This window comes from Nocardia sp. NPDC087230, assembly GCF_044744725.1.
GTDB classification, from domain to species: Bacteria; Actinomycetota; Actinomycetes; order Mycobacteriales; family Mycobacteriaceae; genus Nocardia; species Nocardia canadensis.
Genome location: NZ_JBIUYV010000007.1, coordinates 111,937 through 167,985, shown reverse-complemented (window position 1 = coordinate 167,985; position 56,049 = coordinate 111,937). Strand labels below are relative to the sequence as shown.

53 protein-coding genes and 1 pseudogene (2 of these 54 cut by a window edge) are annotated in these 56,049 nt (G+C 70.2%); 23 read left to right on the top strand and 31 right to left on the bottom strand.

What is annotated here, in order from left to right:
* Positions 1–409 carry the 3' end of a dioxygenase gene (locus ACIO52_RS23770; RefSeq protein WP_402646869.1) on the top strand. It extends 503 nt beyond the left edge of the window, so the window shows 409 of its 912 coding nt (coding positions 504–912); the start codon falls outside the window, past its left edge; the stop codon is at positions 407–409.
* A gap of 41 nt (positions 410–450) precedes the next feature.
* On the opposite strand, the gene ACIO52_RS23765 is transcribed toward ACIO52_RS23770, so the two are convergent.
* Positions 451–1,020: a TetR/AcrR family transcriptional regulator gene (locus tag ACIO52_RS23765; protein WP_218715941.1), complete on the bottom strand. Its 570-nt coding sequence runs from the start codon at positions 1,018–1,020 to the stop codon at positions 451–453.
* Between the two features lie 110 nt (positions 1,021–1,130).
* Here ACIO52_RS23765 and ACIO52_RS23760 point away from each other — a divergent pair, with 110 nt between their 5' ends.
* Positions 1,131–1,568: a hypothetical protein gene (locus tag ACIO52_RS23760; RefSeq protein WP_402646866.1), complete on the top strand. Its 438-nt coding sequence runs from the start codon at positions 1,131–1,133 to the stop codon at positions 1,566–1,568.
* Between the two features lie 180 nt (positions 1,569–1,748).
* Here ACIO52_RS23760 and ACIO52_RS23755 read toward each other — a convergent pair whose 3' ends face one another.
* Positions 1,749–2,432 carry a TetR/AcrR family transcriptional regulator gene (locus ACIO52_RS23755; RefSeq protein ID WP_308248374.1) on the bottom strand — a complete coding sequence of 228 codons (684 nt, stop codon included), beginning with the start codon at positions 2,430–2,432 and terminating at the stop codon, positions 1,749–1,751.
* Positions 2,433–2,527: 95 nt separating this feature from the next.
* Between ACIO52_RS23755 and ACIO52_RS23750 the strand changes: the two genes are divergently transcribed.
* Entirely contained in the window at positions 2,528–3,808 is a 1,281-nt protein-coding gene (locus tag ACIO52_RS23750) for a lipase family protein (RefSeq protein WP_402646862.1), read from the top strand.
* Positions 3,809–3,845: 37 nt separating this feature from the next.
* On the top strand, positions 3,846–5,411 hold the full coding sequence (locus ACIO52_RS23745; protein WP_402646860.1) for an AMP-binding protein: 1,566 nt from the start codon (positions 3,846–3,848) through the stop codon (positions 5,409–5,411).
* A gap of 38 nt (positions 5,412–5,449) precedes the next feature.
* On the opposite strand, the gene ACIO52_RS23740 is transcribed toward ACIO52_RS23745, so the two are convergent.
* Positions 5,450–11,263 (bottom strand): amino acid adenylation domain-containing protein, encoded by a 5,814-nt coding sequence (locus tag ACIO52_RS23740; RefSeq protein WP_402646857.1) that lies wholly within the window; start codon positions 11,261–11,263, stop codon positions 5,450–5,452.
* Positions 11,264–11,418: 155 nt separating this feature from the next.
* Between ACIO52_RS23740 and ACIO52_RS23735 the strand changes: the two genes are divergently transcribed.
* Entirely contained in the window at positions 11,419–11,826 is a 408-nt protein-coding gene (locus tag ACIO52_RS23735; RefSeq protein ID WP_218716695.1) for a hypothetical protein, read from the top strand.
* A gap of 1 nt (position 11,827) precedes the next feature.
* On the opposite strand, the gene ACIO52_RS23730 is transcribed toward ACIO52_RS23735, so the two are convergent.
* Both ACIO52_RS23730 and nrdF read right to left on the bottom strand, forming a co-directional pair.
* A complete protein-coding gene (locus ACIO52_RS23730) occupies positions 11,828–12,985 on the bottom strand; it encodes an epoxide hydrolase family protein (protein ID WP_402646853.1) in 1,158 nt (385 codons plus the stop codon).
* A gap of 113 nt (positions 12,986–13,098) precedes the next feature.
* A complete protein-coding gene (gene nrdF, locus ACIO52_RS23725; RefSeq protein ID WP_019048442.1) occupies positions 13,099–14,061 on the bottom strand; it encodes a class 1b ribonucleoside-diphosphate reductase subunit beta in 963 nt (320 codons plus the stop codon).
* 358 nt (positions 14,062–14,419) lie between these two features.
* Here nrdF and ACIO52_RS23720 point away from each other — a divergent pair, with 358 nt between their 5' ends.
* A complete protein-coding gene (locus ACIO52_RS23720) occupies positions 14,420–15,412 on the top strand; it encodes a hypothetical protein (protein ID WP_402646850.1) in 993 nt (330 codons plus the stop codon).
* Positions 15,413–15,538: 126 nt separating this feature from the next.
* Positions 15,539–16,513 carry a peptidase gene (locus ACIO52_RS23715; protein WP_402646847.1) on the top strand — a complete coding sequence of 325 codons (975 nt, stop codon included), beginning with the start codon at positions 15,539–15,541 and terminating at the stop codon, positions 16,511–16,513.
* A 40-nt stretch (positions 16,514–16,553) separates the two neighbouring features.
* Here the strand turns inward: ACIO52_RS23715 and mgtE are convergent, their stop codons facing one another.
* Both mgtE and ACIO52_RS23705 read right to left on the bottom strand, forming a co-directional pair.
* Positions 16,554–18,011: a magnesium transporter gene (gene mgtE, locus ACIO52_RS23710; RefSeq protein WP_402646844.1), complete on the bottom strand. Its 1,458-nt coding sequence runs from the start codon at positions 18,009–18,011 to the stop codon at positions 16,554–16,556.
* A 355-nt stretch (positions 18,012–18,366) separates the two neighbouring features.
* Entirely contained in the window at positions 18,367–18,948 is a 582-nt protein-coding gene (locus ACIO52_RS23705; RefSeq protein ID WP_402646842.1) for a TetR/AcrR family transcriptional regulator, read from the bottom strand.
* Between the two features lie 80 nt (positions 18,949–19,028).
* Between ACIO52_RS23705 and ACIO52_RS23700 the strand changes: the two genes are divergently transcribed.
* Complete coding sequence (locus ACIO52_RS23700; RefSeq protein WP_402646839.1) at positions 19,029–19,727, top strand: DUF899 family protein; 699 nt, start codon at positions 19,029–19,031, stop codon at positions 19,725–19,727.
* On the opposite strand, the gene ACIO52_RS23695 is transcribed toward ACIO52_RS23700, so the two are convergent.
* Positions 19,706–20,239 carry a hypothetical protein gene (locus ACIO52_RS23695; RefSeq protein ID WP_402646836.1) on the bottom strand — a complete coding sequence of 178 codons (534 nt, stop codon included), beginning with the start codon at positions 20,237–20,239 and terminating at the stop codon, positions 19,706–19,708. The two genes, ACIO52_RS23700 and ACIO52_RS23695, sit on opposite strands and share 22 nt — an antisense overlap.
* A gap of 179 nt (positions 20,240–20,418) precedes the next feature.
* On the opposite strand from ACIO52_RS23695, the gene ACIO52_RS23690 reads away from it, so the two are divergent.
* Together ACIO52_RS23690 and ACIO52_RS23685 are read left to right on the top strand one after the other, a co-directional pair.
* Positions 20,419–21,411: an LLM class F420-dependent oxidoreductase gene (locus tag ACIO52_RS23690; RefSeq protein ID WP_402646833.1), complete on the top strand. Its 993-nt coding sequence runs from the start codon at positions 20,419–20,421 to the stop codon at positions 21,409–21,411.
* A 438-nt stretch (positions 21,412–21,849) separates the two neighbouring features.
* Positions 21,850–23,286, top strand: a complete 1,437-nt coding sequence (locus tag ACIO52_RS23685) for a cellulase family glycosylhydrolase (RefSeq protein ID WP_402646997.1) — start codon at positions 21,850–21,852, stop codon at positions 23,284–23,286.
* Positions 23,287–23,386: 100 nt separating this feature from the next.
* Here the strand turns inward: ACIO52_RS23685 and ACIO52_RS23680 are convergent, their stop codons facing one another.
* Entirely contained in the window at positions 23,387–24,793 is a 1,407-nt protein-coding gene (locus ACIO52_RS23680) for a DUF2252 domain-containing protein (RefSeq protein ID WP_402646831.1), read from the bottom strand.
* Positions 24,794–24,964: 171 nt separating this feature from the next.
* On the opposite strand from ACIO52_RS23680, the gene ACIO52_RS23675 reads away from it, so the two are divergent.
* The gene (locus ACIO52_RS23675; protein WP_316575716.1) at positions 24,965–25,417 is read left to right on the top strand and encodes an RDD family protein; all 453 of its coding nucleotides are present in this window, start codon (positions 24,965–24,967) and stop codon (positions 25,415–25,417) included.
* 50 nt (positions 25,418–25,467) lie between these two features.
* Here the strand turns inward: ACIO52_RS23675 and nrdE are convergent, their stop codons facing one another.
* The 4 genes from nrdE to ACIO52_RS23655 form a co-directional block, all read right to left on the bottom strand.
* Positions 25,468–27,549 carry a class 1b ribonucleoside-diphosphate reductase subunit alpha gene (gene nrdE, locus ACIO52_RS23670; protein WP_255587059.1) on the bottom strand — a complete coding sequence of 694 codons (2,082 nt, stop codon included), beginning with the start codon at positions 27,547–27,549 and terminating at the stop codon, positions 25,468–25,470.
* Between the two features lie 59 nt (positions 27,550–27,608).
* Positions 27,609–28,079, bottom strand: a complete 471-nt coding sequence (gene nrdI, locus ACIO52_RS23665) for a class Ib ribonucleoside-diphosphate reductase assembly flavoprotein NrdI (RefSeq protein WP_316575717.1) — start codon at positions 28,077–28,079, stop codon at positions 27,609–27,611.
* Between the two features lie 23 nt (positions 28,080–28,102).
* A complete protein-coding gene (locus tag ACIO52_RS23660) occupies positions 28,103–28,336 on the bottom strand; it encodes a redoxin NrdH (RefSeq protein ID WP_218716707.1) in 234 nt (77 codons plus the stop codon).
* 391 nt (positions 28,337–28,727) lie between these two features.
* Complete coding sequence (locus tag ACIO52_RS23655) at positions 28,728–29,297, bottom strand: NAD(P)H-dependent oxidoreductase (RefSeq protein ID WP_218716708.1); 570 nt, start codon at positions 29,295–29,297, stop codon at positions 28,728–28,730.
* Positions 29,298–29,384: 87 nt separating this feature from the next.
* Between ACIO52_RS23655 and ACIO52_RS23650 the strand changes: the two genes are divergently transcribed.
* Together ACIO52_RS23650 and nadE are read left to right on the top strand one after the other, a co-directional pair.
* Complete coding sequence (locus ACIO52_RS23650; protein WP_394358738.1) at positions 29,385–30,041, top strand: TetR/AcrR family transcriptional regulator; 657 nt, start codon at positions 29,385–29,387, stop codon at positions 30,039–30,041.
* A gap of 6 nt (positions 30,042–30,047) precedes the next feature.
* Positions 30,048–30,872: an ammonia-dependent NAD(+) synthetase gene (gene nadE / locus ACIO52_RS23645; protein WP_218716710.1), complete on the top strand. Its 825-nt coding sequence runs from the start codon at positions 30,048–30,050 to the stop codon at positions 30,870–30,872.
* Between the two features lie 33 nt (positions 30,873–30,905).
* On the opposite strand, the gene ACIO52_RS23640 is transcribed toward nadE, so the two are convergent.
* From ACIO52_RS23640 to moaA, 3 genes are read right to left on the bottom strand one after another with little or no spacing between them, the layout of a single operon-like run.
* Complete coding sequence (locus ACIO52_RS23640; protein WP_218716711.1) at positions 30,906–31,271, bottom strand: iron chaperone; 366 nt, start codon at positions 31,269–31,271, stop codon at positions 30,906–30,908.
* A 4-nt stretch (positions 31,272–31,275) separates the two neighbouring features.
* Positions 31,276–31,518, bottom strand: coding sequence for a MoaD/ThiS family protein (locus ACIO52_RS23635; RefSeq protein WP_316575720.1), 243 nt, complete (start codon positions 31,516–31,518; stop codon positions 31,276–31,278).
* A complete protein-coding gene (gene moaA / locus ACIO52_RS23630; protein WP_218716713.1) occupies positions 31,511–32,569 on the bottom strand; it encodes a GTP 3',8-cyclase MoaA in 1,059 nt (352 codons plus the stop codon). Before moaA ends, ACIO52_RS23635 begins: the two co-directional genes overlap by 8 nt.
* A 142-nt stretch (positions 32,570–32,711) precedes the next feature.
* Between moaA and glp the strand changes: the two genes are divergently transcribed.
* Genes glp through ACIO52_RS23615 form a run of 3 tightly spaced genes read left to right on the top strand, consistent with a single transcriptional unit; the run spans position 32,712 to position 35,408 of the window.
* Positions 32,712–33,917: a gephyrin-like molybdotransferase Glp gene (gene glp / locus ACIO52_RS23625; protein WP_218716714.1), complete on the top strand. Its 1,206-nt coding sequence runs from the start codon at positions 32,712–32,714 to the stop codon at positions 33,915–33,917.
* The gene (gene moaCB / locus ACIO52_RS23620; RefSeq protein WP_402646823.1) at positions 33,914–34,984 is read left to right on the top strand and encodes a bifunctional molybdenum cofactor biosynthesis protein MoaC/MoaB; all 1,071 of its coding nucleotides are present in this window, start codon (positions 33,914–33,916) and stop codon (positions 34,982–34,984) included. The genes glp and moaCB overlap by 4 nt, the downstream gene beginning before the upstream one ends.
* Positions 34,977–35,408 carry a molybdenum cofactor biosynthesis protein MoaE gene (locus tag ACIO52_RS23615; protein ID WP_218716716.1) on the top strand — a complete coding sequence of 144 codons (432 nt, stop codon included), beginning with the start codon at positions 34,977–34,979 and terminating at the stop codon, positions 35,406–35,408. The genes moaCB and ACIO52_RS23615 overlap by 8 nt, the downstream gene beginning before the upstream one ends.
* Before the next feature lie 3 nt (positions 35,409–35,411).
* On the opposite strand, the gene ACIO52_RS23610 is transcribed toward ACIO52_RS23615, so the two are convergent.
* From ACIO52_RS23610 to ACIO52_RS23600, 3 genes are all read right to left on the bottom strand, one after another.
* On the bottom strand, positions 35,412–36,431 hold the full coding sequence (locus ACIO52_RS23610; protein ID WP_402646820.1) for a CobW family GTP-binding protein: 1,020 nt from the start codon (positions 36,429–36,431) through the stop codon (positions 35,412–35,414).
* 77 nt (positions 36,432–36,508) lie between these two features.
* Positions 36,509–38,203 carry an N-acetylmuramoyl-L-alanine amidase gene (locus ACIO52_RS23605; RefSeq protein ID WP_402646818.1) on the bottom strand — a complete coding sequence of 565 codons (1,695 nt, stop codon included), beginning with the start codon at positions 38,201–38,203 and terminating at the stop codon, positions 36,509–36,511.
* Positions 38,204–38,380: 177 nt separating this feature from the next.
* Positions 38,381–38,917, bottom strand: a complete 537-nt coding sequence (locus tag ACIO52_RS23600; protein ID WP_218717022.1) for a sigma-70 family RNA polymerase sigma factor — start codon at positions 38,915–38,917, stop codon at positions 38,381–38,383.
* Between the two features lie 214 nt (positions 38,918–39,131).
* On the opposite strand from ACIO52_RS23600, the gene ACIO52_RS23595 reads away from it, so the two are divergent.
* Positions 39,132–39,458 carry a hypothetical protein gene (locus tag ACIO52_RS23595; RefSeq protein WP_316575721.1) on the top strand — a complete coding sequence of 109 codons (327 nt, stop codon included), beginning with the start codon at positions 39,132–39,134 and terminating at the stop codon, positions 39,456–39,458.
* Positions 39,459–39,506: 48 nt separating this feature from the next.
* Here ACIO52_RS23595 and ACIO52_RS23590 read toward each other — a convergent pair whose 3' ends face one another.
* Both ACIO52_RS23590 and ACIO52_RS23585 read right to left on the bottom strand, forming a co-directional pair.
* Complete coding sequence (locus tag ACIO52_RS23590; RefSeq protein ID WP_402646814.1) at positions 39,507–40,070, bottom strand: GNAT family N-acetyltransferase; 564 nt, start codon at positions 40,068–40,070, stop codon at positions 39,507–39,509.
* A gap of 154 nt (positions 40,071–40,224) precedes the next feature.
* Entirely contained in the window at positions 40,225–41,055 is an 831-nt protein-coding gene (locus ACIO52_RS23585; protein WP_402646811.1) for a helix-turn-helix transcriptional regulator, read from the bottom strand.
* Positions 41,056–41,189: 134 nt separating this feature from the next.
* Between ACIO52_RS23585 and ACIO52_RS23580 the strand changes: the two genes are divergently transcribed.
* Entirely contained in the window at positions 41,190–42,077 is an 888-nt protein-coding gene (locus tag ACIO52_RS23580) for an NmrA/HSCARG family protein (protein WP_402646808.1), read from the top strand.
* Here ACIO52_RS23580 and ACIO52_RS23575 read toward each other — a convergent pair.
* From ACIO52_RS23575 to ACIO52_RS23565, 3 genes are all read right to left on the bottom strand, one after another.
* Positions 42,058–43,638 carry a nitrilase-related carbon-nitrogen hydrolase gene (locus ACIO52_RS23575; protein WP_402646805.1) on the bottom strand — a complete coding sequence of 527 codons (1,581 nt, stop codon included), beginning with the start codon at positions 43,636–43,638 and terminating at the stop codon, positions 42,058–42,060. The genes ACIO52_RS23580 and ACIO52_RS23575 overlap by 20 nt on opposite strands.
* A gap of 76 nt (positions 43,639–43,714) precedes the next feature.
* Positions 43,715–44,383: a response regulator transcription factor gene (locus ACIO52_RS23570; RefSeq protein WP_308248393.1), complete on the bottom strand. Its 669-nt coding sequence runs from the start codon at positions 44,381–44,383 to the stop codon at positions 43,715–43,717.
* A complete protein-coding gene (locus ACIO52_RS23565; RefSeq protein ID WP_402646802.1) occupies positions 44,380–45,468 on the bottom strand; it encodes a sensor histidine kinase in 1,089 nt (362 codons plus the stop codon). Before ACIO52_RS23565 ends, ACIO52_RS23570 begins: the two co-directional genes overlap by 4 nt.
* 250 nt (positions 45,469–45,718) lie before the next feature.
* On the opposite strand from ACIO52_RS23565, the gene ACIO52_RS23560 reads away from it, so the two are divergent.
* The gene (locus tag ACIO52_RS23560) at positions 45,719–46,693 is read left to right on the top strand and encodes a cation diffusion facilitator family transporter (RefSeq protein ID WP_316575732.1); all 975 of its coding nucleotides are present in this window, start codon (positions 45,719–45,721) and stop codon (positions 46,691–46,693) included.
* Between the two features lie 501 nt (positions 46,694–47,194).
* On the opposite strand, the gene ACIO52_RS23555 is transcribed toward ACIO52_RS23560, so the two are convergent.
* Together ACIO52_RS23555 and ACIO52_RS23550 are read right to left on the bottom strand one after the other, a co-directional pair.
* Positions 47,195–48,490, bottom strand: a complete 1,296-nt coding sequence (locus ACIO52_RS23555) for a lipase family protein (protein ID WP_402646798.1) — start codon at positions 48,488–48,490, stop codon at positions 47,195–47,197.
* The gene (locus ACIO52_RS23550; protein ID WP_402646795.1) at positions 48,487–49,647 is read right to left on the bottom strand and encodes a lipase family alpha/beta hydrolase; all 1,161 of its coding nucleotides are present in this window, start codon (positions 49,645–49,647) and stop codon (positions 48,487–48,489) included. The genes ACIO52_RS23555 and ACIO52_RS23550 overlap by 4 nt, the downstream gene beginning before the upstream one ends.
* A gap of 191 nt (positions 49,648–49,838) precedes the next feature.
* Between ACIO52_RS23550 and ACIO52_RS23545 the strand changes: the two genes are divergently transcribed.
* On the top strand, positions 49,839–51,086 hold the full coding sequence (locus ACIO52_RS23545; RefSeq protein ID WP_402646792.1) for a PucR family transcriptional regulator: 1,248 nt from the start codon (positions 49,839–49,841) through the stop codon (positions 51,084–51,086).
* On the opposite strand, the gene ACIO52_RS23540 is transcribed toward ACIO52_RS23545, so the two are convergent.
* A complete protein-coding gene (locus tag ACIO52_RS23540) occupies positions 51,083–51,535 on the bottom strand; it encodes a MarR family winged helix-turn-helix transcriptional regulator (RefSeq protein ID WP_402646790.1) in 453 nt (150 codons plus the stop codon). The two genes, ACIO52_RS23545 and ACIO52_RS23540, sit on opposite strands and share 4 nt — an antisense overlap.
* A gap of 100 nt (positions 51,536–51,635) precedes the next feature.
* Here ACIO52_RS23540 and ACIO52_RS23535 point away from each other — a divergent pair, with 100 nt between their 5' ends.
* Positions 51,636–52,388 carry a dioxygenase gene (locus ACIO52_RS23535; protein ID WP_218717027.1) on the top strand — a complete coding sequence of 251 codons (753 nt, stop codon included), beginning with the start codon at positions 51,636–51,638 and terminating at the stop codon, positions 52,386–52,388.
* 26 nt (positions 52,389–52,414) lie between these two features.
* Positions 52,415–52,912, top strand: coding sequence for a DoxX family protein (locus tag ACIO52_RS23530; protein ID WP_316575733.1), 498 nt, complete (start codon positions 52,415–52,417; stop codon positions 52,910–52,912).
* 91 nt (positions 52,913–53,003) lie between these two features.
* Here the strand turns inward: ACIO52_RS23530 and ACIO52_RS23525 are convergent.
* The 3 genes and pseudogenes from ACIO52_RS23525 to ACIO52_RS23515 form a co-directional block, all read right to left on the bottom strand.
* A pseudogene (locus tag ACIO52_RS23525) lies at positions 53,004–53,330 on the bottom strand (transglycosylase family protein); the annotation flags it as partial.
* Between the two features lie 364 nt (positions 53,331–53,694).
* Positions 53,695–54,399, bottom strand: a complete 705-nt coding sequence (locus tag ACIO52_RS23520) for a flavodoxin family protein (protein WP_218717008.1) — start codon at positions 54,397–54,399, stop codon at positions 53,695–53,697.
* A 257-nt stretch (positions 54,400–54,656) separates the two neighbouring features.
* Positions 54,657–55,295: a sigma-70 family RNA polymerase sigma factor gene (locus ACIO52_RS23515; RefSeq protein WP_316575734.1), complete on the bottom strand. Its 639-nt coding sequence runs from the start codon at positions 55,293–55,295 to the stop codon at positions 54,657–54,659.
* 94 nt (positions 55,296–55,389) lie between these two features.
* Between ACIO52_RS23515 and ACIO52_RS23510 the strand changes: the two genes are divergently transcribed.
* The gene (locus ACIO52_RS23510) at positions 55,390–55,914 is read left to right on the top strand and encodes a DM13 domain-containing protein (RefSeq protein WP_402646785.1); all 525 of its coding nucleotides are present in this window, start codon (positions 55,390–55,392) and stop codon (positions 55,912–55,914) included.
* A gap of 5 nt (positions 55,915–55,919) precedes the next feature.
* Here ACIO52_RS23510 and ACIO52_RS23505 read toward each other — a convergent pair whose 3' ends face one another.
* On the bottom strand, positions 55,920–56,049 hold the 3' portion of the coding sequence (locus ACIO52_RS23505; protein ID WP_218717005.1) for an anti-sigma factor. 104 nt of this gene lie beyond the right edge of the window; the window shows 130 of its 234 coding nt (coding positions 105–234); its start codon lies off the right edge, out of view — the gene reads right to left on this strand; the stop codon is at positions 55,920–55,922.

Below are 56,049 nucleotides of genomic sequence, written 5' to 3'. Positions count from 1 at the left end.
CGCCTGCTACGCGGGCCGTTGGCCGCACATCCACTTCGAGGTCTACGACGACCTCGCTATCGCCGTGGCGGGCGACAACGCCCGCCTCACCTCCCAGATCGCCCTCCCCCAGGACTCGTGCGAATCCGTCTTCGCCGCCGACTCCGGCTATTCCGCGAGCATCGAGAACATGTCCGGCGTGTCGCTGTCCTCGGACAATGTCTTCGGCGACGGCTGGGACGCCGAACTCGCCACCGTGACCGGGACACCCGCCACCACCATGGCCGTGTCCCTCACCGTCGGTGTCGCCGCGAAGTCCCAGAACACCCAGTCCGGCACCGGTTCTCCCGGCACCCCACCCGGCGGCAGTGGCCCCGCGGGCCCTCCGCCCGGCGGTGAGGGCCCCGGCGGTGGTCCATCACCCCGGTGACCGGCCACCGACGCCCCGCGCGGCGGAGAGGTCGTCGGCCGTCAATCGAATTGCACGGTCGCGAGCATGTCGCGCGCGAGTTGTTCGGGATCGGCCGACGAGGCCAGCTCCGACCCGTCCAGCGCGCCCTCCCGCCACAGCGTCGCGAACCCGTGCACCAGTGACCAGGCGGCGAGCCGGGTCGACCGCTGTCGATCGGGCGACTGCCCGGCCTGCATCTCGGCGATCCCCGATCGCAAGGCCGCGCCCGATCGTTCTCGGGCAGCGCGTAGTTCGGGGTCGTCGGCGCGCAGCACCTCGCGCCGGTACATGATGTCGAACCGGCCGGGGTTGGCCAGCGCGAAGCGGATGTAGGCGACGGCGACCTCGCGCATGTCCGCACCCGCGGCCGCCAATTCCGTGGCCAGCAGGTCGAATCCCTCGATCGCCAAGGCGGTGAACAGGCCCGCCCGGTCGCCGAAGTGGTGTGCGGGGGCTGCGTGGGAGACCCCGGCCCGGCGCGCCAGCGCGCGCAGCGACACCGCCTCGACGCCCTCGGCCGCGATCTGCTCGGCCGCCGAGTCCAGCAGCGCCGCCCGCAGATCCCCGTGGTGATACCCGGTCTTGGTCATGCCTCGATCCTGACGCACAAACTTGTCATTGACAAGTTCAGCGTTCGGTGCCAATCTTTCCAGTGTCAAGATTGGCAGCAGGCCAGTCGGCACCGCTTCGAGGAGTTCCCATGGCCCCGTTCATCGTTCTCGCCGTCGTCACCGCCCTGGCCAGGCTGATCGGCCTGCTCACCGGAGTGTCCTGGCTGGATTCCTGGCCCCGCGCGATCGCCCTCGGCCTGGCCGCCATGTTCACTCTCACCGCGAGCGCCCACTTCCTCGAACCCCGCCGGACGGCCCTGATCGCCATGGTCCCGCCCCGCCTCCCCAACGCGGCCGCGCTGGTCACACTCACCGGCATCCTCGAACTGGCAGGTGCTCTCGGCTTGCTGATCCCGGCCACCGCCCCGCTCGCCGCCGCCGGACTGTTCGTCCTGCTACTGGCCATGTTCCCGGCCAATGTCCGCGCGGCCCGCGCCGATCTGGGCATCAAGACCATGCCCCTACCCGCCCGCACCGCCCTCCAGGCGCTGTTCCTCGCCGCCTGCGCGGTCGTGGTCGCGGCCTGAGCAGGCGGCCCGCCGCACCGCTCTCGCCGGGTCCGGCGCGGTCGGGGCCGCGCCGTCACCGCCCTGCCGTCGCGCCGGCGGCGCCGTCCCGGTCGCGTCGACCAAGGCGCGGATCGCCCTCGGCTTCGCGCCGTAACCTCCAGCGCGGCACCCCGATCCGCGACAAGAGGAGTCCCGCGATCAGCGACCGGCGTATTTTTCGGCGGCGGCCGCCAACCCCAGGTGCACGATGTCGGTGAAGGTCGTGAGATCGCGGATGAGGGTGTCGATCTCGCCGGTGGTACCCGCCGCGGTCTGGTGCAGCCAGTCGGCGACGGTGTCGAACAGGCCGCCGATCGTGGAGACGGCGAGGGCGTGCAGGTCGATGCCGATGCCCGCGGCGGGGACGAACTCGTATTCGCGCCACAGGGTTTCGAGGAACTGGGCGGCCCAGCGGCGGTTCGTGCGGCGCTGCTGTTCGACCTTGGCGGAGATGCCGCTGGCCTCCCCGAAGGTGACCTGGGCGACGCGGGGATCGTCGACCAGCGAGTGCGCGAAGGCCGCCACCACCACCGACACCACCTCGTCGCGCCCGCCGGTGCACTCGGCCAGCGCGGTGGCGACCTCGGCCTGGGCGCGTTCGCTGAGCTGCTGGAGCAGGGCCAGGTAGCAGGACTCCTTGCTGTCGAACAGTTCGTAGAAGGCCTTGTTGCCGACGAAGGCGGTCTGACAGATCTGCTCGATCGCCGTGTTGACGTAGCCGTCGACGGCGATGAGCTCGAACGCGGCGGCCAGGATCTGCTCACGCCGGCGGGCGCGGCGCTGCTCGGCGTCCAGACCCTGGATGCGCCGGGAGCGAACGGGACTCTTCTCGGTCGACGTCACGCAGCTCAGCCTACCGATCGCGCAATATGAACAAGAACTCTTGTTACTAACAAGAGAACCTGCTGTAATCAGCATCACCTACCGAAGGAGATGCCATGCAGCGCAGCACGGCCACCCACCGATCCCGACGCCTCGGCGCCCCCGCCCTGCTGGCCGCCGCCGTGCTGGCGATGACCGCAGGTCCCGCCGTGGCCGAGGATTTCCAGCTCCCCCCGTTGCCGAACGAGGCCCAGGTGTATCCGGCGGTCGTACCGCTGCCGACCCCGCAGCAGGACCCCTGGTACGACGACCCGGCCGATATCGCGGCCTACGCCAACGGCGAGGTGATCCGCACCCGCGTCGTACAGACCTACGCGCTCGGCATCCCGGTCCCGGTGCACACCACCCAGCTCCTGTTCCGCAGCACCGACGCCCGCGACAACCCGATCGCCACCGCGACCACCGTGCTGATGCCGGGCGTCCCGTGGCTGGGTCCCGGTGCGCGCCCGCTGATCTCGTACCAGGAGGCGATCGACAGCCTCGGCAGGCAGTGCAATCCGTCGTACACGCTGCGGGCGGGCATCCAGAAGGAGGTCGCGCTGATCGGCCAGTTCCTGGCCGCGGGCGCGGCGGTGGTGGTCACCGACTTCGACGGCAAGCGCAACACGATCATGTCCCCGAGCGAGGGCCGGATGGTGCTCGACGGCATCCGGGCCGCCCAGCGCGGCGGACTCGGTCTCGAGGCGTCGCCGGTGGGCCTGTGGGGGTACTCCGGCGGCGGCAATGCCTCGGCGTCGGCCGCCGAACAGCACCGCGGCTACGCGCCCGAGCTCGCGCTGCGCGCCAGCGCCCAGGGCGGTATCCCCGGCGACAAGGTCGCGATCGCGCCGTTCGCCATCTCGGGCACCCAGCCGCAGGCCAACTTCACCGGCTGGCTGGCCATTCTCGGGCTGGCTCGCGAATACCCCGAGTTCGATCAGGCCCTGCAGACCTACCTGACGCCGGAGGGCAAGCAGGTCGCCCGCGATCTGGCGGACCGCTGCCTCTACACCGCGGTCGGCTCCACACTGCTGCGCCCGGTCGCCGACTACCTGACCGACCCGGCCGCCGCGCTGGCCGCCGCCCACGAGGGATTGGCAGCGGCGAGCTTCGGCCGTCCCGAGAACACCCCGGACATCCCGCTGCTCATGTGGCATTCGACCACCGATCAGCTGCTGCCCGCCGAACTGGCCATCGACGAGATCGCCGCCGCCTACTGCGCGCGCGGGGTGAACATGCGCATGTTCCGGGTGCCGATGTCGGAGCACATCAGCGCCGAGATCGTCCCCGAGCTCGGCACCGTCGCCTGGCTGCTGGCGGTCACCGCCGGCGCCGACCCGGGGCCGACGCTGTGCTGAGCCGATCCACGTCCACTCGCCCCCAGGGAGATCCACCATGAGCCCATCGACCTGGACGCACACCGCGTCGACCAGGGCGCGCCAGCTGCGCGCCATGCAGCGTGCCGGACTGATCGATCTGCGGCGCCCCGATCGACTCGTCCACACCGCCCGCGCGATGCGCGTCTACGGCCCGATCGCCGGCGGCATCCTGACCTCGGCCAGGCGCACCCCGGACCGGATCGCGCTGGTCGACGGCGCACATCGGATCAGCTACGGCGACCTCGACCGACGCACCGACGCGATCGCCGCCCGCTGGCACGCCGAGGGCGTCACCGCGCGCGACACCATCGGCGTGCTCTGCCCCGACGGACTGCGCCTGGTGCAGACCATGGCCGCCGCGGCGAAACTCGGCGCGCGACTGGTGCTGCTCAACACCGGGTTCGGTGCTGCGCAGTTGCGGGATGTGCTGTCCAGGGAAAAGGTCGCGGCGCTGGTCCTGGACCCGAGTCTGGCCGCGCTCGCCGACACGCTCCCCGAGGGGGTGGTCCTGCTCGACACCGAGGGCCCCGAGACCGGGGCGCGGGCGCCCGTTCCAGCCGAGCAGGGCGGTTTCGTCCTGCTCACCGGCGGCACCACCGGAACACCCAAAGGCGCGCCACGTCAGGTCGAATCGCCTTTGGCGGGCGCGCAATTCGTCGACCGGGTGCCGCTGCGACGCGGGCAGACGGTGCTGTTGTGCGCTCCGCTGTTCCACGGTACCGCGCTGTCCCAGTTCATCCTGTCGCTGAATCTGGGCTCGACGATCGTGCTGCACGGCAAGTTCGACGCCCGCCGCGCCCTGGACCAGATCGCCGAACACCGCGCCGACATGATCGTGCTCGTCCCGACGATGCTGCGCCGCATCCTCGATCTGGGCCCGGAAACGTTGTCCGCCACCGACACCGGTTCGCTGCGGATCGTGTTCACCGCGGGCGCCGCGCTCCCGTCGGCCCTGGGCAGCAGGGCGATCGAGGTCTTCGGCCCGGTGATCTACAACTTCTACGGCTGCACCGAGACCGGCACCGCCACCGTCGCCACGCCACAGGACTGGCTCGCCGCGCCGGGCACGGTCGGCCGGGCGCCGGTCGGGATCACGGTGGCGCTCTACGACGGCGACACCAGGGTGACCACCCCGGGCGCGGTCGGCACCGTGTATGTCGGCAACTCGATCGCCTTCCACGGGTACTCCGGTGGGGGTTCCAAACAGCTCAGGGGCGGGTTGATGAGTACCGGCGACCTGGGCCACTTCGATACCGAGGGCAGGCTTTTCATCGACGGACGCGACGACGACATGATCGTCTCCGGCGGCGAGAACGTCTTCCCCGGCGAGATCGAGGACCTGCTCTACCGGCACCCTGCCGTGACCGAGGCCGCGGTGATCGGGGTGCCCGACGAGGAGTTCGGGCAGCGGCTGGCCGCGTTCGTGGTCCGGGCGGGCGAGCTCGACGCCGACGCCGTCCGCGCCTACGTGAAGTCGCGTCTGGCCCGGTTCAAAGCCCCGCGCGATGTGGTGTTCGTCGACGAACTCCCGCGCACGCCGACCGGCAAGATCGACCGCATCGGCCTGGCGGCACTGCGCTGAGCAGGTAGCGGCGACGAGGGGTCGCCGCCACCGTGGGATCATGCGCGGTCGAGTGCGGCGGCCAGCACGGGTCCGATGGTGGTCAGGGCGCTCGGGCCGGTGATGTCCCAGTGGGTGGCGTCGACGGCGACATCGCGGATCTCGCCGTCGATGTGGTCGCGCCACGCCCCCGCGGCCCGGCCCGCGCCGCGGTCGTCGCGGCCCGCGGTGAAGAACAGCAGGTCGCCGTGGAAGACACGGGGGCGGTGCGCCGCGCCGATGACCTGGGCGTGCAGGATGCCCGCGAAGATCCGGTGTACCCGCTCGGCGGTCAGTTCCGTGAACGGTCCGGGCAGCTCGGCCACCAGTGCGACCGCGTCGTCGGGTGTGAATTCGCCGATGGGCGTGACCAACTCGTGGTCGGTACCGAACTGACCGAGCAGATCACCGACCGTCACCGGTGTCTGGCTGCGGTATTCGACGTCCCCGACGAAGGAGTCCAGCATGGCCAGTACCGTCACCCGCTCGCCCAGGTCCTGCAAGCGCACGGCCATGGCGTGGGCGATGACCCCGCCGACGCACCAGCCCAGCAGCCGGTACGGCCCGTGCGGCTGGACGGCCCTGATCCGCGCCACGTAGTCGGCGGCGAGCGCGTCCAGCGACTCCGGCAGCGGCGCCTCCTCGGCGATGGCCGGTGCCTGCAATCCATAGACCGGGCAGTCGAGTTCGCCGGTCAGCCCGGCGAAACTCCAGGCCAAACCGACCACCGGATGCACGCAGAACAGCGGTGCGCCGCGCCCCTGCCCGCGCAGGGCGAGCACCGGTGTCAGCAGGGAGGCGTCCTCGCCCGCCGTGTTCTCGGCGATGCGGCGGGCCAAGCCTGCCGGGGTGGGGTCGGTGAACAGCCACAGCAGCGGGAGGTCGGTGGCCAGCTCGGCCCGCAGACGCGCCACCACGCGGGTGGCGACCATCGAGTTGCCGCCGAGATCGAAGAACGAGTCGTCGGCGCCGACCCGGTCGCGGCCGAGGAGTTCGGCGTACACGGCGGCGACGCACTGTTCGACGGCGCCCGCCGGGGCACGGTAGGCGGCCGAACCGAACTCCGGGCTCGGCAGCGACGTGAGCGCGAGCTTGCCGTTCGCCGTCAGCGGCAGACTGTCGATGACGACGACCGCCGCCGGAATCTGATGCTCCGGCAGCCGGTCTCGCAGCTGGGCGCGGACCTCGGGGCCGCTGATCGCCTCACCGCCGCCGGGCACGACGTAGCCGATCAGCTGTCGTCCGGTCGCCGGATCGTCGCGCACCACCACGACCGCGGCGCCGATCCCCGGGCACTCCAGCAGCGCCACCTCGACTTCGGCCGGTTCGATGCGGTAGCCGCGGATCTTCACCTGGCGGTCCGCGCGACCGAAGTGCTCGAGCGTGCCCGCGCGGGTCCAGCGGCCGAGATCGCCCGAGCGATACAGGATGCCGCCCGCCACCGCGGGATCCGCGATGTAGCGGGTGGCGGTGAGGCCGGGCCGGTGCAGATAGCCCCGGGTCACCTGGGCACCGCCGACGTAGATCTCGCCCAGGACGCCGGTCGGCACCGGCCGCAGCCGATCGTCGAGCACCCGCACGATGAGCCCGTCGAACGGTCGGCCGACCGGGCTGCCCGCGCGATCGTGCGCGCCGGCGGCGAGGGTCGTGTGGGTGAGGTGCACGGTGGTCTCGGTGATGCCGAACATGTTGACCAGCTCGGGTCCGCCCGTGCCGTGCCGGTCGTACCAGGCGGCGAGTCGGCGCGGGTCGAGCGCCTCGCCGCCGAAGACGATGCGCCGCAGAGACAGTGGTGGAGCACCCGTGGCCCGTGCGTCGGCGTCGTCCAGCCCGGCGAAGGCCGACGGGGTCTGGCCGAGGATCGAGACCTGTTCGCGCACCAGGAGTTCCCGCAGGTGCTCGGGTGAGCGCGCGGTGTCCTGGTCCACCACCACCAGGGCCGCCCCGGTCGTGAGCGCACCCCACAGCTCCCACACCGAGAAGTCGAAGGCCGTCGCGTGGAACAGGGCCCAGACATCGGTGGACCGGGTCGACAGCACCCGCCGGGTCCGGTCGAGCATGGCGACGACCTCGCGATGTTGCACCGCGACGCCTTTCGGTGTGCCGGTCGTCCCGGAGGTATAGATCACGTAGGCGAGATCCGCCGCGTGGATCGTGCCGTCCGTTCCTGTGGCGAGCCGAGGCTGTGACCCGCGCACCGCGTCGGGCTCGCGCCGCGCACCGGTCGGCCGCCGATCTTCGGCGTCGACGTGCGCGCGGTGGGCGACACGATAGGCCGAGAGTGCCTGCGGCTCAGACGTATCCGACGAGGCGTCCCCACCGGACGTGCGGTGCGGCGGGCCCGGGTCGGTGTGACGGACCACGAGCCCTTCGGCGATCACGCACACCGGTCGCGCGTCGGCCAGCAGGTAGTCGATCCGCTCGCGGGGGTTCCCTGGGTCGAGGGGAACGTAGGCCGCGCCGCTGCGCACCACCGCGACGATCGCCACCACGAGCTCGGCCGAGCGCGGCACCACGACGGCGACCCGTCGCTCCGGCCCCGCCCCGTGCGCCACGAGTTCCCGGGCCAGGGCCGCGCTGCGGTCATCGAGGTCCTGATAGGTGAGGGTGGTCTCCCCCGCGCGCACGGCCACCGCGTGCCGGTGCCGATGCGCGGCGATGTCGAACAGATCGCGCAGCGTGCGGTGGTCGAGGCGGGTCACGACGGGTGCCGGCGCCGGGTCGACCAGCACGATGTCACCGACCGTCCGTCCCGGTTCGGCGGCGACCGCGCGGGCGATGCGCTCGATCGTCTCGGCGAACCGGGCGATGGTGTCGCGGTCGAACAGGTCGGTCGCGTAGGTGAGCGCCAGGCCCACGGTGTCGGCCGTCGGGTTCGACATCGTCAGCTGGAGGTCGAATTTCGCCGGTGTCGCGGTCGGCGCGACCGGTTCGACAACGAGCCCGCCGAGGTCGGCTCCGACCGCCTCGACCCGGGTCTCGGCGGTGAGCACGACCTGGAACAGCGGATGGTGGGCCCGGGTGCGCGGCGGATCGAGCGCCTCGACGACCCGTTCGAACGGAATGTCGGCGTTGGCCAGCGCGCCGAGGTCGATATCGCGGACCCGGGTGAGCAGCGCGGTGAAGGACTGCGCGAGATCGACGCTCGTGCGCAGCACCACCATCGCGACGAACATGCCGACGAGGTCGTCCAGTTCGGGGCCACCGCGCCCGGCCACCGGAGTGCCGATGGCGATATCGGAGCCAGCGCCCGATCGGGCCAGCGCGACCGCGAGCACGGCATGCACCACCATGAACTGGGTCGCGCCGTGCGCCACCGCGATCCGGCGCAGGGCGGCGGTGAGCTCGGCGTCGAGGGTGACCTCGTACAGCGCGCCGCGTCCGGAGGCCACCGGCGGGTGCGGACGGTCGACGGGCAGGGCCAGCCGGGGCGCCAGCCCGGACAGCCGAGCCCGCCAGTACCGCAGTTGACTGTCGAAGGTCGCCGCACCGGCGGGATCTGCCGACCACTCCTGGTGTGCCAGTGCGTAATCGGCGTAGGTGACGGGCAGCGGCGGCAGTTCCGGCGCCGAGTGCCGGAGCCGCGCGGCGTACGCGCCGAGCAGATCCCGCAGCAGGGGGCCCAGCGACCAGCCGTCGGCGCTGATGTGGTGCACGACCACGGTCAGCGCGTGGTCGTGGTCATCGAGCCTGAACAGCCTGGTGCGCAGCGGCAGGTCGACGGTGAGATCGAAACCGGCCGTAGCGAATTCGGCCACCATGTCCATGATTTCCGTGGAGCGCACCGGCACCGGGGTGAGGGTGGTGCGCGCGTGATCGATCGGGACGATGTGCTGAATACCGACGCCGTCCCGATCGGGGTAGCGGGTGCGCAGTGGTTCGTGCCGCGCGACCACATCGTCGAGGGCGGCGCGCAGCACGTCGATCGACAGCGGCCCACGCAGCCGCACCGTCAGCGCGATATTGTCCGCCGGCGAACGGTGGTCGATCCGGTTGAGCACCCACAGACGCTGCTGGGCAGGCGCCAGCGGCACCGGCTCCGGCCGGGCGCGCCGGGTCACCGGCGGTCGCGGCGCCGCCTGCGCCAGGTGGCGGATCGCGACGGCGAGCCGGGCCACCGTCGGTGCGTCGAACACGGTGCGCACCGGGATCTGCTTGCCGGTCGCCGCGCCGAGGCGCGCCCCGAGCTGGGCGGCGAGCAGCGAGTTCCCGCCGAGGGCGAAGAAGTCGTCCTGGGCGGCGACCGAGTCCACGCCCAGCAGGCCGGCCATGACCGTGCCGATCAGCCGCTCGACCGAATCCGTCGGCGCCGCACCGCCTCGGGAGGCGAACACCGGGGCGGGCAGCGCGGCGCGGTCGACCTTGCCCACCGGCGTCAACGGCAGCTCGTCGAGCACGATCACGGTCGCGGGCACCGCGTGCGCGGCGAGTCTGCTCCGCGCGAATGTCAGCAGCGCGCCGGTATCGACGGCCCGACCCGGCTCGGCCGTCACGTAACTCACCGGCACCCGCGCCCCCGCCGGGGTCTCCCACCCGGTGGTGATCGCCGAGCGGACCGCATCATGGCCGGTCAGGACGGCGTCGATCTCGCCCGGCTCGACGCGGACGCCGAGCACCTTGAGCTGGAAGTCGGTGCGGCCGAGGAACTCCAGGGCCGCCGCGTCACCGCGATGCGCGCGGACCAGATCACCCGTGCGGTACATCCGGGCGCCGGGCCGGCCGAAGGGATCGGCCACGAAGCGCGTCGCCGACGTCCCCGGCCTGCGCCGGTACCCGCGCGCCACACCGGGGCCGGTCAGGTAGAGCTCACCGGGCTCGCCGGGTGGCACGGGACGCAGGCGATCGTCCAGGATCATCGCCGACCAACCGTCGAACACCGTCCCGAGCACCACCGGCTCACCCGCGGACAGCGTTGTCGCGGTGACGAAGATCGTCGTCTCGGTCGGGCCGTAGGCGTTGACGTAGATCCGCCCCGGCGCCCATCGCGCCACCAGCGCCGGGTCCGAGACGTCACCGCCGACCACCAGCCCGCGCAGTGTCCCGTGGCGCGCCGGGTCGAGGGTGGCCAGCACCCCGGGGGTGAGCACGGCGTGGGTGACCGCCCGGTCGGCGATGAGCTCGTCGAGTTCACCACCACCGGTGATCTCCGGCGGCACGATGACCGCCGTCGCCCGGTGCGTGCACATCAGCATCAGCTCGAGCACGAACAGGTCGAAACCCGGTGAGCTGACCTGGAGGACGCGCGCCCGCTCGAACGAGCCGAGCCGCGCCGACACCGCCGCGACCAGCGTCGCGAGCCCGCGGTGGGTCACGGCGACCGACTTCGGCGCCCCGGTCGAGCCGGAGGTGTAGAGGACATAGGCGAGCTGGTCCAGGCGTGTCGGCGCGACCCGGTCGGCCTCGGTGAGCGGCGCCGGATCATGGCGCGCGCACCGCCGCGCGAAGTCGGGGTCGTCGAGCACCAGCCAGGTGATCCAGGTCGGCAGCTCGGCGAGCATCGACCGGGTGGTGATGCCGATGGTGGCGGCGGCATCGGCCAGCAGGTAGCGGCGCCGGGCCTGCGGCTGGCGCAGGTCCACCGGCAGGACGGCCGCACCGGTCGCGGCCACCGCCCACACCGCGCGCACCAGCTCCGCCGAGCGCGGCAGGGCCAGCACCACCACGGACTCGGGGCCGACCGCGTGCGTGATCAGCTCCCTGGCGAGCCGATGCGCCGCACCGGACAGGGTCGCGTAGGTCCAGCTCTCGTCGCCGTCGACGACGGCGATCCCCGCACCGGATCCGCCGCGATCGAGGATGTCACCGAGGGTGGCCTGTGGTCCGATCGCGGTCATGCTCCGATTAGATCGGCAACCGGATAGATCGGAAAACCCCGATTTCCATGGGCAAACCGCAGGTAGCAGCGTGATTGCTATCATGGCGGGCAGTGATCCATGACGTCGCGCCGTCTCGGCGCCGTTGCTCCGTCGCCGCTGTACGAGGAGGAAACATGGCTCAGGATTCCGAGGGTGCACCGATCCCGCCCGCGTCCGACAACGCCGCCGATCTGGACCTGCCGTGGGCCCCGCGCGACCATCCGTGGAGCGGACACCGCGCCGAGCACGACGCGCTCGAATGGGCCAAGGGCGATCCGCGGAAGCTGGCCGGAATCTATCTGTACCGGCAGCCCGGCGGTAACCCGGCGACCGAGGCCGACTACAAGTTCCCGGTCGCCGACATCATCGACGGACAGCCCACCCGCGTCTTCCACGCCGTCGCCAATGCCGCGGCCCGGCTCGACCAGGCCGATATCCCCGAGGCCGACCGTACCCGGGTCAAACACCGGATCAGCGAGCTGTACCGGGACGCGGCGAAGGCCTTCGACGACCCCGATCTGCGGGCGCCCTGGGATCGCTGAGTCAGCGCAGGCCGCGGAAGAACGCGCGGATGTCGCCGACCAGTAGCTCCGGCGCCTCCATCGCCGCGAAGTGCCCGCCCCGGTCGAACTCCGACCAGTGCACGATGTGGGCATTGCCTTCGGCGTAGCGGCGAATGGCGACGTCCTCGGCGAAGACCGCGACGCCGGTCGGCGTGGTCGACGGGGCGCTCGACCACGAGCGGGTGTGCGTGGCCTCGTAGTACAGGGCGGCCGAGGAACCCGCGGTGCCGGTGAGCCAGTAGAGCATCACATTGGTGAGCAGCCGATCTCGGTCCACGGCCGCCTCCGGGAGTCCGTCGGCCGGGAACGTCCACTCCTTGAACTTCTCCACGATCCACGCGAGCTGACCGATCGGTGAGTCGTGCAGACCGTAGGCGAGGGTCTGCGGCCGGGTCGCCTGGATCCGGAAGTAGCCACTGCCCTCGCCCTTGAACTGCGCGAGCCGGTCGAGCCGGGCCAGTTCGGCCACGGTCATCGTCGCCTTGTCCGCGTCGGTGACCGGCCCGAACGGCAGGAAGCCGACGGTCGCGGCATTGACGTGCACGCCGATCACCCGGTCCCCACCCGCCCGCCCGACCTCGGGGGTGATGAACGCGCCCCAGTCACCACCCTGCGCGCCGAACCGCTGGTAACCGAGCCTGGTCATGAGCTCGACCCAGGCCGCGGCGATCCTGGCCGGATTCCAGCCGGCGTCGGTCACCGGGCCGGAGAACCCGTACCCGGGCAGCGAGGGGATCACCAGATGGAAGGCGTCGTCGGGATCGCCGCCGTGGGCGCCGGGATCGGTGAGCGGCCCGATCACGTCCAGGAATTCGACGACCGACCCCGGCCAGCCGTGCGTGAGCAGCAGCGGTGTCGCGTCGGGCCGGGCCGAGCGCACATGCAGGAAATGGATGCGCTGGCCGTCGATCTCGGTGGTGAACTGCGGGAACGCGTTCAGTTCCGCCTCGGCCGCCCGCCAGTCGTAGGTGGTGCGCCAGTACTCGGCCAGTTCCCGCAGGTACCCCACCGGAACACCGCGGCTCCACTCGGCGCCCGGCTGCTCGGCGGGCCAGCGCGCGTCGGTCAGCCTGCGACGCAGATCGTCCAGGTCGCGCTGGGCGATGTCGATGCGGAAGGGAGTGATCGCGGTGCTCATCCCCGCGACGCTACGGACCGAACGCGATCTCGGGAACACCGTGTTCGCCGCCCACCGGAAATCGGTAGGCGGCGAGGCGGATTCGGCCGCGCGGGCTCAGGACGCGGGTTCGCTCAGAACTCCCAGTCCTCGTCCTCGGTATTGACCGCCTTGCCGATGACGTAGCTGGAACCCGAGCCGGAGAAGAAGTCGTGGTTCTCGTCGGCGTTGGGCGACAGCGCCGACAGGATCGCCGGGTTCACCTCGCACTCGTCCTTCGGGAACAGGCCCTCGTAGCCGAGGTTCATCAGCGCCTTGTTGGCGTTGTAGCGCAGGAACTTCTTGACGTCCTCGGTGAGGCCGACCTCGTCGTAGAGGTCCTGGGTGTAGTCGACCTCGTTGTCGTAGAGCTCGAAGAGCAGCTCGAAGGTGTAGTTCTTGAGCTCGTCGCGCTCGGCCTGGGAGACCAGCTCGAGGCCCTTCTGGTACTTGTAGCCGATGTAGTAGCCGTGCACGGCCTCGTCACGGATGATCAGGCGGATCATGTCGGCGGTGTTGGTCAGCTTGGCCCGCGAGGACCAGTGCATCGGCAGGTAGAAGCCGGAGTAGAACAGGAAGCTCTCCAGCAGGGTGGAGGCGACCTTGCGCTTGAGCGGGTCCTCGCCGTTGTAGTACGACAGGACGATCTCGGCCTTGCGCTGCAGGTTGCGGTTCTCCTCCGACCAGCGGAACGCCTCGTCGATCTCCTTCGACGAGCACAGCGTGGAGAAGATGGAGCTGTAGCTCTTGGCGTGCACCGACTCCATGAACGCGATGTTGGTGTACACCGCTTCCTCGTGCGGGGTGAGCGCATCGGGGATGAGCGAGACCGCGCCGACGGTGCCCTGGATGGTGTCCAGCAGCGTCAGGCCGGTGAAGACCCGCATGGTGAGCTGCTTCTCGTCGGGGGTCAGGGTGTTCCAGGAGGGGATGTCGTTGGACACCGGCACCTTCTCCGGTAGCCAGAAGTTGCCGGTCAGGCGATCCCAGACCTCGGCGTCCTTCTCATCGGGCACCCGATTCCAGTTGATGGCGCTGACCCGATCGATGAGCTTCATTCCGCCTCCACACCTTTCCGCCTGACCGTTGACCCGCACCGCCGCCGTGTACGAGCCCGTTCACCCTGAACACTACTCGTAGTGGGTGACATCTCCCGCCAACACAACAGCTTGTGTTGCAGCGCATCGAACCCCGCCGCTCCGACAGGACACCCGCGCCACACACGCGGCCCCTATTGTGCGGCACGACCGCCGCGGCACCACCATCGCACCGCCCGTGATTCGCCACATACGCGCGCGACCGCGTCCCCGCGTGAATCCGGCCACGCGAGGTGCCTTTGCATTCTCACCGGGCACCCGGCAAACTGCGGCTCGCGTGTCCCCGCACGGACACGCGATCACGACAGGGGGATCCACCATGCTCCGCCGGCTGCTCGGCACCACTGTCGCGGCACTTCGCCCGCGCCGGCTCGTACCGCTGATCGCCGTGGCGCTGACCGTGCTCGCGTGTCAGCGCGCGGGCACCCCGGACACCATGCCGACCGGCGGATTCTGGTCCACCGCAGCGGTTTCCGATCAGGAGAAGGCCACGGTGCTGCGCACGGTGCGGGCGATCGACGTGTGCGCGCTCATCCCGCGCGAGTCGGTGACGGGGCTCGGGACCGTGCGGGATGTGGAGAACGTGCACCCGAACCAGTGCCGAATGGGGATCGCGGTCGACGGGCACCTCACCGGGATCGACGCGACCTGGACCACCGGGGTGATGTTCTCCGGCGAACCGACCATGGACGCGCCGGTGACCGAGCAGGCCATGGGCGATGTGCGGGTCCTGTTCGACGACGAGCCGTCCGGCTCGGCCGACCCGCAGGTGCGCGGCAGCTGCCAGGTGTGGGCGCGGTTCGTCGCGGGCGCCGATCTGTCGATGAGCGTGCGGGCGCCGAAGGACGCGTGCGCCACCGCCGAGGCTCTGATGCGGATCGCGCTGACCGAATGGCGCACGGAGCCGGCGCAGGGCAGCTCGCCCGATTCGGACCGAACGGTGGTCACCGGCGCCGATCCGTGCGCGGTCGCGCCGCTGCTCGGCATCCGGGTGCCGGTGGCCGATCAGGGCGTCACCACGTGCCGGCTGGCCATCGACGGTCACCAGGCCATCATCACCTACGACTACAACGAGGAACGCTCGATCACCGACGACACCCCTGCCTTCATCGTGGGCGCGCGGCAGGTCTACCGATTCGACGCACCCGCCGCGCAGTCCGGCATCGCCTCGCTGACCGCGATCGTCGGCCCCACCATGGCGGCGGGCCCCACCGACGCGCTGCTCGGCCCCCGTGTGCCGACGGTCTCGGTCACCGCCGATTCGGGCGCCGCCGAGAAGATCATGCGCGAGACGCTGCCGCTGCTGAACTGACTCGCACCCGGTCACAACGTTCTGGGAACGACCGACGCGAGTTGTTTGCGGCCTGGTTGCCCCGACGGGCAGACTCGATGGTCGGGCGCGCGTCCGAGCCCGGATCCGTCGAGGACAGGGGTGCTGATGGACCGCAGGTTGGCGCTGGCCGCTGTCGCGTTGCTCGTCTGCGCCGGCTGCGGCGACGACTCGGCGCCCGACCACGAGAAGTTGCCGCCGCTCCCGCCGCCGGTGATGCCCGCTCCACCGCCGGAGTTCTGGTCGCAGGTCCCACGGGATCAGGCCGGGCGGGACGCGGTCGCCCAGGCGACCCGACAGGTCGACGTCTGCGCCGTGTTGCCCCGCGAGACCTTGGCACCGCTGGGCGACATCACCGGTGTCACCGTCGGCTTGGACTCGTGCCGGGCGATCCTGGGCAGCACCACCTCCGGCGAGGGCACCACCCTCATCTGGCACGCCACCCTGCTGCCCGGCCTGACCCCGAGCGCCCGGGGCGTGACCGAGCAGCTCGGTGACGTGACCGTGCGCTCGGTTCCCGACCGCGACGCGGGCGAGCCCCGCTCGTGCGGCGCGACCGCCCACTTCCCCTCCGGCGCCGCGTTCTACCTCGGCCTGTCGACACCGCCGGGGAAGAATCCGTGCACCGTCGCCGACGAGCTGGTCCCCGGCATGATCGACCGCTGGCGGCAATCGCCACCCCAGGGCACCTCCCCCGACACCGTGCCGACCGTGTTGCTCGGCGCCGATCCGTGCACGGTCCGCACGAAACTCGCCGACACCGTCCCCGACGACGAACAGCGTCTCACCCAGTGCCTGTTCGGTTACCGCGGCGAGAAGATCACCGTCGGCTACGAGTACCGGGTACCCGCTTACCTCGCCGCCAACAGCACCGAGGAACACATCGACGGCCGCGTCGTGCACCGCTCGGTCTCGGTCTACGACAACCGGATTCCGATCTACACCGCCGCCGTCGGCCCCGAGCTTCCGGCCGAATCCACCGCCTTCGGCCGCCGCATCCCGATCGTGGAGGTCGTCGCCGCCACCGACGACGTCGCCCGAGACGTGATGGCGCGCGCCCTCACCTTGTTCCCCCAGGGCTGACGGCGACCCGGGGCCCCGGGTCGCCGCGGCCCGGATCGGGTCAGATGCCGAGGACGAGCTTGGCGGTGGTGAAGTAGATGATCAGGCCGGTGGCGTCGACCAGGGTGGTGACCATCGGGGCCGAGACCACGGCGGGGTCGATGCGGAACTTCTTGGCCAGCAACGGCATCGTGCCGCCGATGGTGGCGGCCCAGCCGCAGATGATGACCAGGGTGATGGCGACGACGACGGCGATCTTGGGGCCGACGAACAGCGTGCCGATCAGCAGGCCGGCCGCGGCGAGCATGCTGCCGAGCACCAGGCCGACCCGGCATTCCCGCCAGATCACCTTGAACAGGTCCGACACCCGCACCTCGCCGACGGCCAGGGCGCGCACACACGCCGTCGCGGCCTGCGCGCCCGCATTGCCGCCCGCGCCGATCAGCAGCGGGATGAACAGCGCCAGGCTGGCCGCCTGCTCGAGCGTGGTGGAGAAGACGTCGGTGACGCTGACGGTCAGTGTGGCGGCGAACAACAGCAGCATCAGCCACAGCGCCCGGTAGCGCGCCAGCTGGAACACCTTGGCGGCCATGTAATGGCCCTCCCACGGCGCCGAACCGGCCTGCTTGGCCACGTCCTCGCTGTCGGCGGCCTCGAGCACCTCCATCGCGTCGTCGATGGTGAGCAGCCCGACGACCCGGTCCTCGCTGTCGACGACGACCAGATTGATGTCGTTGGTGGAGCTCATCAGGCGCGCGGCCTTCTCGGCGGAGTCGGTGGCCCGCGCGAACGCGGGTTCGGTGACGACCAGCTCCGACACCATCGCCTCCGGCGCGTGCAGGACCAGCTCGCGCAGTTCGACGATGCCGGTGAGCCGACGACCACAGTCGACGACCGGCAGGGTGTACACCGTCTCGGCGTTGCCGCCCTTGGCGCGCACCCAGGCCAGCGCCTGCGCGACGGTCAGATTATCCGGCAGCGCGACGACTTCCGGCGTCATGTACAGCCCGACCGAGCCCTCCGGGTAGCCCAGCAGCGCGGCGGTCATCCGGCGCTCGCGCGGGCTCAGCCCGGCCAGCACCTTCTTGGCGACCTTGGCGGGCGCCTCGTGCAGCATGCGGGCGCGGTCGTCGGGGTCCATCGCCTCGACCAGATCGCGAAAGCTCTTCTCGCGCAGGCCCTGCAGGATCTGCTGCTGGTCGACCGGCTCGAGTTCCTCGAACACGGTGATCGCGCGATCCTTGTCGAGCAGCCGGAACACGACGCCCGCCTGCACGGCGTCCATCCGGGCCAGCGCGTCGGCGATGACATGCGGCGGGCGGTTGTCGAGCCACTCCATGGCGCCGTCGACCCGGTGGGTCTCGACGAGGTGGCGCACCGATTCCGACAGGATCTCCAGCGCCTCGGTCACCGAATGATCATCGGCGCCGGAGCGGTGGTGCTGCTGCGGCGAATCCGCTTCCGGCACAGCGGAATCGGCGGCTACGTGACGGGCTTCGACGAGGTCGATCTGCGACATGGGAGAGTCCTCTGGCGCGACAGCGCGCATGCCTGCGGCCTGGCCGCGGGGATGCTACGTGAGTGAATCGGGAGACGGTGTTGTCCACCGCGGGCGTCCACCGCCACAGCCGTCACGCACAGCCGAAGGAAATCGACCGGGAATCAGCGAGAGAGCGAAGGGGCGACGCCGCGCGGCCTTCGACTGGGGGGTTCGCTGCGCATCGCAACACCACCTCCTCGTCGTCGCTGCAGGCCATCGCCAGTGCAGATCGCTCGGAGTACCCACCCGGGCACACCCTTCCACCTGCAGGGTACATGCGGAGCCCAGACGTTTCATCTTTACACCGACGTACCACTGGTCACAGTGACCTCGATCACATCGCGGGCGGCAATCCGGCGACCACCGTGTCGACCGCCTGCTCGGCAAGGCGCCACACCTCGGCGCGATCGAGATGGCGCAGCGGCCCCCGCAACGCCAGCTCGGCGAAGCCGTGCACGGTGGACCAGCAGCTCCAGGTCGCCGCCGGACGAGCGACGGGCGCCAGATCACCGACGTGGACCATCATGTCGAGCGCGTCGGCGAGGGCCAGGTAGGCGGGCGAGTCGAGCACCGACTCCGGCGAGGTGTCGCCCGCGCCGAAGAACGCGACGGCGAACCAGCCCGGCTCGGCCAGCGCGAAGGCGATATAGCCGAGGCCGACGGCGCGCAGGCTGTCGCGCGGGGTGGCCAGGCGCCGGTCGGTGGCCATCCCGGTCGCCATCGCGGCCTCGATCGCCGCCGACACCGCGCGCAGCAGCGCCTGCCGGTCCGGAAAGTGCCGGTAGGCGGCGTTCGGCGTGACGCCGACCCGGCGGGTGACCTCGCGGATCGTCAGCGCGTCGGGACCACCGGCCCGGGTGAGCTCCAGCCCGGCCTCGACGAGCGCGGCGGCGAGATCGCCGTGGTGATACGCCAACCCTTGAGCTCCCTCCGACCGAAGTGTACGGTGTGAACATATCAAATGTGCACGCCGTACACATTCAAGGAGTGGCCCTCATGACCGCATTGCCGACCATCGTCGATCGCGACACCTGGCAGGCCGAACTCGACAAGCTCCGGATCAGAGAGAAGGCCGCGACGCGCGAACTCGACGCCGTCGCCGCGCAGCGACGGCGCCTGCCCGCCGTCGAACTGCCCCCGTACACGCTCGAAGCCGAAGACGGGAGCGCTGTTCCGCTCGCCGAGGTCTTCGACGGGAAGTCCCAGCTGATCACCTATCACCACATGTGGACCGACGGAAACACCTGGCAGTGCCCCGGCTGCACCGGCCTCACCGCGCAGTACGCCCGGCTGGACTTCCTCGCCGCCTACGACGCGCGCTTCGTCATCGTGACCCAGGGCCCGATCGAGGAGGCTCTCGCCTACAAGCGCCGCGTCGGCAACACGATGACGTGGTACTCCACCCACGACAGCCCGTTCGGCACCGACATGGGCGCGGGCCCGGGCGCGGGCCCGGGCGCGGGCTTCGCGGTCAACACCTTCCTGCGCGACGGCGACACCGTCTACCGCAGCTGGCACACCGACGGCCGCGGCACCGAACAGCTCGCCTACACCTTCGGCCTGATCGACGCGCTCCCCTACGGCAGGCAGGAGGAATGGCAGGACAGCCCCGAGGGCTGGCCGCAGTCACCGACCTACAGCCGCTGGCCCAGCTCCCACGACATCGCCGCCTCCTACGGCGACCCGAACGCCTGACCCGCCGCGTAGAGATCCGCGCGGATCACCCGCTCGACCGCGGGCCAGTCCGGCGTGTGACACAGCCAGTCCGGCGCGGGGGCGGCCTGCGCGCCGAACAGGTACAGCCGCGGCACCAGCCCGCGCAGCGCCGCGTGCACGTCGAGGCGGTCGTCGATCATGTGAGTGATGCCCAACTCCGCGCAGTGCGGCGCCTTGTCGGCGCGGGTGCGACAGAACCGCAGGTGCTCGCGCGGGATGCCGGTGCGCGCGGCGAAATCGTGGTGATCGAGCCACTGCCTGGTGCGTTCCTCGATCCGCGGGCCGCATTTGGAGATCACCCAGGCGTTGCCGCCGAAGCGGGTCACCAGGCGGGCCAGCGCGTCGAAGGCGTGCGGAGTGGGCGGGGTACTCATCGCCTCGGCGAAGCCGCCGGACAGGAAGACCGTGTCCGCGGCACCCGGCGCGAGCGCCGCCCCCTGGATGACCCGGCCGAAGTCCACGCCGAGGCGTGGTTGTCGCATATCGTTCATACGGCTATCAGCATGCCCGCCCGCGACGGCCTCGCCAAGCGAATAACCGCCGGTCCGGGATTCAGCGCGCCGAGCGTTCAATAGTTGCCTCGGTGCGCGGCAGTGGGAAAAGTGGGCAGGGCAGCCGCGGTGCGAGGCGCCGCGACCTCCGGCTCGATCATCACACTGAGGAGAATCACGTGCGCTTCGGCATCTTCGTCCCCCAGGGCTGGCGGCTCGACCTGGTCGGTATCGAACCGGCGGACCAGTGGGCGGTGATGCGCGAGCTCGCCCAGCGGTTCGATACGGGCACCGACTGGGAATCCCTCTGGGTCTACGACCACTTCCACACCGTGCCGGTGCCGACCAACGAGGCCACCCACGAGGCGTGGACCCTGATGTCGGCGTTCGCGGCCAGCACCTCCCGCGTGCGGCTCGGGCAGATGTGTACCGCCATGAGCTACCGCAACCCCGCCTACCTGGCCAAGGTGGCCGCCACCGTCGACCTGATCTCGGGCGGCCGGGTGGAGATGGGCATCGGCGGCGGGTGGTACGAACACGAGTGGCGCGCTTACGGTTACGGCTTCCCGCCGGCCGGTGAGCGACTCGGCCGCCTGGACGAGGGTGTGCAGATCTTCCGACAGGCCTGGCGGACCGGCCGGGCCACCCTCGACGGGAAGTACTACCAGGTCGACGACGCGATCGTGCACCCGAAGCCGTTGCAGGAGAACGGCATTCCGATCTGGATCGCCGGTGGCGGCGAGAAGAAGACGCTGCGGATCGCCGCGACGTACGCCGACTACACCAACTTCAGTGGCGAACCGGCGGAATTCACCCGCAAGTCGGAGATCCTGCGCCGGCACTGCGCCGAGGTCGGCACCGATTTCGACGCGATCACCCGCAGCGCCAACTTCAACGCCATCATCGGCAGCACCGAATCCGAAGTCCAGGAACGCCTTTCCGCCGTCATCGACCGCTACACCCCGTTCCTGGGCGCCGACGAGGCCAAGGCCCGCGTGCACGAGCAGTTCGACACCAGCGCCGCCGTCGGCACCCCCGAGCAGATCATCGAACGCCTCACCGCCGTCCAGGATCTCGGCCTCGACTACGCCATCTGCAACTTCCCCGAGGCCGCCTACGACACCTCCGGCATCGAACTCTTCGAACGCGAAGTCCTGCCCGCCCTCCGCTGAACCACCCGGGCCCCCGCGATCGCTTCGCCGACCCACAGGAGCGACGCGGGGGCGGATCGAGCTCGCCGCTCCGGCGAGCCGCCCGCACCACCTCGGTCGGTCTCGACATCCCACAGCTGCTCCCCGTCGCCGTGGCGCCCGGTGATGCGCTGGTCGGCGATGTTGCTGACGGTCGTCGTCGCATCGACGGACGCCGCCCCGAGGTCGGTCCCCACCGGGCCCCGACATCTCCTCCGGCCGTGGCGATTCCACTTGTGTGGCCTTGACCACATCGGCAGTCCGACGCTATGGTCTCACGCCAGTACTTGGACGTGCGTTCAGTTGGACGCATGTCTACCAGTGGATCGAGGAACACTGATGGCGAGAGCGGGCATTCGACGGCGGCGAGGGCCGGGGCGATCGCCGAGGTGGGTGGCGGCGTTCGCGCTGGCGATCGGCATGATCGTGAGCGGCGCGATCGCGCCCGCGAGTGCGGAGCCGGGAGTGACACCGCTGCGGGCGCAGGGGGCGGCACTGGTGGACGGATTCGGGCGGACCGTGCTGCTGCACGGAGTGAACACCGTCGACAAGGACGCGCCGTATCTGCAACCCGGTGACGGGTTCGCCCTGAGCGACGACGCGGCGGCGCTGCTCGCCCGGCACGGGTTCAACACCGTGCGGCTCGGGGTGTCCTTCGACGCACTGATGCCGACCGAGGGCGTGGTCGACACGGCCTATCTCGATCGCGTCGAGGCGGTGGTGGATACCCTCGCCGCACACGGGATCTACACCCTGCTCGACAATCATCAGGACGGGTTGTCGCAGATCTGGGGCGGCAACGGCTTTCCCGAGTGGGCGATCCGGGCCAGGCCGGGCGACGGCGAGCCGAATCCCGGCTTCCCGCTGTACTACCTGATGCCGAGCATGAACGCCGGGTGGGACGAGGTCTGGAACAACACCTACGGCGTCCTCGATCATCTCGGGACCGCCCTCGGCGCCCTCGCCGAGCGGATGAACGGGCGCGCGAGCGTGCTCGGGATCGAACTGCTCAACGAACCCTGGCCCGGCACAACGTTTCTCACCTGCTTCCCGGACGGCTGCCCGGACTTCGACGCCGAGTACCAGCGCGCGCTGCAACGGCTGACCGACGCGGTGCGGGCGCGCAACGGCGCGGTGCCGGTGTTCTGGGAGCCGAACGTGACCTGGAACGAGACGATGCCCAGCCATCTGGGCAAGAATCCGCCGATCACCAGCCCGAACATCGTGTTCTCCCCGCACGACTACTGCATCCCCAGCCAGCTCGCCATCTACCTCGGACTGTCCGAGGAACTGCGGGCGGTGTGCCCGGTGCAGCAGGACAAGACCTGGTCCAACATCGACTCCTTCACCGACCGCACCGACATCCCCACCCTCGTCACCGAATTCGGTGACGGCGACCCGACCGTGTTGCGCAACACCACGACCCGCGCCGACGAGCGCTTCATCGGCTGGCACTACTGGCATTTCCGCGGCACCGGTGCCGACCCCTTCCACGGTGATCTCGGCCGCGAACTGGTCCGCACCTACCCTCGCGCCACCGCGGGCATCCCGGAGGCGATGGTGTTCGATTCGGCGACCGGCGATTTCGCCTATCGCTACCGGCCGGCAGCCGCGTCGGCCCCGACCGAGATCTATGTCTCCGACCTGGCCCTGCCCGACACCTACGAGGTACAGGTCAGCGGCGGCCGGGTGACCTCGTCGACCGGAGCGCGGGTGGTCACCGTGGAAGCCGACGGCACCGCACCGGTCACCGTCCGCATCCACCGCCCCGGATCACAGGGTGCCGAGTTGCCCGACGGCAGCGGCACCGGCTCGGCATCGGGCCTGCCACGCATCCTCACCGGTTCGGCGGGGTAGTCGTGTCGTCGCTGCGCCGCCACTTCCCCGGCAGCGCAGCGACGATGCCGACCGTCCGAGACGCCGTCACCGGTCACGCGTCCCGACGTGCCTCACGGGATCAGGCCCAGCCGACCTCGTGGGCGTCGACCGTGCCGTCGGCGATCGCGGCCACCAGTTGCGCGTGGTCGCGCTCGTTCTGGTCGGCATAGGCGCGGGCGAAGTCGACCAGGGCGGTGTCGGTGCGCTCGCTGCGGCCCAGGTAGTCGGCGATGCGGGCGGCGTCGCCGGAGCGGGCGTGGGCGCGGGCCAGTACCCGGGCGCAGGCGGTGGCGAACTGTTCGAGTTGGGGTGCGACGAGGGCGCCGTCGGCGGTGATCTTCATATCCCGGAACTGACGGACGTAGAAGTCCATGCCGTCCACGCTGGTCCAGCCGAGGAACTTGTCGGTGGTCGATTGCAGCATCCGCTGGCCGTGGGCGACCCGCGAACCGTGGTTGTCGTAGCGGCTCGGCGCCAGGAAGTCCTCGTAGACCGAGCGGCCCGCCTGTTTGACCTGGATGAAGAACGGGTCGCCGGTCCGGCGCTCCTCGAGCAGGGCCAGGTAGACCCGCATCCCGACGCTGCCGACGCCGACCACCTGCCGGGCGACATCGACGACCCGGAACCGGGTCAGCAGCGACCAGATGTGATCGGGCACCGATTCGGCGTAGTCGTGCACGACCGCCCCGACGAGCCTGCGCTGGTCGCCGCCGACCGCCACCCGGAACGGTGGGAGCTCGGTGATCCGCCGTCGCCCGTCCCGGATCTCGGTGAACTTGCCGAACGCGCCACGGCTGGTGCGTTTCACCGACCCACGCCGGATCTCCTTGCGCGCCAGCTCCTGTGCGCGGGGGCCGAAGTAGCCGAGGAAGTCCTCCACGTCGACCCGCTCGTACCAGATGTCGAGCTCGGGGGTGCGCGCGTACTCGGCCATGGCGCGGCGGTACGCGGCCGAGGTCGCCGCCACCGCCGCGTCCGACCGCGCCGCGGGCACCCCGTTGTCCCGGCCGAGCACCACCAGCGAGGCCACCAGGCGTTGCAGATCCCACTCGAACGGGCCGGGCAGCGTCTCGTCGAAATCACGCAGGTCGAAGACGAGATTGCGCTCGGGGCTGGCCCACATCCCGAAGTTCAGCACGTGCGCGTCCCCGCACAGCTGCACGCCGATTCCGGTATTCGGCCGGGAGGCCAGGTCCGCGGCCATGATCGCGGCACCGCCGCGATAGAACGTCCACGGCGAGGCCGCCATGCGCGCCATCCGGATCGGCACGAGATCCGGCGCCCGCAGCGCGTTCTGCGCCAGCACGGTCGCCAGCGCGTCGTGCCCACGCTGCCCGGGATCCCACGCGCCGAGGGCCGAACGCGGCACGATCTTGCGCGAATCCCGGCCTCGCCCAGCCTGTTCCGGCCGTTCGATCCGCTCGCGCGGCGCCAGCAGAAGGTCGAGCCCGTCCCCCACCGTCTTCCCATGCTCCGCGACGGACATCCGGCCTCCTCGGATCGACGCACTGCGCTGCGACACAACAGGGTTGCCTTCCACCGTAACCGGCGGATTCCGGTCCGACGCGCATCGCCGCGGCGCGGCGACCTGGGCTTCCCGCGCACGGCAAGGTCGGCACCGGGTGGTTGTTAAGCGAGGTCGGCCACGCTGGGCCCCATGAGCACGACGACACCGCCCCGGCGCGCCGAGCGGACCGGCGGCTACGAGCGCGACGCCGACGGGCGACTGACCTACGTCCGCCCCGACGCCGCGGAGCCGCAGCGCCCGGCAGACGAATTCCCGCTCAGCGGAACCACTTCCACCGGCGACGAGACCGGGGTGATCCCCGCCTTCCTCATCGACACGGCGCTGCACGCCGCCATCGGTGTCACCGTCTGGTACCTCGCGACCGGTTCGACCGCCGTCCTGTACGGCATCGCGGCCTGGCTCGGCGCGTCCTTCCTGCACCGCACGGTCGTCCAGCGGTTCACCCGCACGACCTTCGGCAAATGCTCGTTCGGCCTGCGTCTGCGCTACGCCGACGGCCGCTACCCGTCGCTGTGGCGGTTGATCGGGCAGTGGTTGCGCGGCGGCTGGTGCTGCTTCGATCTGTTCGGCAGTATCGGCTGACGCGAAAGGGGCGATCTCCCACGGAGACCGCCCCTTTTCCCGTGCTCAGCTCACAGCATGCAGGACACGCAACCCTCGACTTCGGTTCCCTCCAGGGCCATCTGACGCAGGCGGATGTAGTAGAGCGTCTTGATGCCCTTGCGCCAGGCGTAGATCTGGGCCTTGTTCAGGTCGCGGGTGGTAGCGGTGTCCTTGAAGAACAGCGTCAGCGACAGGCCCTGGTCCACGTGCTGGGTGGCCGCGGCGTAGGTGTCGATGATCTTCTCGTAGCCGATTTCGTAGGCGTCGTCGTAGTACTCGAGGTTGTCGTTGTCGAGGTACGGGGCCGGGTAGTAGACGCGGCCGATCTTGCCTTCCTTGCGGATCTCGATCTTCGACGCCACCGGGTGGATCGAGCTGGTGGAGTGGTTGATGTAGGAGATCGACCCGGTGGGCGGGACGGCCTGCAGGTTCTGGTTGTAGATGCCGAACTCCTGCACCGAGGCCTTCAGCTCACGCCAGTCGTCCTGGGTGGGGATGTGCACGCCGGCGTCGGCGAAGAGCTGACGGACCTTGTCGGTCTTGGGCTCCCACGCCTGCTCGGTGTACTTGTCGAAGTACTCGCCGCTGGCGTACTTCGACTCCGCGAAGCCGCCGAACGCGCTGCCGCGCTCCTTCGCGATCAGGTTCGAGGCCCGGATCGCGTGGTAGACCACGGTGTAGAAGTACATGTTGGTGAAGTCGACGCCCTCTTCGGAGCCGTAGTGGACCCGCTCCCGCGCCAGGTAGCCGTGCAGGTTCATCTGGCCGAGGCCGATGGCGTGGGACTCGTTGTTGCCCTGCTCGATCGAGGGCACCGAGTAGATGTGGGTCTGGTCCGAGACGGCGGTCAGCGCGCGGATCGAGGTCTCGATGGTCTGGCCGAAGTCCGGCGAGTCCATCGCCTTGGCGATGTTGAGCGAGCCGAGGTTGCAGGAGATGTCCTTGCCGACCTTCGAGTAGGACAGGTCGTCGTTGAACTCCGAGGGGGTCGAGACCTGCAGGATCTCCGAGCACAGGTTCGAGTGGGTGATCTTGCCCTTGATCGGGTTGGCCCGGTTCACCGTGTCCTCGAACATGATGTACGGGTAGCCCGACTCGAACTGCAGCTCGGCGATGGTCTGGAAGAACTCGCGCGCCTTGATCTTCGACTTGCGGATGCGCTTGTCGTCGACCATCTCGTAGTACTTCTCGGTGACGTCGACATCGGCGAACGGCTTGCCGTAGATGCGCTCGACGTCGTACGGCGAGAACAGGTACATGTCCTCGTTCTTCTTCGCCAGCTCGAAGGTGATGTCGGGGATCACCACGCCCAGCGACAGCGTCTTGATGCGGATCTTCTCGTCCGCGTTCTCCCGCTTGGTGTCGAGGAAGCGGTAGATGTCGGGGTGGTGCGCGTGCAGGTAGACCGCGCCGGCGCCCTGACGCGCGCCCAGCTGGTTGGCGTAGGAGAACGAGTCCTCGAGCAGCTTCATGATCGGGATGACACCCGAGCTCTGGTTCTCGATCTTCTTGATCGGCGCGCCGTGCTCACGGATGTTGCTCAGCAGCAGCGCCACACCGCCGCCGCGCTTGGACAGCTGCAGGGCGGAGTTGATGGAGCGGCCGATCGACTCCATGTTGTCCTCGATGCGCAGCAGGAAGCAGGACACGGGCTCGCCGCGCTGCTTCTTGCCGGAGTTGAGGAAGGTCGGGGTGGCGGGCTGGAACCGGCCGTCGATGATCTCGTCGACCAGCTTGTCCGCGAGGACCTGGTCGCCGGCGGCCAGCGTCAGCGCGACCATCACGACCCGGTCCTCGAACCGCTCCAGGTAGCGCTTGCCGTCGAAGGTCTTGAGCGTGTACGAGGTGTAGTACTTGAACGCGCCGAGGAAGGTCGGGAACCGGAACTTCTTGGCGTAGGCCCGCTGGAACAGGCTCTTGATGTACTCGCGGCTGTACTGGTCGAGGACTTCGGCCTCGTAGTAGTTCTCGTCGACCAGGTAGTCCAGCTTCTCGTCCAGGTTGTGGAAGAAGACGGTGTTCTGGTTGACGTGCTGCAAGAAGTACTGGTGCGCGGCCTCGCGATCCTTGTCGAACTGGATCTGTCCGTCGGGGCCGTACAGGTTCAGCATCGCGTTGAGGGCGTGGTAGTCGAGGACCTCGCCCGCCTCGCCGCGCACCGCGGCCTGCTCTAGGCGGGCAGTCTTGCCGGTCGGTGCTGTGGTTGCTGTTGCCAAAACAATCCCAATCCCTCTCGGACGCGCGCGACGTCCTCAGCGGTTCCCATGAGTTCGAAGCGATACAGGTACGGCACCCCGCATTTTCGCGAGATGATGTCGCCCGCAGCGCAATAGGTATCGCCGAAGTTCGTGTTGCCGGCCGCGATCACCCCGCGCAGCAGGGCGCGGTTGTGCGGGTCGTTGAGGAACTTGGCGACCTGCCGCGGTACGAGGTCCTTGTCGGACCGTTGTCCACCCATCACGTGCCGACCACCCCCGTAGGTGGGGGTGATCAGCACGTAGGGTTCGTCGACGCGCAGCGAATCAGCGGTGTGCAATGGAAGCCGAGTAGCCGGCAGACCCAGCTTCTCGACGAAACGACGAGTGTTCTCCGAAGCGCTGGAGAAGTAGACCAGCCCGCCCGGAGTCGTCCGTTCGGGCATGACGCCTCCTTCCGGCGAAGGTCCTAAGCGGCCGCGACGGCGAGCGACTTGATGCGATCGGGGCGGAAGCCCGACCAGTGATCCTCACCGGCGACGACGACCGGTGCCTGCAGGTAACCGAGCGCCATGACGTAGTCACGGGCCTCGGTGTTCTCGGAGATGTCGATGATCTCGTAGTCCACCCCGGCCTTGTCGAGCGCCTTGTAGGTGGCATTGCACTGGACGCAAGCGGGCTTGGTGTACACGGTGATGGTCATCTAGGTTCTCCCTCTCCTATGCCTGATCCACAGCCTGTGATCCGTATGCAGTGCACGAACGGTGATGCTGCGCAAACTCCTGGATCTGGCGAAGAAAGCCCTGCTCGTAACCCCTTCCCTTGGGCCCGATCAGTGGTGGCTTCACACCGTGTTCCAGTACTGGAGACACTACACCTAGTGGCCGACAGATTGGAACAACACAAGGTGTTGCGAGTCGCACAGATGTAATTCCCACGCCGTAAGTCCCAGGACGCGCGATCGACACGCTGGGAAAACAGTGGCCCAGATCACGATTTTGCATCCCGGCGAGTCTTCAGCAAACTTCGCGGACATGCGAAGGGGCGTCACATCCGCGTGGGATGCGACGCCCCGTGTCGAGCCGACAGGCAGCTTACGCCGAGACGAGCTTGCCGTCCGCGGCGGCAACCAGCTCGTGCACGGTCGCGCCGAGCTGGGTCAGCGCCTCGGCGTCCTGAGCCGGGTGGGTCTGGCCGAAACGCTCGCCGATGGTGCCGAAGCGCGCGTGGGCCGCCTCGACGACGACGCCGCCCGCGACACCGATCGCCTTGACCGCGTCACCGTGGGCCCACTCGGCCGCACGCGGGCTGATCGAGGCACTCACCACGGCGACCGGCTTGCCCTTGATCGCACCGGCCGCGTAGGGACGCGAGGCCCAGTCGATGGCGTTCTTCAGCACGGCGGGCAGGGTGCCGTTGTACTCGGGGGTGACCAGCAGGACGGCGTCGGCCGCGGCGACGGCGGCACGCAGCGCCGCGGCCTGCGCGGGCACCGAACCCGCGACGTCCAGGTCCTCGTTGTAGAACGGGATCTCCCCCAGACCCTCGTAGATCGCGATGTCCACACCTTCCGGGGCGGTCTGCACGGCCGCCTCGGCGAGCCTGCGATTGATCGAGCCCGCGCGCAGGCTTCCGACGAGAGTGAGGATGCGGGTCCCGGCCATGACGACTCCTGGTGTACTCAGTGGGATGATCGAAGTTTCATCCGACATTAACCGGACCGCAGTCCGATTACTTCCCGCGGAGGACGTGTGAGCGGCGTGAGCTCCAGCACACCCAGGCCGGACGAGCCGCCGCTGCTGCCGATCGGGCCGCCACGGCCCGGCGAGGCCGAGCCGATCGAGCGCGCCGACGCCGCCCGCAACCGCGCGCTGCTGCTCGACGCGGCCCAGCAGCTGGTGCGTGAGCACGGGGTGGCGGGACTGACGATGGACGCGGTCGCCAAGCGCGCCGGGGTCGGCAAAGGCACCGTCTTCCGGCGGTTCGGTAACCGCACCGGGCTGATGCTGGCCCTGCTCGACCACTCCGAACAGAAATTCCAGGCGGCGTTCATGTTCGGGCCGCCCCCGCTGGGCCCCACAGCGAACCCGGTCGAGCGGTTGATCGCGTTCGGCCGTACGCGCCTGCTCGACGTCGCCGTCGAGAGCGATCTGCACCGCGCCGCGGAGGAGAAGGGGCGGTTCGGCGGCGGCCCGTACGGCCTGCACAAGGCGCATGTCGTGCTGTTGCTGCGGGAGGCCGGGGTGAGCGGGGAACTGCCGCTGGTGGCCGACTCGCTGCTGTCGACATTGTCCGCGGCGCTGGTCATTCACCAGATCGACATCCTGGGCTACACCCGCGCTCAGATCGGCGACAACTGGGAATGGCTCGTTCGCCGCGTCGTTTCCCCTGCCGCACAAGTAGAGTGAGGCGGCATGGGGACACTGCGTGAACAGATCATCGCCGAGTTGGGCGTGCTGCCGGAGATCGAGCCGAAGCAGGAGGTCCGCCGTCGCGTCGACTTCCTCAAGGACTACCTGAACTCCACCCCCGCCCGCGGCTTCGCCCTGGGCATCAGCGGCGGCCAGGACAGCGCCCTGGCGGGCAGGCTGTGCCAGCTCGCCGTCGAGGAACTGCGCGCCGAGGGCGTCGAGGCGACCTTCCTCGCCGTGCGGCTGCCCTACGGCATGCAGGCCGACGAGCACGACGCGCAGATCGCGCTGAACTTCATCGACCCCGACCGGGCGGTCGTGGTGAACATCCGGCCCGGCGCCGACGCGGTGGCCGCCGAGGTCGCCGGGGCGCTCGACCACGAGCGGCTGCGCGATTTCGTGCGGGGCAACATCAAGGCCCGCGAGCGGATGGTCGCCCAGTACGCGCTGGCCGGGCAGGAGAACCTGCTGGTCGTCGGCACCGATCACGCCGCCGAGGCGGTCACCGGGTTCTTCACCAAGTTCGGTGACGGCGGCGTCGACCTGACCCCGCTCACCGGTCTCACCAAGCGTCAGGGCGCCGCGCTGCTGCAGGAACTGGGCGCGCCGTCGAGCATCTGGTCCAAGGTCCCCACCGCCGACCTCGAGGACGACCGCCCCGCCCTGCCCGACGAGGAAGCCCTCGGCCTGCGCTACGCCGAGCTCGACGACTACCTCGAGGGCAAGGACGTCACGCCGGAGGTCGCCGCCCGCGTGGAGTCGATCTTCACCAACACCCGGCACAAGCGCACCGTCCCGGTCACCCCGCTCGACACCTGGTGGCGGTAGCCGGCTGCCCGGGATTCCGGCCGCCGGGTCGACTCAGTTCTCCCCCGGCGCGCCGACACCGGACGCCGTCGCGCGCAACAGAGCGCGGACCAGGTCGTAGTCCGGTTCCTTGCGGAAGCGCAGGCAGCCCTTGCCCATGTCCTGGCTCGCCAGGCGCTCGGCGAAGGCGGCGCGGACGTCGGCCCGCAGCAGGTAGAAGGAGATGTACTGCTTCTGGCTCGCGAAGGCGATCTCGCCGACACCATCTCGCTCGTAGGCGGGCATGCCGTAGGCCATGACCTCGGTGCGGCCGGGGAGTTCGGCCAGGCACAGCTCACGCAGCCGGGTCAGCGCCGCGCGCCGATGGTCCGGGAGTTCGGCGAGATAGGCGTCGACGTCGGGAGCCGCGCTCTGGACCATCCTGCTAACCGCCCGCGAACGGGGGCAGGACGTCGACCCGGTCGCGGAGCATGGCCGACGGGTCGCGGGTGAGTTCGTCGCCGATCAGGAAGGCGCAGACCCCGACGAGCGAGTCGACCTCGGAGCCGTAGGCGGCGGCGAGCGAGGCGCGCAGGTCGGCGACGGTCGCGCCCGCGGGCAGGTCGAGCGATTCGGTGCTCTTGCCGACCGCGTCGGCGATCGCGGCGAAGTAGCGGACCTCAACCACCGATGGCTCCCATCGTGCGTTCCGGAGGGACGAAACCGGCGGCGTCGATACCGTGACCGGCCCACTTCTGCCACATGGCGCCGCGCCACAGCTCGGCGACCTCGTCGTCGTCGGCACCGGCGCGCAGCGCGGTCCGCACATCGAACTCCTGGTCGCTGAACAGGCACGAGCGCAGCATGCCGTCGGCGGTGAGCCGGGTCCGGTCGCAGCTGTCGCAGAACTTACGGGTGACGGTCGCGATGATGCCGACCGTGGCCGGGCCGCCGTCGACCAGCCACTTCTCGGCCGGCGCCGAGGGGTCGGCGCGGCCCGCCTCGGTGAGGGTGAACCGTTCGCCGAGCACGTCGAGCAGGTCGGCGGCGGTCACCATGTCGGTGCGCGCCCACTCGTGGTCGGCGTCGAGCGGCATCTCCTCGATGAACCGCAGCTCGCACTGTTCGGCCAGGCACCACGCGAGCAGGTCGGGCGCACCGGCCAGGTTCTGCCGCATCAGCACCGCGTTCACCTTGACCGGGGCGAGCCCGACATCGCGGGCGGCGCGGATGCCGTCGAGTACCGACTCGAGCCGGTCGCGGCGGGTCAGCCGGGTGAAGTCGGCCCGGTCGACGGTGTCGAGGGAGACATTGACCCGGCTCAGTCCGGCCTCGGCCAGGGCCTTGGCGCGGTGTTCGAGGCCGACGCCGTTGGTCGTCATGGCCAGCGGGGTGTCGGGCACGGCCGCGTGACAGCCCGCGATGATCTGCTCGAGCTCGCGGCGCATCAGCGGTTCGCCGCCGGTGAAGCGGACCTCGCGCACGCCCAGTTCCCGCACGGCCAGCGTCACCAGCCGGACGATCTCGTCGGCGCTGAGCAGTTCCTCGCGCGGAATCGGCGGCAGGCCCTCTTCGGGCATGCAGTAGGTGCAGCGCAGCGAGCACTTCTCGGTGATGGAGACGCGCAGATCGCGCGCGACCCGACCGAAGCGGTCGACGAGGAGCGGCGTCTCGGGCCGGCCGTCGAGGGAGGGCCGCTCCGATCGCACAGCGGGTATCCCCATTTCGACCAGCGTCATCTTTACAGTATGACCCGTCGCCCCCGACGCGGACCGTCCGGAGCGCCGATCCGTCACGAAGTCGACAGCTCACCGTCCGCGCCCCTCGCCGGTGAGCGATCCGGGCCTGACCCGCCGGTCGGACGGCGATTAGGCTGGCAGCATGACTCCCCGGCCCGCCACCGCGTCGGCGCGCAGCGTCGACGAGTACCGCGACACCGTCGCCGCGCTGCTGGCCCCGCTCGCCGACCGCCCGGCCGAGCAGGTGGCGGTGCCCGACGCGCTGGGCCGCGTGCTGACCGCCGACGTGCTGTCCCCGATCGATCTGCCGGTCTTCCGCAACTCGGCCATGGACGGATACGCGGTGCGCGCCGCCGACGTGGCGGTCACGCCGGTCACCCTGCCGGTCGTCGGGGTCGTGGCGGCGGGCAAGCCGGGCACCGAGCCGCTGCCGGCGGGCTCGGCGCTGAAGGTGATGACCGGTGCGCCGATCCCGCCCGGCGCCGACTGCGTCGTCCCGGTCGAGGACGTGCAGGCGGGCGAGGGCCGGATCGTGGTCGAGCGCGGCCGGGCCCGCGGTGAGTTCGTGCGCGAGGCCGGCACCGATGTGCGCGCCGGCGAGCTGGTCGCCCGGGCGGGCACCGTGCTCGCGCCCCGGCACATCGCGGCGCTGGCCGCCGTCGGCCTGCCGACCGTGCCGGTGCTGAGCCGTCTGCGCGCGGTCTGCATCACCACCGGTGACGAACTCCAGCCCGCCGGGACCGAGCTGGCGCCGGGCCAGATCTACAACTCCAACGGGATCGCGCTGGCCGCGGCCCTGCGCGCCGACGGTGTCGAGGTCGTCGAGGTCGCGCACAGCACCGACGATCCGGCGGAGTTCACCGCCGTGCTGCGCGCCGCCGTGGCCGCCGCCGATCTGGTCTTCACCTCCGGCGGGGTGTCGAAGGGCGATTTCGAGGTGGTCAAGGACGTGCTGCAGCCCCTGGGCGGCACCTTCGGTTCGGTCGCGGTGCAGCCCGGCGGACCGCAGGGGTACACGGTCGTCGACGGTGTACCGGTGCTGAGTTTTCCGGGCAACCCGGTGAGCACCACCGTGTCCTACTCGGTGTTCGCCCGCGACGTGGTGCGCGCGCTGGGTGGCCTGCCCGCGCCGGCCACCGCCGAGGTCACCCTGCTGACACCCGTGCGCTCCCCCGCGGGCAGACGCCAGTATCTGCGCGGCTTGGTGACCGACGACGGCGTCGAGGTGGTCTCGGGCCCCGGTTCCCATCTCATCGCGGGCATGGCCTGGGCCGATGTGCTCGTCGATGTGCCCGCCGAGGTCACCTCGCTGCCCGCGGGTGTCCCTGTGCGAATCTTGTCGCTATGAGCGAGTTGTCCCACGTCGACCGCGAGGGTCGCGCGCGCATGGTCGATGTCAGCGGTAAGGCCGACACCACCCGGATCGCTGTCGCCGCAGGCGAATTGCAGACCACCGCCGAGGTGGTCGCGCTGGTGCGGGCCGAGGGGATGCCCAAGGCCGATGTGCTGTCGACCGCGCGGCTGGCCGGAATCGCCGGTGCCAAGAAGACTTCCGAGCTGATTCCGCTGTGTCATCAGCTGGCACTGTCGTCGGTGAAGGTGGAGTTCGGGTTCACCGAGACGACCATCACCGTCGAGGCCACCGCCAAGACCACCGGGCCGACCGGGGTCGAGATGGAGGCGCTCACGGCCGTGGCCGTCGCGGGTCTCACGCTGCACGACATGGTGAAGGCGGTGGACCCCGCGGCAGTGATGAACGGGGTGCGGCTGGTCACCAAAGAAGGTGGCAAGCACGGGCATTGGGTGCGTCCGGAGGCGCGATCCAGCAGCGCGCCGACGAGCCCGACCGGCAACGGCTCGGACACCGCACCCGCCGAATCCGGTTCGGCGACAACCGCTCCGGTCGACACCACTGCCGAACACGCGACCGCCGTGCGTGATTCGCGCACGGCGGTGGTCGTGGTCGCGTCCACCGGGGCCGCGGCGGGAACCCGCGTCGACACCACCGGCCCGGTGCTCGCCGAATGGCTCGGCGCCCAGGGATTCTCGGTGCGCGGCCCGCTCGTGTACGCCGACGCCGAGATCGCGGCCGGGTTGGCCGATGCCCTCACGGACGCGCCGTCGCTGATCGTCACCACCGGTGGCACCGGCGCCTCCCCCACCGATGCCACCCCCGAGGCCACCCGGGCCGTCCTCGATCGCGAACTGCCCGGCGTCGCCGATGCCATCCGGCAGCGCGGCACGGCGAAGTTCCCGCTCGCGGCGCTCAGCCGGGGCGTGGCCGGGCTGGCAGGCCGCACCGTCGTGGTCAACCTGCCGGGTTCGCCCGGCGGGGTGAAGGACGGGATCGCGGTCCTGGAACCCCTGTTGAATCATCTGCTCGCGCAAGTAGCCGGAGGCGGCGACCATGAATGACCACGGCGCGGTGCGCCTGACCGCGATCAGCGACCAGGCGCTGGATCCGATCGCCGTCGAAAAGGCTGTCGACGGACCGGAGTTCGGTGCCGTCGTGGTGTTCACCGGCAAGGTGCGCAATCACGACGGCGGCCAGGCGGTGACGGCGCTCGAATACTCCGCGCACCCCCAGGCCGAGCGGTTCCTGACCGAGATCTGCGCCGAAGTCGCCGCCGCGCACGGACTTCCGGTGGCGGCGAGCCATCGCATCGGCTCGCTCACCATCGGTGACCTGGCGATCGTGGTGGCGGTCGCGGCGCCGCATCGGGCCGAGGCGTTCACCGTCTGCGCCGAACTCGTCGACCGGATCAAGCACGAGGTGCCGATCTGGAAGCGGCAGCTGTTCGCCGACGGCCTGTCCGAATGGGTCAATGCCTGCGGCTGAGCGTCACCGCGGGGTGTAGCGCCAGACGCCGAGCATCGCCTGGTCGTCCATCAGCTCCTCGCCCTCGAAGACGGTGCCGCGCAGGCGTTCCAGTGCCGCGTCCTCGTCGAGTCCGGTGCCGATGAGCACCAGGTTCGACACGCGTTCCTCGCCGCGCCCCCACGAGCCGGGGGTGAACACCACATGCCTGCCGACCAGGTGCATCTCGAACTTGCGCCGCTCTCCCGCCACCGCGAAGGCCACACAGCCCTTGGCCCGGAACAGGCCCGGCGGCGGATCTTCCAGGAAGGCGATCAGGGCGCGCGGGTCCAGCTCCCGCTTGCTGGTGAACGACACCGACACGTATTCGTCGTGCAGGTGCCGGTGGACCGGGTCGTCGTGATCATGGTCGTGGTCGTCGAGCAACGAGTCGAAACTGAGCTGCTGGGCCACCTTCGGTTCCGCGAGCACCCGGTCGTCGAACAGCAGACCGGGATCGACGCGGCCGTAGGTCGTCGCGTAGACCGGCACCTGGCCGACCCACTCCGACACCTGCGCGCGCAGCTCGGCCAGTGCCTCGGCCGAGACCCGGTCGGCCTTGTTCACCAGCACGAGATCGGCCAGGCGCAGGTGCGAGACCAGTTCCGGGTGCTGGGCGCTCGTCGCGCCGAACAGCTCGGCGTCGACCACCTCGACCAGCCCGCCGTATCCGATCCGCGGGTTCGGGTTGGCCACCACCATGCGGATCAGATTGCGTGGCTCGGCCAGCCCACTGGCCTCCACCACGATGACGTCGACGGCGCTGCGCGGCTGCGCCAGCGTCGCGAACAGGTCGTCGAGTTCGGAGACGTCCACCGCGCAGCACACGCAGCCGTTGCCCAGCGACACCATCGCGTCGACCTGGCCCGCCACCAGCATCGCGTCGATGTTCACCGCGCCGAAGTCGTTGACCACCACCCCGATCCGGGTGCCCCGGTTGTTGCGCAACAGCGAGTTGAGCAGGGTCGTCTTGCCCGACCCGAGAAACCCCGCAACGATCACCACAGGAATCACCGTGCCGATTGTGCCGCAACGGCCGCGGCCGCCGACCCCTGGGCGGGTCGGCGGCCGCGCGCGTGCGGTTACTTCGTCGGGCCGAAGACCAGGCCGACCAGCGTGTAGGCGAGGTTGATCAACTGGTTGGTGATCGCGGTGTTGTCCATGCCCAGTGCCCTGGCCAGCGGCATCAGCATGTTCATCACGGTGAGGATCGGACCGCCGAGCGAACTCAGGTCGGGGGCCGTCTCGTCCGGGGCGGACTGCTGCTGATTCTTGGGCGTGGTGCCGCGTTCCCGCGGGGTGGGCGCGGGCGCCGCCGGTGCGCCGGGCGCCGCGGTGCGCACCTCGGCGGTGCCGGGGATCGCCAGGTGCCCGCCCGAGCCGGTCGGCGGCTTCGGGGCCACCCGGGGCTGCTGGGCGGGAGCCTGGTCGGGGGCGCCGCCGGGGAACGTCAGGTGTCCGCTGGATCCGGCGGGCAGCCGGGGCTCGGCGGAGACCGGGTCACCGAGCGGTGCGCGGGCCGGAACGGCCGCGGGCTGGGCGGGCGCCGGTGCCGGAGTCGGCTCGGTCGTCGGCGGTTGATCGCCGCCGGGCGCTGCCTCCGGGGCCGCGGCGGGCGCTTGCGCATCCGCGGGCGGGGTCGGGGGCGTGCTGGTCGGGGTCGTCCCGGCAGGCGCGCCTGCCGGGGCGGGGGCCGGTGTGGGGTCGGCCGGAGCAGGATTCTCTGCCGGGGCCGGGGCCGGATCGGCGGGATTCGAGTTCGCTGCCGGGGCCGGGGCGGCGGGGTTCGGGTTCGCAGCCGGGGCCGGATCGGCGGCCTTCGGTGCCGGGTCGGCGGGGTTCGGATCGGATTCCACCGGCGCGCCCGGTGCCGGGGCCGGCGTGGTCGGCGCGGCGGCCGGTGCCGGCGCCGGAGCGGGGGTCGCGGCGGGGACGCGGCCGTTCGCGGGTGTCGAATCCGGCGCGGAGGCGGGCACGGCGGCCGAGACGGGCTTGTTGAGCAGGAAGCCCACCACCCCGGTCGCGATCGCGACGGCGTGCTCGAGCTGTCCCTCGCGCGATTCGAGCAGTGCGGCGTCCTCGGGATTGGCGCCGTTGCCCATCTCGACGAAGACCAGCGGCACCTGGGTCAGCGCCGGGCCGGCCACATCGGCCCTGGTCTGCAACCCGTTGCTGACGCCCGCGTAGGTGGCGGACGGGAAGCCGGCGGCGAGATAGGCATCGCGCACCGCGGTCGACGCGGCGCGGCCCGCACCGGACTGCGCGCGGTCGGCGACCGCATCGGGGATCGGCAGCTGCGGCACGATCAGATGGAAGCCGCGCTGGTCGGCGGGAGCGCTGTCGGCGTGGATGCTCACCGCGATCGCGGCACCGGACTCATTGGCGGCGCGGGCGCGATCGTCGACGCAGCCGCCCCAGCCGGTGTCGTCGGCGCGACTGAGCACCACCTCGGCGCCGAGCGCCTGCAGCGACGCCTTCACCAGCTGGGTGACCTCCCAGTTGATGGTGTGCTCGGGGATGCCGTTGAGCGAGGTCATGCCGGTGGTCTGGCAGTCCTTGGTGCCGCCGCGCCCGTTGTCGACCTGGCGGCTCAGATCCTCCGCGTGCGCGGACCCCTGATGGCCGGGGTCGAGGAAGATCGTCTTGCCGGCGAGCTGGTCGCCGACGGCGGGTTCCGGCGCGGCGTGCGCCGTCGCGGGCACCAGTCCCGTCAGCGACAGGACGACCGCGGCGGAGACGGTGGAGCAGAGACCGGCCTTGATGATGTTTGGTTGCATGTTCGGTCGGTGCCCCGGAACGGAGCACCCCTCCCTTCCCATTGGTAACACCAAACCCAGTGGTTCACTCTTGCAACGTGAGCAACCACAGAGCAAGCACCGTTACCGAAATGTGACGAGAGGAAAGCGCAGGTTAGCGCTGGTCAAATGCCCAGATCGCGAGCGATGTCGACCGGATCAGGCAACCTCGGGCAATTGCCGCAGCGAGCGCAGCGCGTAGTGCACGCGGGTCTTCACCGTCCCCACCGGCACCCCGAAATCCGCGGCCACCTCCCGGTAGCCGCGATCGTGCAGGATCACCTCGACGACCGCGGCCCGCTGCGGCTCGGGCAGTCGGGCCAGCAGCTGATCGACCAGCAACCCGTCGACCAGCCCGTCGGCGAAATCCGGCCTGCCGATGCAGGCGACCTCGGTGATGTCGTCCCAGCCGACGTCACCGGGCCGGGCGGCGCGCGCCCGCACGATGTCGACGACGACGTTGCGCTCGATCGCCAGCAGCCAGGTCCGCACGCTGCCCTTGCGCGCGTCGAAGTCACGACACGACCGCCAGCCACGCAGCAGGGTCTCCTGCACCGCGTGCTCGGCCAGGCCGGGATCTCCCAGACTGCGCATCGCCCGCCAGTGCAGCAGGCCACGGTCGGTGGCCAGCACCTCGGCCAGCCCGTCGGGGGTACACAGGCGCGCGCAGTGCGCACCGCAGGAGTTGTCCTTCATATGGGGGTATCGCCGCGCATCGCCCCGATGACAACGCCGGCGTTAAGCCACTCTTCAGAATCCTGCTGGCCCCGCACGCGACACTCGTTTCGCGAGCCCGGCCAGGGCCTGCTCCAGGAGGGGGGAGCAGGGCCGCCGGGCTCGCCCTTTTCCACCCATTCCCTGGCGCGAGCGGGGATCGGCGACGACAATCGCGGCGAGGGAGCGAGAAAACGTGGACATCCATGCATATCCGACCGACGCGCAGACGCCGGTCGACCGGGCCGAGGCCACCCGCATCGCGGCCGACCATCTACCACCCCCGATCCCGGCCACCGACCGGCACATCGTCGAATTCGCCGGCGGCTTCGTCGTCTACGAGGTCCGGCCGCTACACGCGCCCGTGGATCGGCCACTGCCGATCGGCGGTTCGGTGTACGTCATCGACAAGGCGACCGGCGCGGTGTCGTACTGGCCGACCTACCCGTGCTCGGCGGTCGCCGAGCGCTACGAAGCGGGACGGGTGATCGTCGAGGACGCCTGGCCCGAGCAGGACGACTGATCGCGGAGTACAAACACCCGACGCCGGTCGGCAGGCCGCGCCGGCAGTTCAGGCCCGGAACGAGTGCAAGGCGGCCGTGCACAGGGTCTGCTCGGCACCGAACCATTCGAAAGTGCCGACCACTCGAAATCCCAGGCGAGCGGCGAGTCCGCGCGAGCGAACGTTGGCCGACCGGGTCGCGATGAGGACGGGCTGGTCCGGGAGTTCATCCGCGGCAGCGCGCAACACGGCGCGGGCCGCTTCGGACGCCAGGCCCGCGCCCCAGGCGCGACGCCGCAGCAGGTAGCCCAGTTCCAGTTCCCCACCGTCGTCGGTGACGTGGCCGGGCTCGTCGGCGGCGCGCCGTTTGAGTTCGAAGGTGCCGATCAGCTCATCGGTGACCTTGTCGGCGATGACGAAGTGGCCCGGAGTCACGGTCGCGTTGGCCGCTCCGCCGATCGCGTCGATGCGTCGTTCGACATCCTCCCGCCGCCGCGGCTCCCCGAGGAAGGTCCAGACATCCGGGTCGGTCTGCAGCTCTATGAGCCCTTCCCGATCGGTGTCACGCGCCTTGCGCAGCAGCACACGCTCCGCGACGATCTGGATCGCGGACAGCATCGGTGACTGTGTCATGTGGCCTTCCGTTGCGTGGACGTCGATCCACCCATCTTGCACCCCGCTCGGACAACCTCGACGTACGAGAACTCCTTCACGGCAATGACGTTCACGTGATCCTGAGCCCACCGACCCACAGGCCCCGGGCACGGACAGCGCCGGCGGATTCGCGTCAACCGTTCAGGTAGGTGCGGATCAGTTCACGATCCTCGGCGGTGGCGGGCAACTGCGCGACGAGGAGCAGTTCCGGGTTCTCGACCAGCCGCAGCTGGAACAGCTCGAGGGCGATCGGCCCTATCTCGGGATGGTCGATGTCGAGGACGGCGGGCTGGAAGTCCTGTACCGGATACTCCGACCACCAGGTGCGGAATTCGGCACTGGCGGCGCTCAATTCGGTGACCACGCGGGTCAGGCGTTGGTCGCCGGGGCTGTTGCCGACCAGCACCCGGAACTGGCTCAGGATCGCCCGCGCCGCGGCTTCCCAGCCGCGCATCATGGCTCGGTTGCGCTCGTCGGTGTACATCCACCACAGCAGATTCCGGCGCTCGGGTGCCAGGGCGGACGGATCGGTGCGGATCCGGCGGAACGCGCTGTTCCACACGACGAAGTCCAGGCAGGCGTCGTGCACCACGGCCGGAGTCGGCCACATCTCGTCGACCAGACGCTGCAGACGCGAGAGCTGATCGGTGGCGCGGTAGGCCACCACCGGGTCGGCCAGACCCGCCAGCCTGCGTAACTGTCTGTGCTGCACGGGCTCCAGGCGCAGCGCTCGGGCCAGCGCGTCGACCACCTGCGGGCTCGCGGTGATCTTGCGGCCCTGCTCCAGCCACGTGTACCAGGTGAGACTCACCCCGGCCAGTTCGGCGACCTCTTCGCGGCGCAAGCCCGGGGTTCTGCGGCGCCCCGGAATCAGGTCCTCGGGCAGACCGACGTCGGCGGGCCGCAAGCGGGAGCGGTGGGTGGTGAGGAAGGCGGCCAGTTCGGTGCGGCGATTTTCGCTCATGACGCTCCCGGTGTCTCGGCGAACAGTGATGTTCTGGGTAGCAGTATCGGTGCCAGGACCGCGAGGCGTCGGCGGCTTAGCGTCGTAGTCGAGAGGTGATCGCGAAAGATCAGCCGGGACAAGGGAGTACGACGATGAGTGACGACAACGGGCCGGTACTGGTGATCGGTGCCACCGGGCAGCAGGGGCGGGCGACCGCGGCGGCGCTGCTCGAACGAGGACGGCGGGTCAGGGCGTTCGTGCGCGATCCGGAATCGGCGGGTGCGCTGGCGCTGCGCGCCGAGGGTGCCGAGCTGGTGGTGGGCGATCTCGACGATCCGGGCAGCGTGAAGGCCGCGCTGGACGGCAGCGACAGCGTGTTCCTGATGCTCACGATGATGGAGGGGGTCCACATCACCGCGGCCGGGATCGCCGCCGAGCGGCGGCGGGGTGAGCTGGTGATCGATCTGGCGCGCGACAGCGGGATCGACCATCTGGTGTACAGCTCGCTGCGGGGCGCCGGGGAGGACTCGGGGGTGGAGTACTACGCCGCGAAGACCCACCTCGAGGAGTACATCGCCGCGCAGGGCGTCCCGGCGACGATCCTGCGGCCGGTGTTCTTCATGGACAACTTCCGGTCCTTCAATCGTCCGGTGCTCGACGATTCCGGCACGCTGCTGGTGAATCTCGCGGTGCGCGAGGATATCCCGATCTCGCTGATCTCGGTTCGGGATATCGGCGCCTTCGCCGCGCTCGCCCTGACCCACCGCGAGGAGTACCTGGGCCGCACGCTGCCGATCGCCGGTGATCGGCTGACCCCGCCGCAGATCGCCGAGGTCTTCGGCGCGGTGGCCGGGCTGCCCGCGCGCAGCGTGCAGGTGCCGATCGAGGCGGTGCGGGCCTTCGACGAGCAGGTGGGCAAGATGTTCGCGTATTTCAACGAGCGGCCCGACGAACCGCTCGACCTGGCCGCGCTGCGCGTCGCCCACCCCGGTTTGCAGGACCTGCCGTCCTGGCTGACGGCTACCGGCTGGCGGCCGTAGCCGGCCGGCGTAGGGCGACCAACACGCCGAGCGACATGATCGTGAGGGTCGGCACGCCGAACCAGTCGCCCCACCGGCCGTACGGCGTGGCGCCCTGGCTGGTGCCGAGATCGGCTAGGGCCATTCGGGTTTCAGTGATGTCGGTTTCGACCGCGACGGCGATCCGGCCGCGCGCGTCGACCCCGACCAGTTCGCCGAGTTGCGCGGGTCGGGCGATGGCGATGCCCGACTCGACGGCTCGCACGACGGCCATGCGGCTGTGCAGCCAATGGTCGACGGTGAAGTCCAGGGCCGGGGCGAGCAGCAGGGTCGCTCCGTTCGCGCGGTTCTCGCGGACGAGGTCGGGGTGGTCGAGATCGGCGCAGATCGCGAGTGCCCATGGCCGACCGGGTACCGGCACCACGCTCCGGCCTGCCCGCAATCCGGCTTCCAGGCCGGGCACCAGATACCGCTTCGCGTAAACGATGTCACCCGGATAGGCGATGGCGGCATTGACGTTACCGTCAGGGTGCTCCAGTTCCGACCCGACCACCACGTGTATTCCGCGCCGCGTGGCGACTTCGTCGAGTGGTCCGCTCAGCAGGGCGATGTCGGATCGGGTGGCATGCCAGGCCTTCTCGGTGAACACGACGACCTGCGCGCCCTGATCGGCCGCGCGCCCGACCATCGTCACCGCCTCGGCGATCATCGCCGCGCCGGGCGCGGAATCGACGGGAACGTACATCGGCGGCTGCGCCAGCGCGACGACCGCGACCCGGACGACAGGCCCCTCGGCGGCCGAGTACCACGCACTGGCCCCGCCGACCCCGAGAATCAGCACCACCGCGACACCGAAGGTCCAGCACCGCACCGTCTTTCGCACCGATGACACAGCCCGGGCGTCGCCTCCGAGAGGGCGGCTTCGGCACATGTTTCGCCCCTGATGCGCGGTACCGGCAGCACCATCGATCGTCACCGTTTTCGGCGTCGCCACGGCATCGGCAGTCGGGTGCGGCCACGCGGTTCGCTCTCCCGGCACCGTCACGGCCGCGACGACGGCGGGCACGGCCAGCACCAGGAAGCTGATCCCCGCGACGCCGGTGACCGCCGCGATCCGCACGATCGGTCCCACCTCGGCCTGGGAGTAGCCGATGCTCCACCACGCGCCGACCCCGCCGACCAGGCGGTGCAGGTATTCCGCGCAGGTCCAGGCGGCGGGGAAGGCGAGCGCGGCGAGTCCGATCCGCCGGCGCGCGAGCAGCGTGCGGAACAGCAGGACACACGCCCCGTAGGCGATGGCACTGCCGCCGAGCAGTATGGCGGCGGCGGTCAGAGGTTGTTCCAGCGTCCGGACGAAATACGGCCAGTAGCGGGTAGTTCCGCCGAGCCACGACAGCACGGCCGCCGCACCCACAGCCCAGGCGGGATAACGCGGCGCCGTCCACAGCACCGGTAGTGGCGCGAGAAACGCGACCAGCGGGATCGGATGCAGGCCGGTTCCCACCGCCCACAACCCTGCCGACAGCGCCGTGGCAGCGCACCAGATACCTACGTGGACAGATCTTTTCGTCGAGAACGTCACCGCTCGATGGTGGGTGCCAACCGGCCCCGCGCACATCGCCCGGGCGAGCGGTCTCGCCTCCCTCGCGCGAGGGAGGTCAGCGTCCCGGCAGCCCGTTGTCGCCCGGCGCCACCATCCCGGATTCGTAGGCGAACACCACCGCCTGCGCCCGGTCGCGCAATCCGAGTTTCGCCAGGACCGAGCTGACATGGGTTTTCACGGTGTGCTCGGTGACGACCAGGCGCGCGGCCAGTTCCGCGTTGGATCGGCCCGCGGCGAGCTCGCGCAGGATGTCGCGTTCGCGGGCGGTGAGGGCCGCCAGGTGGGGTGTGGCATCCGGTCGACGGGTGCGCGCGATCTCGGCGATCAGGCGGCGGGTCACCGACGGGGCGAGCAAGGCCTCCCCCGCCGCGACGACGCGGACCGCGTTGACGAGTTCGGTGCGGCGAGCGTCCTTGAGGAGGAACCCGCTCGCACCCGCTCGCAGGGCCGCGTAGACGTAGTCATCCATGTCGAACATGGTCAATACCAGGACTTTCGCGTCGCCGGCCGCGCAGATCCGGGCGGTGGCGGCGACACCGTCGAGCCGGGGCATCCGCAGATCCATCACCACGACGTCGGGCCGCAGCCGTCGTGCCGCCGCAACGGCGTCGGTGCCGTCGGCGGCTTCACCCACGACCTCGATGTCGGGTTCGGCTGCCAGGATCAGCCGGAAGCCGGTGCGGAACAGTTCCTGATCGTCGACGACGAGGACCCGCATGCTCACTCCCCCTGTGTCAGTGGCAGTTCGGCGTCGACGGCGTAGCCGGTCGCGGTCGGCCCCGCACGGAGTACGCCGCCGCAGGCGTGCACGCGCTCGCGCATCCCGAGCAAGCCGAAGCCGGTGGCGTCCGATCGTGGCGCGGCGGTGCCGTCGTCGACGACGCTGACCCCGAGCCGGTCCGCCGACCAGCACAACGCGACGTCGACCCGGCTCGCCCGCGCGTGCTTGCCGGTGTTGGTGAGCGCCTCCTGCACGATCCGGTAGGCGGCGGCCTCGGTCTGCGGCGCGATCGGCGCGCGTGGTCCGTGTTCGGTGTAGTACGCGGCCAATCCCGCGCGCTCGGCCCGCGCGACGAGATCGGCGACGGCGGCCACGCCGAGTGGGTGTGGCAGGTCGTCGCTGTCACGCAGGGCGCCGATGCTGTGCCGGAGCTCGCGCAGGGCAGCGCGGCCGTCGTCGGCGATCGCGGCGAAGGCGGCGTCGGTGGCGGTCGGGTGCGCGAGCAGGGGGCCGGTCTCGGCGCGCAGGATCATGGCGCCGACGGTGTGGGCGAGGCCGTCGTGCATGTCCCGGGCGATACGCAGCCGTTCCCTGGCCACGGCGCTCGCCCGTTCCTCGTCGAGGCGGCGGGCCCGCTCGGCGAGAACGTCGATCTGGGCCTGGCGAGCCCGCGCCCCGGCGCCGAGCGCCCAGGCGGTCAGGAACGACATCGCGGCGTAACCGTAGGAGTCGGCGGATTCATGCGGTACCAGCAGCGAGACCAGAATTCCCGCCGCGACCAGCACGAACGCGATGCGCCGCCGGCTCGCCGGGCAGTAGGCGGCGATCGTGTAGACGCAGACGACGGTGCCGAACGGCAACACGGGCATGGCGTGCGCGCACGACAGCGCGGTGATCGCGGGTCCGACCACCGCCAAGGTGGCCAGTGGCGCCCGGCGCCGCCACAACACCGGAACCGAGGCCAACGCCGACAGGCCGACGATCCACCACGCCACACCGGCGACGACGGCGGGCCCGACGGTCACGACCGTCACGATGACGGCGATCAGCACATCGATCGGTTCCGGCGGTTTCCGAAGCAGGTCCACGACGATCCAGTCTGACCGGTGACGCCGCGCCGCGCCTCCCTCGCGAGAGTGATTCCGGCGCCGCGCGGGTGGTTCCCCACGGCGGCGCTCACGGGCCTAGGCTGGATCCGGACCGGAGCAGCGGGCAGCCCACAGGCCGATGACCTGCGATGATGCCCGGCTCGGACCGCCCCGATCAAGAACGAATTGCATACATAGCGATGTGTGCATACGATAGCGACCGATCGAACCGCAGGGAGAGGTGAACACGATGGGCGCAGGACACGGACACGACCACGGGGTGTCGGCCGACAGCGACAAGCGCTGGCTGGCCGGGGCGCTGGCGGTGATCGTCACCTTCCTGATCGGTGAGGTGATCGTCGGCATCGTGGCCGATTCGCTGGCACTGCTCTCCGACGCGGCGCACATGACCACCGACGCCGCCTCGATCGTGCTGGCCCTGGTGGCGATCCGCCTCGCCAAGCGCCCGGCCACCGGCCGGATGACCTTCGGCTGGAAGCGGGTGGAGATCCTCTCGGCGCAGGCCAACGGCCTGACACTGCTGCTGCTGGCGCTGTGGCTGGGCTACGAGGCGATTCGCAGGCTGTTCGAGCCGCCGGAGGTGCACGGCACGCTGGTGCTGGTCACCGCGCTGGTCGGCATCGTGGTCAATGTGCTGGCGACCTGGATGATCAGCCGCGCCGACCGGACCAGCCTCAATGTCGAGGGCGCCTACCAGCACATCCTCAACGACCTGTTCGCCTTCATCGCGACCGCCGTGGCCGGCCTGGTCATCATCCTCACGGGCTGGGTGCAGGCCGACGTCGTCGCCACCCTGATCGTGGTCGTGCTGATGATCAAGGCGGGCATCGGGCTGATCCGGGCGTCGAGCCGGATCTTCCTCGAGGCCGCCCCCGACTACCTCGACCCCGAGCAGGTCGGTCGCGACATGGCCGCCCGCGACGGCGTGACCGAGGTGCACGACCTGCACATCTGGGAGATCACCTCCGGCTCCCCCGCCCTCTCGGCGCACGTGCTCGTGCAGCCGGGGCACGACTGCCACGCGGTTCGCGAGGACATCGCGCACATGCTCGACCACGAGCACCACATCGAGCACGTCACCTTGCAGGTCGACCACGCTCGGCCCGCCGTCATCGGGATCGGCGCCGCCGACGACGACAGCCACTGCGGCGAGGCGCACGGCCCCAAGCACGTCTCGACCGGGCGGGCGCCGCACACGCACTGACCCCACGAACGAGGGAAGGCCCCACACCGGCAACGGTGCGGGGCCTTCTCGTCGGTCACGCTGTCAGGGCGGACCTGGTCGTTTCATCGACCTGGGGCTGGGGTCAGCCGCCGAAGGAGCCGGTCCACAGGGTGTCGACCAGGCCGTGCAGGGCGGCGCCGAGGGTGTCGAAGAGGCCGTTCAGGGCGGCACTACCGGTGTCGATGATAACGGGGATCATAATAATTCCTCTGTTTCTCGCATAGGCCCAGCCGAAGCTGGCTTACAGATGGCCTATCGACACCAGAACGCCGCGAGTTACGACATTCGGAGAATTCGTGACCCTCGTAACAACAATCCATTGAAACCTATTACCACCTGCGGTTTTGCTCAAATACCTCACGTTTCTGAGGGGATTATGAGAATCGCATGAGATTCATGTTGCGCTCATCCGATAAGCCCGAATTTCCGATGCCCCGAGAAATAGGGGCACCGATCACGAATACATAGCGCGACATCTGGTCACACATATTCGTCGCCGCGGATGGGTCGGCCGCCGAACATCCCCGCGACCAGGCCGAGGAAGCCGAGGTGGGCGCGCAGCGCGGCGCCGTCGCGGGCGACGGAGGCGACGGTGGCCGTCCCCGACGCCACCGGACGCCCGGCGAACCGGTCGGCCAGCCAGGCCAGCACGACCGGAACCACCAGGAACTCCAGCGGCAGGTGCGAGCCACGGCGCACGCGCAGGTATTCGACCGTCGCGCCCGCCCGCCGATAGCGCTCGACGTGCGCGTCGACGTCGGCCACGGCGATGACCTCGTCGCGCACGCCCTGCACCACCAGCAGCGGGGCGGCGGGCGCCCTGGTGCCGGGCTCGATGTCGGCCAGGATGCGGCGCAGGGCCGGTTCGGCCAGCAGCCCGGCGAGGCCGTCGCGCAGATGCCGGGTGACGTCGCGGCGGGCGAAGCGCCACAGCAGCGCGAAGGTGGTGCGCTCTTCGGCTTCGCCGAGCAGGCCGCGGTACCGGTCGTCGAGGTGGTCGTCGAGGACCGGGTCGAGATCGGGGTAGGCCCGGCGCAGACCCGCGACGAACGCGGCCGGGAATCCGGCGAACCAGCCGCCGTTGAGGCGGACGAACGCCGCCGCCGGATCTCCGACCGGCGACCCGGCCGCCGCGCCGACGATGTTCAGCTCCGGCGCGTAGTCGGCGGCCAGCTCCGCCGCCCACGCCGTCGCCAGGCCGCCGCCGGAGTAGCCCCACAGGGCCACCGGCGTCGACGGGCTCAGGCCCAGCGGCACGAAGCCGAGCGCGGCTCTGATCCCGTCCAGCGCCCGGTAGCCGGGCTCGCGGGCGGCGCCGAACCGGCCACCGAGGCCCTCGTGATCGGGCACCGACACCGCCCACCCCTGCTTCAGCGCCATCGCCACGATCGGCAGTTCGAGCGGTGCGATCGAGCCGGTGGTCTGCGCGCCGAGCCGCAGCGCGTAGGAGGGAAAGCACCGCGGTGCGACGGCGTCGATCGCGCACTGGAACGAGATCAGCGGTCGCGCGCGGGTGGGGTCGGCGCCCCACGGCAACAGCACCGTGGTCACCGACACCTCCGGCGCGCCGTCGAGATCGCAGGTCCGATACAGCAGTTGCCAGGCCACGATCCGCTGCCGCACCACCCCGAACAGGGCCAGCTCCACCGAACGCGAGCGCACCACCGTGCCCGGCGCGAGCAGCTCGGCTCCGGGCGGGGCGAGGTAGAACGGATCGTCGGGCGGAAGCAGTGGCGCGATGCCCCACTGCGTCAGCGCGGGCAGGTCGAGCCTCATAGGCTGCCGCCGCCACCGAAGAACCAGGGGTTGAACGTACAAGTCAAGGCGGGGCTGCCTTCCGGATCGAGAGCCCGCAGCGCGATCGAGGCCGCGCGGGGCGAGTACATCATGGTCAGGTGGTCGGAGACGTCCTGCTCACACCCGTCCTGCAGGGCGATGTTGTCGACGGTCGCGTCGGGCCCGGCCCGCAGGAAGGTCAGGTCGAGGGGGTTCATGACCTCGTCGTAGCGGGAGCCGACCACGGTGTAGTCGACGCCGGGGACGGTGTCACCGGTGGCGTTGAGCGTGGTGTAGAACGGCGAGCCGACGGCCTGTTCGACATTGGCCACGCCGATGATCGGCCGGTAGAAGCCGAGGATGTCGATGCCGGCGTTGTTGATCATCCGGCCGAGCGTGGCGATGCCGAGCAGCGCGGTGCCGTGGTGGGTGGCGCCGAAGGTGACCAGCTTGTCGACCTTGCCCTGTCCACCGTCGAACTTGAGGTACTGGTTGGCGATCGTGCCGCCCTGCGAATGGCCGACGATGTCGACCTGGTCGGCGCCGGTGGCCGCCCGCACCCGTTCGATGAACGCCGCGACCTGGTCGGCGGAGTCGGCCATCGGCCCGACCCCGTAGCGGCCCGGCAGCACGGCGCCGAGCCCACCGCCCTCGAGCAGCGCCGACTTGCCGTAGTTCAGGGCGAAGACGCAATATCCGGCCTGCGCCAGGCGCGGCGAGAGGTAGGAGAAGGTGTCGTAGGCGTTGAGCCAGGTGCCGTGCAGGAGCACGACGGGGCGCGGATGCTGCGCGCTCGGCGTGCAGTCCCAGCGATTGGCGCCGGGCGGCGCGGCGTCGGGGTGCAGCAGGCCGTAGGCGAAGGCGGGCAGATAGGCCGACATCTCCGGCCCCTCGCCGACGGCGTCGGAGGCCCGGCTGCCCGAGGAACCCGAGCTGCTGCCGGAGGCGCTGCCGGTGTCGGCGATGGCGGTGGGGCGACGACCGTCGGGGGTCGTGGCCATGCCGGCGTCGAGGTATTCGGCCAGCGAGGCGATGGTCGGTTCCAGCACCGGGTCGGCGGTCGCCGTACCGGCGCCGAGGACCGAGGCCGCGGTGAGACCCGCGGCGATGCCGAGTCCGCACAGGGTGCGGCGCAGTGGCTGCGTCGTTGCAATCATGGTGGTCACTTCCTCGAACCGCGTCGGCCAGCGTTGGCTCGGACGCGCTCAGCGAATCTATGACCGGCGCCACATCGCTGTCACTGCACGGTGAACCGAGAAAACCCGCCTCTTGTTGGCGCGAGAACCAAGATCTGTGCCTTCTCGACGGGAGGTGCCCACGACGCCCTGTTCTCGGACACAATCGAGTCATGCTCGCCGAACACCCCGTTTCCGCACCACCCGCTTTGACCGCACGACTATTGACACGCTGGCCGCAGATCGCCGAGCGCATGCTCGCCGCGGGGCTCGGCGCCACCGCGCCCGCCGAACTGCCGCCCGGCCACTTCACCGCGGAAGTCCTGCCGACCATCTACGCCTGCGGGCGCGCGGTGCTCGAGGCGATCGCGGCCGAGCGCGAGTTCACCCAGGCCGAGGTCGCCGCGTTCGTCGGGCCGGTCGCCGAGCGCCACGCCGAGGACCGCCTGCCGCTGCCGATGTTGATCGGCGCGATCCACGGCTCGGCGCAGGCCGTCCTCGCCGAGGCGTCCGCGCTGGCCGAGCCCACGGAGATGAACGACCTGATCCGGGTCGGCAGCGGGCTGCTCGAGCTGCTGCGCCATATCAATGTCACCGTCGTCGAGACCTACACCGAGGTCGAGCAGTCGATCTATCACGCCGAGCGCGAGGCCCGCCGGGAACTGTGTTCGGCGCTGGTGCGCGGGCTACCCGCCGAGGAACTCGCCGCGCGCGCCGACACCGTGCTCGCCGAGCAGTACACGGTGCTGGCGATCCACCTGAGCGAACCCGCCCGCACCGGCAGCGCGGCCAACCTGGTGACCCGCCGCCGCATCCGGGTGCTCCAGCGCGCGCTCGACGAGCTCACCGGCACCACCACCCCGGCCACCTTCGACGGCGCCAACGGCATCGCACTACTGAGCAACAGCTCCGAGACCGACGTCCTGGACGCGCGGCGCTTCGACGAGCTCGCCGCCCGGCTGACCGAGCAGTACGGCGTGACGGTGTATCTGGCCGAGTTCTCCGGCGTCGCCCGCGATGCCATCCCGGCCGCGGCCAAGGACGCGACCGAGCTGACCGAGCTGGCGCGGCTGCGCGGCAGGCCCGGCGGCTGCTACCGCCTCGACGACCTCCTGCTCGAATATCAGCTGACCCGCCCCGGCCCGGCCCGGGAACGCCTGGCGCAGCGGGTGATTCCGCTGCTCGGCAGCCCGCACCTGATCGAGGCGCTGGAGGCGCACCTGCGCCACGGCGCCGACCGCAAGACGGCCTCGCGCAGAATCCACGTGCACCCCAACACCTTCACCTACCGGTTGCGCCGCATCGCCGAGCTCACCGGCCTCGATCCGGCCGACCCCACGGATTCGCGCATGCTGGCTGCCGCACTCACCGTGCACCGGCTCGACACCCCGCAGCGCCGCGGCGAGGACCAGCAGGTCTAGCGGGTCAAGCCGTCGGCGACGGCGCCGAGCCCGGCGGAGATCGCGGCGCGCTGCGCGGGCTCGAGCACGTCGACGAACACCCGGCGCACGACCTCGACGTGTCCGGGGGCCACGGCCTCGAGCTTGGCCCGGCCCGCCGCGGTGAGCACGGCGTTGACGCCGCGGACATCGGTGTCGTCGTCGACGCGGCGCACCAACCCGGCTCGCTCGAGCTTGCCCACCTGGTAGGTGAGCCCGCTCTTGGAGGTGTAGATCGCGGCGGCGAGGTCGGTCATCCGCATCGCGCCGCCGGTCTCGGCGGCGAGCCGGACCAGCACCTCGTACTGGGTGTGCGTGAGCCCCTCCCCCTTGAGGTGCTGGTCCACCGCGCGGTCGACGAGCGCGCCCGCGGCCAGGAACCTGACCCACAGCCGCATCTCCTCGGCATCGAGCCACCTGGGTTCTTCCATGCCGCAAACCCTAATCACTTCGGCGGAATAGCTGCGCATCGCGTATTGTTCAAATTTGAACATCAGTAGTTCACCCGATCCGAAGGAGCCCACCGTGACCATGCCGGTGCTCTACCTCTCCCACGGCGCCCCGCCGCTGATCGATCACGCCACCTGGCCCGCCGAGCTCGCCGCCTGGTCGGCCGAGCTGCCCCGGCCGCGGGCGATCCTGATCGTGTCCGCGCACTGGGAGTCGGCCCCGGTCACCCTGGGAGCGACCACCACCGTGCCGCTGGTCTACGACTTCAGCGGCTTCGCCCCGCGCTACTACGCCGAGCGCTACGCCGCCCCGGGCGCGCCCGATGTCGCCGCCCGGGTGCGCGAGCTGCTCGGCGGCACCGTCGCCGACGCTCCCGACCGCGGCCTCGACCACGGCGCCTACGTCCCGCTGAGCCGGATGTACCCCGATGCCGACATCCCGGTGCTGCAACTGTCGATCCCTACACTGGATCCGCGGGACCTGATGAAGCTCGGCCGCGCGCTCGCGCCGCTGCGCGACGAAGGCGTGCTCATCATCGGCAGCGGGTTCTTCACCCACAACCTGCGCGCGCTCACCGCCGACGACCACCACGTGCACTCGTTCACCGCCGAGTTCGACGACTGGGGCCGCCGGGCCCTCGACGACCGCGATATCGACGCGCTGCTCGACTTCGAGCACACCGCCCCCGCACCGCGCCTGGCCCATCCGCGCACCGAGCACTTCGCTCCGCTGTTCCTCACCCTCGGTGCCGGCGCCGAGGACATCGACTCCCTGCGCACCGTCATCGACGGTTACTGGTTCGGGATGGCACGACGCTCGGTTCAGATCGGCTGACCGGGCGAAACGGAAAGGACATCGCCATGACGACGACATCGACCACCCCCACCGACGCCGGCCTGCTGGTGCTACGCCTCGGCGTCGGCGCGACCATGGCCGCGCACGGCACCCAGAAGCTGTTCGCCTGGTTCGACGGCGGCGGCCTGTCCGGGACCGAGAAGTTCTTCGCGGCGAGCGGCTATCCGATGGCGAAATCCTTCGCCGTGGTGGCCGGGCTGAGCGAGACGCTCGGCGGCATCGGCCTGATCCTCGGCCTGTTCACCCCACTGGCCGCCGCTGCGATCCTGGGCACGATGCTCAATGCGATCGCGGTGAAGTGGGGCGGGTTCTTCGCGCCCAAGGGTGTCGAATACGAGACGATCCTGGCGGTCGCGGCGACCAGCCTCGCACTCAGTGGCGCAGGCGGTTTCGCGCTCGACCGGTTCGTCCCGGGGCTGCGCGACTACAAGCTCGTCTACGGCTTGGCCGCTATTGCCCTGGCCGTGATCGTGGCCGGTATCACGCTGCTGATCCGGAATTGAAATTCAACGAAAAAACCCGCTATTCGACGTGTGCATCGAATAGCGGGTTATTCGTTTCCCGACAAGGAAAGTCTTACTTCAGCGCGCTTTACAGGTAGGCGCTGCACACCGGCCAGGCGCCGGGACCCTGCGCGGCCAGCACGTTCTCGGCGACGCGGATCTGCTCCTCGCGGCTGGCGTTGTCGGCGGTGCCGGTGCCACCGTAGGCCTCCCAGGTGCTCTGCGAGAACTGCAGGCCGCCGTAGTAGCCGTTACCGGTGTTGATGTTCCAGTTGCCCGTGCTCTCGCACTGCGCCACGGCGTCCCAGTTGTTCGCCGAGGCGGTCGCGGTGGTCAGACCAGCCGGAACGGCGATCATGGCGCCGGCGACAGCGGCGAAACCGAGGGCACGAGTGGTGAACTTGCGATTGAAAGACATAAGGATTCCTGCCTGCGCCCACCGGCTCGGTGATGAAATCCACCGCGTCCCTGCCCCTCAGTAATGTCGGGGATCCTCGAAATCGCGGGGCAGGCTTTCCGGTGTTCTGCGATTCGATTCGGCTCGGGTTGTTGTTCAAGCCGTGACCGAATGTAGCCGGAATGCGAGCCGAGATCACGTCCGGATCACGGACGCGTCTGTACCGGCCATTGTCCAAAGGAACAGTGTTCCGCGCTGGTCCGCCGTGACAAATCCGTAATCACATTACTGTCGTTATAGCACCGTAATGTGATCGGGATCACCAGGTTATAGAGACCCGGGTCACGTTTCCTATCCGGCAATTCGGGCATCGTGCCCGCGCGGATCAGCGATATTCGGGGTTCTCGAAGCCGAACCGGCAGCCGGCATCCCATTCCGAGCGCTGGTTGCCATGCGCCGGGATGCCGCCGACATCGCGCAGGATCCGGGCCAGATGCAGGAGATTCCAGGTCATGAAGGTGGTGTTGCGGTTGGTGAAGTCGTTGTCCGGGCCGCCCGAACCGGGGTCCAGGTAGGACGGGCCCGGCCCCGCCTCGCCGATCCAGCCGGCGTCGGCCTGCGGCGGAATGGTGTAGCCCAGGTGCTGGAGGCTGTAGAGGATGTTCATCGCGCAGTGCTTGACGCCGTCCTCGTTCCCGGTGATCACACAGCCACCGACCTTGCCGTAGTAGGCGTACTGGCCCGCAGCGTTGAGCTGGGAGGAGTTGCCGTAGAGCCGCTCGATCACCCGCTTGGTGACCGAACTGTTGTCACCGAGCCAGATGGGCCCCGCGAGCACCAGGATGTCGGCGGCCATGACCTGCTCCTGCAGCGCGGGCCACGCGTCGGTGGCCCAGCCGTGCTCGGTCATGTCGGGCCAGACACCGGTGGCGATGTCGTGATCGACCGCGCGCAGCTGCGAGACGGCGACGCCGTTCTCCGCCATGATGTGCGCGCTGACGTCGATCAGCCCCTGCGTATTGCTCGGTTCGGGCGAGCGCTTGAGCGTGCAGTTGATGAACAGCGCCGACAGATCGTCATAGGTCGCCATGGTCGTTCGGCCTCCTCGGTGGATGACGCGGCGGTGAACCCGCCACGCGGTACCGTGCCCGCACCGCCGGTGACGTTACGGCCGCGAGATCACGTTCCAAGGCGCCGCGAGAGCACAGCACGATGTCACGAAGGACGGCCCGCCCCGGCCACCGCGCTCTCGGCCGCCCGGTGCGGCAGGTCCGGGTCGCGATCCAGCCGGAGCAGGACCAGCTGGTGCTGGACCGGCGCCGCCGACCTCGTCGCGAGGTTGTGGGGCTAGCGCTGGAAGTACTGCTCGAGCCGGGCGCGCACTGTCGCTCTGGCGCGGTGCAGGATCACCCGCTGATTGCCCGCGGAGATGTCGAGCAGCGCGCAGACCTCGTCGGCGGAGTAGCCGTCGACATCGCGCAGGGTGAGAACCGTGCGGTGGCGGGGCGGCAGGGTGGCCACGGCGGCGGCGAGCAGGCGGGCCACTTCGGCGCGCTCGGCGGCGTCCTCGGGTTCGGACCACGGGCGCGGCTGGGCGCCGACCGCCCAGTGGCCCGGATAGCGGTCACCGGGTGGGCGGAAACGGCCCGGATCGACGGCCGGGCCCTCGTCCTCGGGCAGCAGCGTGGCGAACGGGACCGTGCGATGCTCCTTGATCCCGCGCTTCTTGGCGGTGTTCACCAGGATCCGATACACCCACGTCTTGAGCGAGGAGCGGCCTTCGAAACGGTCGACGCCCTGCACCACGGCCAGCCACGCCTCCTGCACGACTTCCTCGGCGGAGGCGTCGGTGGAGACGAACGAGCGCGCCAAGCGCAGCATCGAGCCGGACCAGGCGTCCACGACCAAGGCGAACGTCGCGTCGACTCCCGACCGTAGCTCGGCGACGAGCACGTCGTCGGCGGGCAGGGCGCCGTCGTGTCCCACCGGGTCTCCTCGCTGTCACCACTCGCGTCGCTGGCAGCACAGTACCGCCGTCGCGCGGTGTAACGCGCGGGACGGGTCCGGGAACGGAGAACGCATGCGAGAGAAGGAGAAGACCATGCCGCACCGCCGTATCCGCCGTACCGTCCTCAGCGTGCTGGCGGTGGGGTTCGTCGCCGCGCTGGTCGTCGGCCTGTACCTGTTCCAGCCGTGGCGGTTGTTCACGACGACGACCGTCGACGAGGCCCCGGTCACGGCGACGGGCGGCGCGCCGCTGTCGGTGATCGCCGCCGGCGAGTTCCTCTCCCACGAGCACGAGACGACCGGTTCGGCACAGCTACAGCGCTCCCCCGACGGCACACTGGTCCTGCGGATCACCGATCTGCGCACCTCCGACGGCCCCGCGCTGCACGTGTGGCTCACCGATCAGCCGGTGATCGGCGACGACTGGCACAACTTCGACGACGGCACGCACCTCGACCTGGGCGCGCTCAAGGGCAACGAGGGCAGTCAGAACTACACCCTGCCCGCCGACACCGATCTGTCGGCGATCCGGTCGGTGAGCATCTGGTGCGCCCGCTTCCACGTGTCGTTCGGGGCGGCCACGCTGACGCCGGCCTGAGCGGGTCAGGCGGGGCGATGCCAGTCGCGAAAGGCCGCGAGCAAGGTGCTGCGCGCGTCGCCGGAGAGCTGCTCGGGCGTGAGTTCGCCGAGGTCACGGGTGGTGCGGCGGATCTGGTCGAGGTAGACCTCGCAG

Coding starts and splice junctions, on each gene's coding strand:
- ACIO52_RS23765 (WP_218715941.1), bottom strand. CDS start 1,020: ATGACCAAGACCGGGTATCACCACGGGGATCTGCGGGCGGCGCTGCTG.
- ACIO52_RS23760 (WP_402646866.1), top strand. CDS start 1,131: ATGGCCCCGTTCATCGTTCTCGCCGTCGTCACCGCCCTGGCCAGGCTG.
- ACIO52_RS23750 (WP_402646862.1), top strand. CDS start 2,528: ATGCAGCGCAGCACGGCCACCCACCGATCCCGACGCCTCGGCGCCCCC.
- ACIO52_RS23745 (WP_402646860.1), top strand. CDS start 3,846: ATGAGCCCATCGACCTGGACGCACACCGCGTCGACCAGGGCGCGCCAG.
- ACIO52_RS23740 (WP_402646857.1), bottom strand. CDS start 11,263: ATGACCGCGATCGGACCACAGGCCACCCTCGGTGACATCCTCGATCGC.
- ACIO52_RS23735 (WP_218716695.1), top strand. CDS start 11,419: ATGGCTCAGGATTCCGAGGGTGCACCGATCCCGCCCGCGTCCGACAAC.
- ACIO52_RS23730 (WP_402646853.1), bottom strand. CDS start 12,985: ATGAGCACCGCGATCACTCCCTTCCGCATCGACATCGCCCAGCGCGAC.
- nrdF (WP_019048442.1), bottom strand. CDS start 14,061: ATGAAGCTCATCGATCGGGTCAGCGCCATCAACTGGAATCGGGTGCCC.
- ACIO52_RS23720 (WP_402646850.1), top strand. CDS start 14,420: ATGCTCCGCCGGCTGCTCGGCACCACTGTCGCGGCACTTCGCCCGCGC.
- ACIO52_RS23715 (WP_402646847.1), top strand. CDS start 15,539: ATGGACCGCAGGTTGGCGCTGGCCGCTGTCGCGTTGCTCGTCTGCGCC.
- mgtE (WP_402646844.1), bottom strand. CDS start 18,011: ATGTCGCAGATCGACCTCGTCGAAGCCCGTCACGTAGCCGCCGATTCC.
- ACIO52_RS23700 (WP_402646839.1), top strand. CDS start 19,029: ATGACCGCATTGCCGACCATCGTCGATCGCGACACCTGGCAGGCCGAA.
- ACIO52_RS23695 (WP_402646836.1), bottom strand. CDS start 20,239: ATGAACGATATGCGACAACCACGCCTCGGCGTGGACTTCGGCCGGGTC.
- ACIO52_RS23685 (WP_402646997.1), top strand. CDS start 21,850: ATGATCGTGAGCGGCGCGATCGCGCCCGCGAGTGCGGAGCCGGGAGTG.
- ACIO52_RS23680 (WP_402646831.1), bottom strand. CDS start 24,793: ATGTCCGTCGCGGAGCATGGGAAGACGGTGGGGGACGGGCTCGACCTT.
- ACIO52_RS23675 (WP_316575716.1), top strand. CDS start 24,965: ATGAGCACGACGACACCGCCCCGGCGCGCCGAGCGGACCGGCGGCTAC.
- nrdE (WP_255587059.1), bottom strand. CDS start 27,549: ATGCTGAACCTGTACGGCCCCGACGGACAGATCCAGTTCGACAAGGAT.
- nrdI (WP_316575717.1), bottom strand. CDS start 28,079: ATGCCCGAACGGACGACTCCGGGCGGGCTGGTCTACTTCTCCAGCGCT.
- ACIO52_RS23660 (WP_218716707.1), bottom strand. CDS start 28,336: ATGACCATCACCGTGTACACCAAGCCCGCTTGCGTCCAGTGCAATGCC.
- ACIO52_RS23655 (WP_218716708.1), bottom strand. CDS start 29,297: ATGGCCGGGACCCGCATCCTCACTCTCGTCGGAAGCCTGCGCGCGGGC.
- nadE (WP_218716710.1), top strand. CDS start 30,048: ATGGGGACACTGCGTGAACAGATCATCGCCGAGTTGGGCGTGCTGCCG.
- ACIO52_RS23640 (WP_218716711.1), bottom strand. CDS start 31,271: ATGGTCCAGAGCGCGGCTCCCGACGTCGACGCCTATCTCGCCGAACTC.
- moaA (WP_218716713.1), bottom strand. CDS start 32,569: ATGACGCTGGTCGAAATGGGGATACCCGCTGTGCGATCGGAGCGGCCC.
- glp (WP_218716714.1), top strand. CDS start 32,712: ATGACTCCCCGGCCCGCCACCGCGTCGGCGCGCAGCGTCGACGAGTAC.
- moaCB (WP_402646823.1), top strand. CDS start 33,914: ATGAGCGAGTTGTCCCACGTCGACCGCGAGGGTCGCGCGCGCATGGTC.
- ACIO52_RS23615 (WP_218716716.1), top strand. CDS start 34,977: ATGAATGACCACGGCGCGGTGCGCCTGACCGCGATCAGCGACCAGGCG.
- ACIO52_RS23605 (WP_402646818.1), bottom strand. CDS start 38,203: ATGCAACCAAACATCATCAAGGCCGGTCTCTGCTCCACCGTCTCCGCC.
- ACIO52_RS23600 (WP_218717022.1), bottom strand. CDS start 38,917: ATGAAGGACAACTCCTGCGGTGCGCACTGCGCGCGCCTGTGTACCCCC.
- ACIO52_RS23590 (WP_402646814.1), bottom strand. CDS start 40,070: ATGACACAGTCACCGATGCTGTCCGCGATCCAGATCGTCGCGGAGCGT.
- ACIO52_RS23585 (WP_402646811.1), bottom strand. CDS start 41,055: ATGAGCGAAAATCGCCGCACCGAACTGGCCGCCTTCCTCACCACCCAC.
- ACIO52_RS23580 (WP_402646808.1), top strand. CDS start 41,190: ATGAGTGACGACAACGGGCCGGTACTGGTGATCGGTGCCACCGGGCAG.
- ACIO52_RS23560 (WP_316575732.1), top strand. CDS start 45,719: ATGGGCGCAGGACACGGACACGACCACGGGGTGTCGGCCGACAGCGAC.
- ACIO52_RS23555 (WP_402646798.1), bottom strand. CDS start 48,490: ATGAGGCTCGACCTGCCCGCGCTGACGCAGTGGGGCATCGCGCCACTG.
- ACIO52_RS23550 (WP_402646795.1), bottom strand. CDS start 49,647: ATGATTGCAACGACGCAGCCACTGCGCCGCACCCTGTGCGGACTCGGC.
- ACIO52_RS23545 (WP_402646792.1), top strand. CDS start 49,839: ATGCTCGCCGAACACCCCGTTTCCGCACCACCCGCTTTGACCGCACGA.
- ACIO52_RS23540 (WP_402646790.1), bottom strand. CDS start 51,535: ATGGAAGAACCCAGGTGGCTCGATGCCGAGGAGATGCGGCTGTGGGTC.
- ACIO52_RS23535 (WP_218717027.1), top strand. CDS start 51,636: ATGCCGGTGCTCTACCTCTCCCACGGCGCCCCGCCGCTGATCGATCAC.
- ACIO52_RS23530 (WP_316575733.1), top strand. CDS start 52,415: ATGACGACGACATCGACCACCCCCACCGACGCCGGCCTGCTGGTGCTA.
- ACIO52_RS23520 (WP_218717008.1), bottom strand. CDS start 54,399: ATGGCGACCTATGACGATCTGTCGGCGCTGTTCATCAACTGCACGCTC.
- ACIO52_RS23510 (WP_402646785.1), top strand. CDS start 55,390: ATGCGAGAGAAGGAGAAGACCATGCCGCACCGCCGTATCCGCCGTACC.